At 69.5% G+C, this 42,611-nt stretch carries 36 protein-coding genes, 3 tRNA genes and 1 pseudogene; 25 read left to right on the top strand and 15 right to left on the bottom strand.

Annotated features, from left to right (window positions below; all coding sequences use genetic code 11):
* The coding region (locus tag IPI43_29565) for an enoyl-CoA hydratase/isomerase family protein (GenBank protein ID MBK7778211.1) at positions 1 to 252 on the bottom strand (252 nt) is incomplete at its 3' end.
* An 81-nt stretch (positions 253 to 333) separates the two neighbouring features.
* Here IPI43_29565 and IPI43_29560 point away from each other — a divergent pair.
* Positions 334 to 1,203: a hypothetical protein gene (locus IPI43_29560; GenBank protein ID MBK7778210.1), complete on the top strand. Its 870-nt coding sequence runs from the start codon at positions 334 to 336 to the stop codon at positions 1,201 to 1,203.
* Between the two features lie 24 nt (positions 1,204 to 1,227).
* Here the strand turns inward: IPI43_29560 and IPI43_29555 are convergent, their stop codons facing one another.
* Positions 1,228 to 2,121 (bottom strand): alpha/beta fold hydrolase, encoded by an 894-nt coding sequence (locus IPI43_29555; GenBank protein MBK7778209.1) that lies wholly within the window; start codon positions 2,119 to 2,121, stop codon positions 1,228 to 1,230.
* A gap of 53 nt (positions 2,122 to 2,174) precedes the next feature.
* Between IPI43_29555 and IPI43_29550 the strand changes: the two genes are divergently transcribed.
* Positions 2,175 to 2,693 carry a cupin domain-containing protein gene (locus IPI43_29550; protein ID MBK7778208.1) on the top strand — a complete coding sequence of 173 codons (519 nt, stop codon included), beginning with the start codon at positions 2,175 to 2,177 and terminating at the stop codon, positions 2,691 to 2,693.
* 28 nt (positions 2,694 to 2,721) lie between these two features.
* On the top strand, positions 2,722 to 3,516 hold the full coding sequence (locus IPI43_29545; GenBank protein MBK7778207.1) for a glutathione S-transferase: 795 nt from the start codon (positions 2,722 to 2,724) through the stop codon (positions 3,514 to 3,516).
* A 62-nt stretch (positions 3,517 to 3,578) separates the two neighbouring features.
* On the opposite strand, the gene IPI43_29540 is transcribed toward IPI43_29545, so the two are convergent.
* The 3 genes from IPI43_29540 to IPI43_29530 all read right to left on the bottom strand — a co-directional run bounded on the left by IPI43_29540 (position 3,579) and on the right by IPI43_29530 (position 11,053).
* Entirely contained in the window at positions 3,579 to 3,827 is a 249-nt protein-coding gene (locus tag IPI43_29540) for a hypothetical protein (GenBank protein MBK7778206.1), read from the bottom strand.
* 381 nt (positions 3,828 to 4,208) lie between these two features.
* On the bottom strand, positions 4,209 to 7,295 hold the full coding sequence (locus IPI43_29535; protein MBK7778205.1) for a protein kinase: 3,087 nt from the start codon (positions 7,293 to 7,295) through the stop codon (positions 4,209 to 4,211).
* Positions 7,296 to 7,306: 11 nt separating this feature from the next.
* Positions 7,307 to 11,053 carry a protein kinase gene (locus IPI43_29530; protein MBK7778204.1) on the bottom strand — a complete coding sequence of 1,249 codons (3,747 nt, stop codon included), beginning with the start codon at positions 11,051 to 11,053 and terminating at the stop codon, positions 7,307 to 7,309.
* Between the two features lie 171 nt (positions 11,054 to 11,224).
* On the opposite strand from IPI43_29530, the gene IPI43_29525 reads away from it, so the two are divergent.
* Positions 11,225 to 12,229 (top strand): serine/threonine protein kinase, encoded by a 1,005-nt coding sequence (locus tag IPI43_29525; GenBank protein ID MBK7778203.1) that lies wholly within the window; start codon positions 11,225 to 11,227, stop codon positions 12,227 to 12,229.
* 19 nt (positions 12,230 to 12,248) lie between these two features.
* Here the strand turns inward: IPI43_29525 and IPI43_29520 are convergent.
* Together IPI43_29520 and IPI43_29515 are read right to left on the bottom strand one after the other, a co-directional pair.
* A tRNA-Arg gene (locus IPI43_29520) sits at positions 12,249 to 12,322 on the bottom strand.
* A gap of 41 nt (positions 12,323 to 12,363) precedes the next feature.
* A tRNA-Pro gene (locus IPI43_29515) sits at positions 12,364 to 12,437 on the bottom strand.
* A gap of 74 nt (positions 12,438 to 12,511) precedes the next feature.
* Here IPI43_29515 and IPI43_29510 point away from each other — a divergent pair.
* The 4 genes from IPI43_29510 (at position 12,512) to IPI43_29495 (ending at position 14,701) form a co-directional block, all read left to right on the top strand.
* A complete protein-coding gene (locus IPI43_29510; GenBank protein MBK7778202.1) occupies positions 12,512 to 13,561 on the top strand; it encodes a hypothetical protein in 1,050 nt (349 codons plus the stop codon).
* 50 nt (positions 13,562 to 13,611) lie between these two features.
* Entirely contained in the window at positions 13,612 to 13,815 is a 204-nt protein-coding gene (locus IPI43_29505; protein ID MBK7778201.1) for a dodecin domain-containing protein, read from the top strand.
* Positions 13,816 to 13,860: 45 nt separating this feature from the next.
* Positions 13,861 to 14,583, top strand: a complete 723-nt coding sequence (locus IPI43_29500) for a protein kinase family protein (GenBank protein ID MBK7778200.1) — start codon at positions 13,861 to 13,863, stop codon at positions 14,581 to 14,583.
* Between the two features lie 41 nt (positions 14,584 to 14,624).
* A tRNA-Arg gene (locus IPI43_29495) sits at positions 14,625 to 14,701 on the top strand.
* A gap of 8 nt (positions 14,702 to 14,709) precedes the next feature.
* On the opposite strand, the gene IPI43_29490 is transcribed toward IPI43_29495, so the two are convergent.
* Positions 14,710 to 15,354: a ComF family protein gene (locus IPI43_29490; GenBank protein MBK7778199.1), complete on the bottom strand. Its 645-nt coding sequence runs from the start codon at positions 15,352 to 15,354 to the stop codon at positions 14,710 to 14,712.
* Between the two features lie 81 nt (positions 15,355 to 15,435).
* Here IPI43_29490 and tyrA point away from each other — a divergent pair, with 81 nt between their 5' ends.
* Both tyrA and IPI43_29480 read left to right on the top strand, forming a co-directional pair.
* Positions 15,436 to 16,605 (top strand): bifunctional chorismate mutase/prephenate dehydrogenase, encoded by a 1,170-nt coding sequence (gene tyrA / locus IPI43_29485; GenBank protein ID MBK7778198.1) that lies wholly within the window; start codon positions 15,436 to 15,438, stop codon positions 16,603 to 16,605.
* Positions 16,602 to 18,047 (top strand): hypothetical protein, encoded by a 1,446-nt coding sequence (locus IPI43_29480; GenBank protein ID MBK7778197.1) that lies wholly within the window; start codon positions 16,602 to 16,604, stop codon positions 18,045 to 18,047. The genes tyrA and IPI43_29480 overlap by 4 nt, the downstream gene beginning before the upstream one ends.
* A gap of 518 nt (positions 18,048 to 18,565) precedes the next feature.
* Here the strand turns inward: IPI43_29480 and IPI43_29475 are convergent.
* Together IPI43_29475 and IPI43_29470 are read right to left on the bottom strand one after the other, a co-directional pair.
* Positions 18,566 to 19,129 carry a hypothetical protein gene (locus IPI43_29475; GenBank protein ID MBK7778196.1) on the bottom strand — a complete coding sequence of 188 codons (564 nt, stop codon included), beginning with the start codon at positions 19,127 to 19,129 and terminating at the stop codon, positions 18,566 to 18,568.
* Positions 19,130 to 19,162: 33 nt separating this feature from the next.
* On the bottom strand, positions 19,163 to 20,347 hold the full coding sequence (locus IPI43_29470; GenBank protein MBK7778195.1) for an aspartate kinase: 1,185 nt from the start codon (positions 20,345 to 20,347) through the stop codon (positions 19,163 to 19,165).
* An 86-nt stretch (positions 20,348 to 20,433) separates the two neighbouring features.
* On the opposite strand from IPI43_29470, the gene IPI43_29465 reads away from it, so the two are divergent.
* Complete coding sequence (locus IPI43_29465; GenBank protein MBK7778194.1) at positions 20,434 to 21,264, top strand: hypothetical protein; 831 nt, start codon at positions 20,434 to 20,436, stop codon at positions 21,262 to 21,264.
* 13 nt (positions 21,265 to 21,277) lie between these two features.
* Here the strand turns inward: IPI43_29465 and IPI43_29460 are convergent, their stop codons facing one another.
* A complete protein-coding gene (locus IPI43_29460; GenBank protein MBK7778193.1) occupies positions 21,278 to 22,297 on the bottom strand; it encodes a hypothetical protein in 1,020 nt (339 codons plus the stop codon).
* Between the two features lie 4 nt (positions 22,298 to 22,301).
* Positions 22,302 to 22,925: an RNA polymerase sigma factor gene (locus IPI43_29455; GenBank protein ID MBK7778192.1), complete on the bottom strand. Its 624-nt coding sequence runs from the start codon at positions 22,923 to 22,925 to the stop codon at positions 22,302 to 22,304.
* 401 nt (positions 22,926 to 23,326) lie between these two features.
* On the opposite strand from IPI43_29455, the gene IPI43_29450 reads away from it, so the two are divergent.
* The 8 genes from IPI43_29450 (at position 23,327) to IPI43_29415 (ending at position 35,067) form a co-directional block, all read left to right on the top strand.
* Positions 23,327 to 24,013, top strand: a complete 687-nt coding sequence (locus tag IPI43_29450; GenBank protein MBK7778191.1) for a hypothetical protein — start codon at positions 23,327 to 23,329, stop codon at positions 24,011 to 24,013.
* A 146-nt stretch (positions 24,014 to 24,159) separates the two neighbouring features.
* The gene (locus tag IPI43_29445; protein ID MBK7778190.1) at positions 24,160 to 26,430 is read left to right on the top strand and encodes a tetratricopeptide repeat protein; all 2,271 of its coding nucleotides are present in this window, start codon (positions 24,160 to 24,162) and stop codon (positions 26,428 to 26,430) included.
* Positions 26,427 to 30,326: a tetratricopeptide repeat protein gene (locus IPI43_29440; GenBank protein ID MBK7778189.1), complete on the top strand. Its 3,900-nt coding sequence runs from the start codon at positions 26,427 to 26,429 to the stop codon at positions 30,324 to 30,326. The genes IPI43_29445 and IPI43_29440 overlap by 4 nt, the downstream gene beginning before the upstream one ends.
* Positions 30,327 to 30,331: 5 nt before the next feature.
* Positions 30,332 to 31,846, top strand: coding sequence for a tetratricopeptide repeat protein (locus tag IPI43_29435; protein ID MBK7778188.1), 1,515 nt, complete (start codon positions 30,332 to 30,334; stop codon positions 31,844 to 31,846).
* Positions 31,843 to 32,112 (top strand): hypothetical protein, encoded by a 270-nt coding sequence (locus tag IPI43_29430; protein MBK7778187.1) that lies wholly within the window; start codon positions 31,843 to 31,845, stop codon positions 32,110 to 32,112. Before IPI43_29435 ends, IPI43_29430 begins: the two co-directional genes overlap by 4 nt.
* A gap of 4 nt (positions 32,113 to 32,116) precedes the next feature.
* Complete coding sequence (locus IPI43_29425) at positions 32,117 to 32,737, top strand: hypothetical protein (protein ID MBK7778186.1); 621 nt, start codon at positions 32,117 to 32,119, stop codon at positions 32,735 to 32,737.
* A gap of 145 nt (positions 32,738 to 32,882) precedes the next feature.
* Positions 32,883 to 34,364, top strand: a complete 1,482-nt coding sequence (locus tag IPI43_29420) for an AgmX/PglI C-terminal domain-containing protein (GenBank protein ID MBK7778185.1) — start codon at positions 32,883 to 32,885, stop codon at positions 34,362 to 34,364.
* A 106-nt stretch (positions 34,365 to 34,470) separates the two neighbouring features.
* Positions 34,471 to 35,067 carry a hypothetical protein gene (locus IPI43_29415; protein ID MBK7778184.1) on the top strand — a complete coding sequence of 199 codons (597 nt, stop codon included), beginning with the start codon at positions 34,471 to 34,473 and terminating at the stop codon, positions 35,065 to 35,067.
* A gap of 410 nt (positions 35,068 to 35,477) precedes the next feature.
* On the opposite strand, the gene IPI43_29410 is transcribed toward IPI43_29415, so the two are convergent.
* Complete coding sequence (locus IPI43_29410) at positions 35,478 to 36,116, bottom strand: hypothetical protein (protein ID MBK7778183.1); 639 nt, start codon at positions 36,114 to 36,116, stop codon at positions 35,478 to 35,480.
* 188 nt (positions 36,117 to 36,304) lie between these two features.
* Here IPI43_29410 and IPI43_29405 point away from each other — a divergent pair, with 188 nt between their 5' ends.
* Positions 36,305 to 36,445, top strand: coding sequence for a hypothetical protein (locus tag IPI43_29405; protein ID MBK7778182.1), 141 nt, complete (start codon positions 36,305 to 36,307; stop codon positions 36,443 to 36,445).
* A gap of 45 nt (positions 36,446 to 36,490) precedes the next feature.
* Entirely contained in the window at positions 36,491 to 37,030 is a 540-nt protein-coding gene (locus IPI43_29400; GenBank protein MBK7778181.1) for a polysaccharide biosynthesis/export family protein, read from the top strand.
* On the opposite strand, the gene IPI43_29395 is transcribed toward IPI43_29400, so the two are convergent.
* The gene (locus IPI43_29395) at positions 37,018 to 38,037 is read right to left on the bottom strand and encodes an NAD-dependent epimerase (protein ID MBK7778180.1); all 1,020 of its coding nucleotides are present in this window, start codon (positions 38,035 to 38,037) and stop codon (positions 37,018 to 37,020) included. The two genes, IPI43_29400 and IPI43_29395, sit on opposite strands and share 13 nt — an antisense overlap.
* Before the next feature lie 15 nt (positions 38,038 to 38,052).
* Positions 38,053 to 39,327: pseudogene (locus IPI43_29390) on the bottom strand (nucleotide sugar dehydrogenase).
* A gap of 133 nt (positions 39,328 to 39,460) precedes the next feature.
* Between IPI43_29390 and IPI43_29385 the strand changes: the two are divergent.
* The 4 genes from IPI43_29385 to IPI43_29370 form a co-directional block, all read left to right on the top strand.
* Positions 39,461 to 40,801 carry a hypothetical protein gene (locus IPI43_29385; GenBank protein MBK7778179.1) on the top strand — a complete coding sequence of 447 codons (1,341 nt, stop codon included), beginning with the start codon at positions 39,461 to 39,463 and terminating at the stop codon, positions 40,799 to 40,801.
* Positions 40,802 to 40,965: 164 nt separating this feature from the next.
* Positions 40,966 to 41,370, top strand: a complete 405-nt coding sequence (locus IPI43_29380) for a hypothetical protein (GenBank protein ID MBK7778178.1) — start codon at positions 40,966 to 40,968, stop codon at positions 41,368 to 41,370.
* A 236-nt stretch (positions 41,371 to 41,606) separates the two neighbouring features.
* Entirely contained in the window at positions 41,607 to 41,930 is a 324-nt protein-coding gene (locus IPI43_29375) for a hypothetical protein (protein MBK7778177.1), read from the top strand.
* 102 nt (positions 41,931 to 42,032) lie between these two features.
* On the top strand, positions 42,033 to 42,611 hold a 579-nt coding region (locus IPI43_29370), incomplete at its 3' end, for a hypothetical protein (GenBank protein ID MBK7778176.1).

Genomic DNA, 42,611 nt, shown 5'->3' with positions numbered 1-42,611 from the left:
GGGGAACAGCGCGCGGCCTTGCTCGATGGCAGGCCCCACCTCGCCGAGATCGAGGCCCGCCGTGAAGTGTGCGCCCTCGGCGTGGAGCACCGCGCAGCGCAGCGCGGGGTCCTCTTCATACAGCGTGATGGCCTGCCCCAGCTCGTTCAGCATCTGCAGGTCGAACGCGTTGCGCTTGTCGGCGCGGTTCAGCCCGATGAGGAGCACGTGGTCGTTCGGGCGGCTGAGGACGAGGCGTTGGAAGTCGGTCACGGGGCCTTCTCTCGGTGGGGGAGCCCGCGTTGGGCTCGGCAGCTGCGCACTTTACCCTGAACTTGAAGTAGGCTGTGCGTCATGCGTGTGGGTGCATCGCGATGGTTGGTGAGCGCCTGCGCGGCCGGGCTGCTGGGCGCGCCGGGCTGCGTGGCGTCCGAAGGTCCGGGCGAGACCGCCACGTTCGTGATGTCGCGCGTGGACTTCGTGACCGAGCCCGAAGAGGACGGCACGGTGCGCGGCTTCAACCTGGACGACCTCGACCACATGGGGGAGCGTGCCGCCGAGGGCTGCTTCAAGCCCGACTACGAGAGCCCCGAGGGCGAGGCGGGCGTGGACAACCAGCTCTCCAGCCTGGGCGCGGCGCTGGTGGTGTTCGGCGCGGACTCGGTGTCCACCATCGTGCAGAGCATGGTCAACGACGGGGTGCTGTTGCTCATCGCCGAGGTGGGTGACCTGCACAGCTGGGAGAACGACTCGCACGTCACGCTGCGCTTCCGCCTGGGCATGGGCCCGGTGGACGTGGGCACCGACTCGCGCCTGGTGCCTGGGCAGAGCTTCGACCCGCGCCCGGGCTACCAGTTCGAGGCCACGCGAGAGGCCTATGTGCGCGACGGAGTGCTCTACGCCGATGCCGTGTCGGTCACGCTGCCCATCGAGATGCTGGGCGTGGACCTCGACTTCCCCATGCAGGACGGTCGGGCACAGTTCCGGATGGACGAAGGCGAGTACACGCTCACCGGGCGTGTGGGAGGCGCCGTGCCCATCAGCGCGCTCGATGAGCTGGTGGACGACATCTACATTGCCTCCGGCATGGACGAGGGCCTCACCGGGCTGGTGCGCGCGGTGTTGCGCGGCGTGGCGGACTTGTCGCCCCGGCCCGACGGGGGCTGCGACCGCATGAGCGCCGCCATGGACCTGGGCGGCGTGCGCGCGTTCGTGCTGGAGTGAGCCGCGCGGGCGTGCGCGTCTGGCTCAGCGGGTGTGCCGCTTGAGCCACGTGAGCACGGAGGGAACGAACGTGTCGGAGCGCACGGGCAAGTGGCCGCCGCCTTCCATGGTCCAGAGCGCCGCGCCGAGCCCGCGGTCACAGCCCTGCTCGTACTCCAGCACCACGGTCTCGTTGCCGGGCAGCGCGTCATCGAGGTCGAGCGCCTCGCCCTCCTCGGAAGCGTCCAGGTTGCAGCCGGCGGCCTCGGCGAAGCGCTCGACGGCCACGGGGGCGCTGGGGTAGCCGAGGCCATCGTCCGTGGCCCTGCCGTCGTAGAGCACCGTGTCGTCCGCCGTGCCGTGGATCTGCAGCACGCTCACCGGCAGCTCGGGGGTGCACTCGCTCGGGTCCTCGGGCGGCATCCCGTTCAGACTGGCGATGGCGGTGATCACGTCGGGCGCCTCACAGGCCATGCGGTAGCTCATGAAGCCCCCGTTGCTGTGGCCAAAGAGGTACACGCGCTGCGGGTCCACGCGGAAGTTGGCCTGGGCCTCGGCGAGCAACCGACGCAGGTAGGCCACGTCGTCCACGGTCTCGCCGCTGATGCGCGGGTCCGAGTTCCAGAAGGAGGTGCCCGTGCTGTCGCGGGTGCCGTTGGGCACCAGCAAGATGAACTGCTGCGCCGTGGTCTGGTTGCTGAGCCCGAAGTACAGGTTCTGCGCGCCGCCGCCTGCGCCATAGCCGTGCAGCAGAACCACGAGCGGGTACTGCGTGGCCGGGTCGTAGTCGCGCGGCACGTACACCTGCGCGGGGCGCCCCTCGTCCTCGGTCAGCACGTAGCTCGGCGAGTCGGGCAGGGGCGGCAGCGCCTCGTCATCACAGCCCGTGACGAAGGTGGCGAGGGACAGGAGCGCAGCGAGTAGGGCAGGGCGTGACATGCCCGCACGCTACACCATGGCGTCCGAACGCGGCATCACGTATCACCGTGGCCATGAGCCACGATCCTGCTTCCCCGAGCGCGCGCTTCATCCTCACGGCCGAGGCCATCGACGCCATGGAGGGCACCGAGAAGGTGCACTTCCTGAACCCGAACGGCCGGCGCACCAACAAGTCGCTCGGCGACGCCACGGGGCTCAAGGGCTTCGGCATCCACCTCATCGAGGTGCCGGTGGGCGCAGACTCCACCGAGTACCACGTGCACCACCAAGAGGACGAGTGCGTCTACGTGCTCTCGGGGCAGGCGCGCGTGACGCTGGACGAGCAGACCTTCGACCTGGGGGCAGGCGACTTCGTGGGGCTCCCGGCCGGGGGGCCGGCGCATGTGTTCCACAACCCTGGGCCCGACGTGCTGCGGTGTTTGGTGGTGGGCCAGCGGCTAGCGCACGACGTGGGGGACTACCCGCGGCTGGGCAAGCGGCTGTACCGGAACGATGGCGTGTGGAACCTGGTGGACCTGGCGAACGTGATGGACCCGAAGGCGGGGGCGGGGTCGCGGGTGGGCAGCAAGTAGAACTCTCCCAAGTCCTAGGAGCCTCACCATGACCCTCTGCGTCTACCACATCCCCGTCTGCCCCTTCAGCCAGCGCGTCGAGATCCTCCTGGAGCTCAAGGGCCTGCGTGACGCCGTCTCGTTCCGCGTCGTGGACATCACCAAGCCGCGCGACCCCCACGTGCTCGCGCTGAGCGGGGGCACCACGGCGCTCCCGGTGCTGGAGCTCGAAGACGGCCGCAGCCTCAAGGAGAGCCTCGTGCTCATGGCGTACTTCGAGGACCGCTTCACCGCTGTCCCGGTGCGGCGTGAGGACCCCTATGAGCGGGGCATCGAGAACCTGCTTGTGGGGATGGAGCGCGGGCTCGTGAGCGCGGGCTACACGTTGGTCATGAACCAGCTCCCCGAGAAGCGGCAGGCGCTGGTGGACGCCTACCTGGACATCCACGCCCAGCTGGACGCGTTCCTGGTGCGGCATGGCAGCGTGGAAGGGCCCTTCTTGTTCGAGCGCTTCGGGTGGGCCGAGGCCGTCTTCGCTCCGTTCTTCCGCCGCTTTGCATTCGTCGCCTACTATGAAGACGTGGACCTGCCCGACGAGGCTCGCTTCGCCCGCGTGCGTGCCTGGCGCGAGGCCTGCCTCGGTCACCCCGCGGCTCAGCAGGTCACCGACGAGGAGATCATCAAGGTCTACTACGACTACTCGCGCAACGCGGGCAATGGCGCGCTGCCGGAGGGGCGCCGCATGTCCTCGTTCGTGTTCGAGCCCAGCTGGCGCGAGCGCCCCTGGCCGCCCCGCGACAAGTACGGACCAAGCGCTACGGACGAGCAGCTAGGACTGACCTGACTCGCGGAACTGCCGGGACCGAGGGACGCGAGTAGAGGGGCGTTCCGTTCGAGGGAGCGCTCCTAAGGTGCGGGGCTGTGCTCCGCGTCGGACCAGATGGCGGCTGTGGTGCCGCGCCGAGGGGGTGGCTCGCCGATGGGCAGCGTGGACCAGAAGTAGCGGTCGGGGTCCACGAGGCCCGTGTCGGCGATCAACGCCAGGAAGCGCGTGCGATACAGAGCACCCGTCGGGCCGGGGTGCAGTGTGCCAAGGCCCCAGAGTGCGGTCCCCTGGAGGCAGTCCATGCCATGCTCGGCGCCGAACTCGGCCATGGCACGGAGCTTGACTACCGGGTCCCCATGGCCAGCGAGGGCGGCGAGGGCTTCGAGGTGGACCCGGTACCCGAGGTGGGCGGGCATGCTGCAGCGCTTCATGCGCTTCGCGTGGGTGACGACTTCGTCTAGTCGCTTGGTTGCGAGCGCCGTGTTGCACAGGCGCACCAGGACTTCCCCGTAGCCTACAGGGACCAACTGGGTCCATGTCGCATGAGCGAGGCGCAGGGCCTCGTGCGCGATCTCGAGGCCGCCTCCGATTTGCCAAGTAGAGGTGGGCGCCAAGCCTCGCCGTGACGAGTGCCGGCGCTCGCCGGCGTCGGGCGCTTGCAGGCCGCTTCCCAGGCCTGCCTGACCGCACCGCTCGAGCGCCCGCTCGGCTCACCTCGCAGCATGTGATATCGAAACTCGAACATACGAAGCCGAAGTTCCGCAGAAGGGCCAGCTTCCTCCTCGCGCCGCTGAACGTAGAGATTCCTCGGCACGTGGATCGCCTGATGCAGCGAGCGCAGTTGGCTGAACGCCACAGCGTAGTGTCCGAAGGAGCGGTCGAACGCAGGCAAGGGGGTTGTTTCGACGAACTCCTCCAAGAGGCTCGCCGTGGCGCTCGCACGGCGAGAACTCTCGTTCAGCCCCGCCCACAAGGTGTCCATGCCCAGGCTCCAGAACTTCGTCGCAGTCCCCGACGCTGTGGCGACCGAACAGGGCCTCCCGGGCCCGTTCGCGTTCGCTCGCGGAAAGGCTTATTGACGCAAGGCACCCCTCCATTCCAAGTCCGACACGAACGTCGTCTTGGTGCCCGGCATCGAGGGCAGCCCGAAGCCAGCGCGCCTGAATCATTGCTCCGCGCACGGGGTCGAGGGACAGATACGCTATGCTCATCGCACGGAGCGTGCCTAGAAACGCGAGCTGCGGCGCGGGAATCTCGTGGATGGGTCGAGGCCGAAACGAGAACCCGCGCAGGCGCAGTCGGAAACGCTGCCACAGGGACTGCGCTAGCGCGAAATACCGATTGGAGGAGGGTCGCAGCCCGGTCTTCCCTGCGATCTTCTCGAACAGCTCGAGCCCATGGTCGATACGTCCCGCATACAACCACGCCTCCGCCGCTCGTCGCCTCCGTTCGTGACGCTCCGGCCCCGCGGCGAGTTCGGCAGCCTTGTCCCATGTCTCGGCGCAGGCCTCGAAGAGGCTCGCGTCGGCCAACGACTCCGCGTAGCGCGGCATGAGGGCAGCCCGCTGCTCATCAGTCCCCAACTGAACGGCAAGCCCCAGTAGTTCAGACGCGCGCCGCAGCGCAAGCGCGGCACGTGCTTCGTCGGCCGCAACCAGCGCGTGGTGATGGGCCAGCGCTGCCTCTCCTGCCGCAGCAAAGTGGCGCGCGAGCCGGTCGTGCGCTGGCGACTCAGTGCCCTCGAGGGCGAGTGCTAGCGCATGGTGGATGGCCACGCTCCGCGCCTTGGGAAGCGCCTGCGCGATGGACTCGCGCACCCGGTCGTGGACGGCGTCGAGGTGCGTGGCGCTGCCGGAGCGCAGGCTGCGAATCCACAGCTTGGCCCGCAGCGCATCGGTCGAAGCGCGGTCGTCGGGGGACAGTCCCGCCGCGCGCCGCAGCACGCGCTCGTCGGTGGGCTCGCCGCTCACCGCAATCACGTCTAGCAGTCCACGCGCAGCAGGGTCGAGGGCCTCCGCACGCTCCACCACGATGTCGTCGATCGATCGCCCCGCGACGGACGCGCTGAACTCGCCCGCCTCATCCCGCACGAAGCGCGCCAACTCGCAGGCCGCGAAGGGGTTTCCCCGTGCCTCGCGGGCTAGCGCGTTCACGAGCTGTTCATGCGCGCTACCGTCGTGCCCACTGGTGCGCAGCTCCGCGCGCAGCAGCTCTGTGGTGGCGGCATGATCCAGCGGCTCCAGCTCCACGGTCACGCGCACGGCTTCGATCGTCGCCCTCCGGCTGCCGGCTCCGAAGAGCTCTTCGATCACGGGGGTGGTGTCATCCGGGCGCGACCCGAGCAGCAACATCATGGCGGGGGGATGCTGATCCCGCAGCAGCTCCACGAGCGCGCGTGATGTGTCTTCGTCGGCCCACTGCACGTCGTCGATCACCACCAGCAGCGGCGTGCTCTCGCCAATCCGGCGCAACAGCTCACGCAGGCAGGCCAAACCCGCCGAGCGGATGCGCTGCACGGTGCGCTCGGTGGTCGCACGCCGCGCGTAGGCCGACGCGATGGGCGGAATGCGCCGGAGCACCGGGAAGATGGTGGCCAGGTCCCCCAGGTCCGGCGGGAGCAGCTGACCCAGCTGCTCGGCGGACGCCGCCTTGAGGTATCGGCTGAGCGAGTCGATCACGCCATCGAGCCCCTTGAAGGGCACGGTCTCGAACTCGTGGCAGCGGCCGGTGAGCACCAGCGCGCGCTCCCGCGTGTCGGCCTCGCGCGTCACGGCAGCGATCAGCGCAGACTTGCCGATGCCCGAGCGTCCACGCACGAGTGCGATGCAAGCGCTCCCTGCGGCCGTGGAGCGCAGCGCGTCCAACAGGCGCTGCTGCTCACCGGCGCGGCCCACGAGAGCGGGCGCCGCTCGGTTGCTGGTGGCGCTGCTGACCACGCGCCGGTCCGTGCTCACCCGTCCGAGCACGGCGCGAATACTCGCGAGCGACGGCCGCGCCACCGGGTCGCGCGACAGCAGCTTGGCGGCCAGCTCGTCGAGGTCGGCGGGCACGCTTGCCACGAAGTCCTTCGCGCGCGGTGCGTCCTCGCTGACCTTGTCCGCCAAGACCGCGTAGGGCCCTCCGCGAAAGGGCTGCGTGCCCGTCAGCAGCTCGAACAGGATGACCCCGAGCGCGTAGCGGTCCACCGCCGCCGTGAGCTCGGTCTCACCGCGCGCCTGCTCGGGCGCCATGTAGGCCACGGTGCCTGCCACCGCGCCTGCCACGGTCTGCTGCGCCGCAGCGTGCGCGTCCGCCACCAGACCAAAGTCCAGCAGCACCACGCGTCCGCTGTCCTCCACCATGACGTTCGAGGGCTTCAAGTCGCGATGCAGCAGGCCCGCCGCGTGCAGTGCCTCGAGCCCACGGCACAGCCCATCGAGCACCTGCCGGATGTGCTCGAAGCGCTCGGCGTCGGTGTCGTCGTCGCGCACCGTCGCGTCCCCCGCGTCCAGCACGGGCCGCGCGCCACCCGCGGCCCCGAGCTCCCGCCCCGGGATCAGCTCCATGGTGTAGAAGCAGCTGCTGCCCTCGGCGAAGAGGTCGTACAGGCGCACCAGGTTCGGGTGCTCCACCCCCTGAAGCGCCCTGAATTCGCGCTTCAAACGGTACACCGCGTCGCCGTGTGCATCCCGCAGAGTCTTGAGCGCCACGGTCACGCCGCGTTCCTTGTCGAACGCTTCGTAGACCACACCCATGCCGCCCTCTCCCAACGTGCGCACCACACGAAAGCGCTCAGGGATCGTTGGCGGCAGCCCCATGAGTGGAGACGCTACCCCACTCGCTCTGCGGAGAGCAATACGGCGGCACTCTGCGCCGCGTCTGACCAGATGGCCGCGGGGGAGCCGCGCCGGGGTGGTGGGTCTCCGATGGGGAGCAGCGACCAGAAGAAGCGGTCGGGGTCCACCAGCCCCTTGTCGGCGATCAAGGCGAGGAACCGGGCGCGATGTGAGGCGCCTGCGGGGTCCGGGTGGAGAGTGCCGAGGCCCCACAGCGCTGCGCCCTCGATGCTCTCCATGCCGTGCTCGGCCCCGAAGTCGGTCATGGCCCGGAGTTTGGTGTCTGGGTCACCACTGCCAGCCAAGGCGGAGAGGGCCTCGAGATGGAGCCGGTAGCTATCGTGGTGGGGCTCCACGCAGCGCTTGAAGCGCTTCGAATAGACAACGACTTCGTCCAACCGCTTCATGGCCAGTGCTGCGGCGCAAAGTCGTACCAGTGCCTCACCGTGCGCCATGGGGACCAGGTACGACCATGTCTCGTGTACGAGGCCCAGTGCGTCGTAGGCGACTTGCAGCGCCGTCTCTGCATTGGCCAAGTAGAGGGCGATCCATGCCTCGCCTTGACGGGTGCCGAAGCTCGCTGACGTCGGACGTGTGAAGGCAGCTTCCCAGGTCTTCTGACTGCATCGTTCCAGCGCGAGCTCGGGCTCCCCTCGCAGCATGTAGTACCGGAGTTCGAAGACACGCAGCCGAATCTCCGCATAGGGGCCGGCCTCCTCCTCTCGCTGCTGCACATAGAGCCTCATCGATTCATGGACGACCGGGCTCAGCGAATGCAACTGACACAACCCCACCGAGTAGTGTCCGTAGGAGCGGTCGGTCGCCGACAGTGGCTCCGATTCGACTGCCTCCGCGAGTGGTCGCACAGCGGTGCGAGACTGATGGCAACTCTCGTTCATGCCCGCCCACATGGCGTCGATGCATAGGTTCCAGTAGTGGGTGGTCGCTTCACTCGAGGCGCTGGAAGTTTGGAGGAGGGCCTCTTTCACGACGTCCCGACGTCTCCTCGATGAGGTCACGGCCGCAAGGCATCCCTCCATTCCCAGCGCCAAGCGCGTGTCGTCGGCGTGCCCGGCATCGAGCGCCATCCGGAGCCATCGAGCGTGAATGGCTGCGCCCCGTAGCGAATCAAGTGCCATGTACCCGATCGTCAATGCGCGGAGCGTGCGCAAGAGCTCGAGCTGGCGCGCAGGGATCTCGTGGATCGGCCGGGGCCGCGAGGCCAGCCCGCGGAGCCGCAAACGAAAGCGCTGCCATATCGAGCGTGCCAACGCGGCATACCGGTTCGTGGAAGGTCGCAGCCCCGTCTCTCCAGCGAACTTCTCGAGCAGCTCCAGCCCCCGGTCGATACGCCCCGCATACAACCATGCCTCCGCGGCCCGTCGCCTCCGTTCGCGGTGCTCGGGCCCCGTGGCCAGCTCGCTCGCTTTGTCCCACGCCTCCGCACACCGCTCGAAAAGGCTCGCATCGGCCAGTGACTCCGCATAGCGCGGCATCAAGGAAGCCCGCTGCTCCTCAGTGCCCAGCTCCACGGCCAGCCCCAGCAGCTCGGACGCACGCCGCAGCGCGAGCGCCCCGCGCGCTTCATCAGCCGCAACCAGCGCGTGATGATGAGCAAGCGCCGACTCTCCCGCGGCCGCGAAGTGGCGCGCGAGCCGATCATGGGGAGGCGTCTCGGTGCCCTCGAGCGCCAGCGCCAGCGCGTGATGAATCGCCGCGCTGCGCGCCTTGGGCAGCGCCTCCGCGATGGACTCCCGCACTCGGTCATGCACGGCGTCGAGGTGTGTGGCCCTGCCGGAGCGCAGGCTGCGGATCCACAGCTTGGCGCGCAGCGCATCGGTCGAAGCGCGGTCATCGGGCGACAGCCCCGCCGCCCGCCGCAGCACGCGCTCGTCGGTGGGCTCGCCGCTCACCGCGATGACGTCCAGCAGCCCACGCGCCGCCGGGTCCAGCGCCTGGGCGCGCTCCACCACGATGTCGTCAATGGACCGCCCCGCCACCGATGCGCTGAAGTCGCCCTCCTCGTCGCGCACGAAGCGCGCTAGCTCGCAGGCCGCGAAGGGGTTGCCCTGGGCCTCGACCGCCAGTGCATTCACCAGCTGATCGTGAGCGCTGCCGTCGTGCCCCACCGTGCGGAGCTCCGCGCGCAGCAGCTGCGTGGTGGCGGCATGATTCAGCGGCTCGAGCTCCACGGTCACGCGCTCGGCGTCAATCGTGGCGCGCCGGCCGCCCGCCCCAAAGAGCTCGTCGATGACAGGCGTGCTTCGGTCTGGGCGCGACCCCAGCAGCAGCATCATCGCCGGTGGATGCTGGTCGCGCAGCAGCTCCACCAGCGCGCGTGACGTGTCCTCGTCGGCCCACTGCACGTCGTCGATGACGACCAGCAGCGGTGTGCTCTCGGCGATGCGCCGCAGCAGCTCGCGCAGGCAGGTCAGCCCCGCCGAGCGGATGCGCTGCACGGTGCGCTCGGCCGTGGACCGCCGCGCAAAGGCTGACGCGATGGGCGGGATGCGCCGCAGCACCGGGAAGATGGTGGCCAGGTCTCCCAGATCCGGTGGCAGCAGGCGGCCGACCTCTTCGGGCGACGCGGCCTTGAGGTACCGGCTGAGCGAGTCGATCACACCGTCGAGCCCCTTGAACGGGACCGTCTCGAACTCGTGGCAGCGCCCCGTGAGCACCAGCGCCCGCTCGCGCCCCTCGGCCTCGCGCGCCACCGCCGCGATCAGCGCAGACTTCCCGATGCCCGAGCGACCACGCACCAGGGCGATGCAAGCGCCCGCTGCGGCGGTGGAGCGCAGAGCGTCCAACAGGCGCTGCTGCTCCTCGGTGCGGCCCACCAGCGTGTGCACGGGCCGGTTGCTGTTGCCGCTGCTGGGAAGGCGGCGGTCCGTGGTCACCCGGCCGAGCACCGCGCGGATGTTCGCGAGCGACGGCCGCGCCACGGGGTCGCGCGAGAGCAGCTGGGCCGCCAGCTCGTCCAAGTCGGCCGGCACGTCGGCCACGAAGTCCCTCGCGCGCGGCGCGTCCTGGCTCACCTTGTCTGCCAAGACCACATAGGGCCCACCGCGAAAGGGCTGCGTGCCCGTCAGCAGCTCGAACAAGATGACCCCCAGCGCGTAGCGGTCCACCGCCGCCGTCAGCTCGACCTCACCGCGCGCTTGCTCCGGGGCCATGTACGCCACGGTGCCAGCCACCGCGCCGGTCACCGTGTGTTGCACCGCCGCGTGCGCATCGGCCACCAGCCCGAAGTCCAGCAACACCACGCGCCCGCTGTCTTCCACCATGACGTTCGAGGGCTTCAAGTCGCGGTGCAGCAGGCCCGCCGCGTGCAGCGCCTCGAGCCCGCGGCACAGGCCGTCCAGCACCAGTCGGATCTGCTCGAAGCGCTCACGGTCGTCCTCGCCATCTTGCAGCGTGGCCTCCGCGGGGCCCAGCGCCGCGCGCGCGCCCCCCGCGGCGCCCAGCTCGCGGCCGGGGATCAGCTCCATGGTGTAGAAGCACGTGTTCCCCTCCGCGAAGAGGTCGTACAGGCGCACCAAGTTCGGGTGCTCCACCCCCTGGAGCGCTCTGAATTCACGCTTCAGCCGGTACACCGCGTCGCCCTGCGCGTCGCGAATGGTCTTGAGCGCCACGGTCATGCCGCGTTCCTTGTCGAACGCTTCGTAGACCACGCCCATGCCGCCCTCACCCAAGGTGCGCACCACAAGAAAGCGCTCAGGGATCGTCGGCAGCAGCCCCATGCGCGAGAACGCTACCCCACGGTCTCCGCGCAGGGCAATCCGGTTTTCGTGGGGAAGGCGCCACGATATCCTCGCGCTGCCGGGCGAAACCGGTGCACCATGGGCGCCAGCGTGACTCAGTTGCAACGCTTCGTTCGCTGTCGACACTGTCAGCTGCCGCACCTCGCGTCAGTGGCCCGGTGCCCATTCTCGGGCGAGGCCGTGGACCCTCAGACGCGCCTCCCGGACAACGTGGAGTGGCGCCCGTCGCGCGAAGAACTCACGGGCACGCTCCTGGATGACCGCTACCTGGTCGGGCAACGGATAGGCGAGGGGGCCATGGGCTCGGTCTACCGCTCGGAGCACATTCGGCTGGGCACCACCGTGGCGGTCAAGGTGCTGCATGGCCGCTTCGAGAGCGGCAGCGCGGCCGAAAAGCGCTTCCTCCGCGAGGGGCAATCGGCCGGGCGCGTCGAGCACCCCAACGTGGTGCGCGTGTTCGACGTGGGCAGGCTCCCCGATGGCGCCCCGTACATCGTCATGGAGCACCTCGAGGGCGTGGAGCTCAGCGCGCAGATCACGCCGGGCGGGCTCTCCATCCAGCGGGTCCTCACGCTGGCCGAGCAGCTGCTGCAGGGCCTGGCCTGCGCGCACTCGCACCGCGTCATCCATCGCGACATCAAGCCCGACAACATCTTCCTGGCGCGCTCCGGCGGGGAGGAGGTGCTCAAGATCCTCGACTTCAGCATCGCCAAGGACCAGTCGGCCGACACCATGACGCGCGACGGGGACGTGTTGGGCACGCCCCAATACCTCGCGCCCGAGCAGGCCAGTGGGCGTCCGGTGGACGGGCGCGTGGACCTCTGGGCGGCCGGGGTGGTCATCTACGAGCTGCTCACGGGGAAGGTGCCGTTCCACGGCCAGAACCTGCCCAACCTCATCCTGGCGATCTTGAAGAACCCTGCCAAGCCGCCATCCCAGATCGTGGCGGGGCTGACCCCCGCGGTGGACGCCTTCTTCGAGAAGGCCCTGGCCAAAGACGCGGCCGACCGCTTTCAGGACGCCGGCACCATGTGGACCGCGCTCCGCACGGCCCTCGCGCCCCTGCTGCTCGGCCCCGCACCGCAGGGGGACTTGCCGTCGGTGACCGTCATGGAGTCCATCGAGCTGTACGACACGCTCATCGACGAGACCTGAAAACAGCGCGTTCTCGTTGCGGGCCCAGGTGGGATCGAACCACCGACCATCGGCTTAGAAGGCCGCCGCTCTATCCGACTGAGCTATGGGCCCGAGCGCCGCGCGCCTTTTGGGGGCGGGCGGCACCGGAGGGGTCGGGGCGGCGGGATTCGAACCCACGACTTCTAGCTCCCAAAGCTAGCGCACTACCAGGCTGTGCTACACCCCGAAGGACGCGGGACCATAGCGGAGGCCGGGGGTGTGCTCAACCACTTCGCGACGGTTTCGTGGCAAGGTGCGCCCATGAGCCGGCGTCACCTGTTCTCCATGTTCGCCTCGCGCGTGTCATGCGGCCCCTCTCGCCTGTCACCTGCGCCCCTCTGGCTGGCACTCGCGCTGCCCCTCGCGTCTTGTGGCGACGCGCCGAATGACCCAGTGCACCCCATGGACAGCGTGCTGCGGCTCAACCACCTGCAGTGCGAGGGCACCCACAACAGCTACCACGTGGAGCCCGAAGCGGCCGGCCCGTCGTGGAGCTACACGCACGCGCCCCTGGACGAGCAGTTCGAGGAGCAGGGCGTCCGCAAGGTGGAGATCGACGTGCACTGGGACCCCGAGACCAGCTCGTTCGACGTGTACCACTTGCCGCGCTTCGACGACGTCTCCACGTGCCCCACCTTCGTGGCCTGCCTGACCACCGTGCGGGACTGGTCGCGGCGGAACCCCGGGCACCACCCCATCTTCATCCAGATCGAGCCGAAGACCCTGCCGGCCCTCGAGACGGGTAACCGGCCGGCGGCTCTCGATGCCCTGGACGAAGAGATCCTGAGCGTGTTCGAGGCCAGCGAGGTGATCACCCCGGACGAAGTGCAGGGCACGCAGGCCACGCTGGACCAGGCCGTCACCGGCACCGGCTGGCCCACGCTGGCGCAGACCCGCGGCCGCATCTTGTTCTTCCTGGACTGCGATCGCGACGACTGTGTGGCTTACGCGAATGACGGCGCGGGCCTCGGGGGGCGCGTGATCTTCGCGGACTCCGAGGCGGGAGACCCCTGGTCAGCCGTGCGGGTGGTCAACTCCCCGGGCGCCGAGGCGCGGGCCGCGGTCGAGGCCGGCTACCTGGTGCGCGTGTTCTCGGACGGCATCTCCGACCTGCTGGCGGATGGCAGCAACCAGCTGGAGGCGGCCCTGGCCTCGGGGGCACACATGATCAGCACCGACGTCCCGGTGCCCCGCGACGACATGGCCTACTTCGTGGAAATGCCCGGGGGAACGCCCTCGCGCTGCAACCCGGTCACCGCTCCGGTCAGCTGCACGTCGTTGGATATTGAGGACCCGGCGAGACTCCGGTAGGGTCAGCACTCGCTTTCAGCGGGGAGGAACGCCCCCACCAGGAGAACCGCATGTCCGTCGCCCGTGTTACCGAGATCATCGCGTCGTCCGACGTCAGCTTCGACGACGCCGTGCAGCAGGGCGTGGCCCGTGCGGTCAAGACGCTCAAGAACGTCCGCAGCGCCTGGGTGCAGGACCAGAAGGTCCACGTCGAGAACGGCAAGATCGCCTCGTACCGCGTCAACCTCAAGGTGACGTTCGTGCTCGAGGACTGATCCCGGTCCCACTCGCCGCCCCCCCCAGGAACCGGAACCACCCGCATGCCGCCACGCCGAGGATTCGAGCTCAACACCGGGAGCGTGTTCGGGGAACGCTACAAGGTGGTGAAGAAGCTGGGCGCCGGCAGCGAGGGTGAGGTCTACCAGATCGCGGAGCGCTCCACCGGCGTGCACCGCGCGGCCAAGCTGTTCTTCCTGCCGCCCACCGAGGCCGGCAAGCAGGTGGTGTGGAGCGCGCGCAAGCTGGACAAGCTGCAGCACTGCCCCATCGTCCTGCACTACCACCACACCATGCGCGTGGACGTGCGCGGCCAGAGCGTGCTCTGCCTCATCTCGGACTTGTTCGATGGGGTGCAGCTCGAGTCGTTCATCCAGCAGCAGCCCGGGCGCCGCCTGCACCCGTTCATGGCCCTCAACCTGCTGCACGACATCGCGCGCGGGCTCGAGAAGATCCACGCCGTGGGCGAGTACCACGGCGACGTGCACTCGCAGAACATCCTGGTGCAGCAGACGGGCATCTACATGAACCTGCGCCTGCTGGACTTCTACGACCGCGGCCGCCCCAGCAAGCGCTTGCGGCGGCTGGACGTGTTGGACGCCGTGCGCATCCTCTACCAGTGCATCGGCGGCCGAAAGCACTACAGCAAAGCGGGCGACCACATCCGCTACATCTGCTGCGGCATGCAGGCCTCGCTCATCGCGCGGCGCTTCCCCAACGTCAGCACGCTGCGCAACCACCTCGAGTCGTTCGACTGGGTCGACTGACGGGTGCAGTCCCTCTCTGCGCGTGGTAAGACCGCGCCCTCGCCTTCGTAGCTCAGCAGGATAGAGCAGCGGCTTCCTAAGCCGAAGGTCGCACGTTCGAATCGTGCCGGGGGCGCCACTCAGTCACTACGTCCGTCCCGCCAGGCTCAGCATGATCACGGTCCCGGCGCCGGCTTCCAGCAGCGCCGCGCTCGCGGCATCCAGCGTGGCCCCCGTAGTGCGCACGTCGTCGAACAGCAGCACGCGCTCGCCTCGCAGCGGCACGGACGTGAACGCGCCCATCACGTTGCGGCTGCGCGCGTCGGCGTCCAGCTGGGCCTGTGGCGGCGTGTCCCGCGTGCGGGCCAGCACGTTGCGCCGCAGCGGCACCCCCAGCGCCTTCGCCAGCGGTTGCACCAGCAGCGCCGACTGGTCGAAGCCGCGCGCGATGCGCCGCTTGGGGTGCAGCGGCACGCTCACCACCATGTCCACCTGGCCCACCATGCTGGCGTAGGCGCGGTCCATCAGCGGAGTCAGCCCGCGGAGCGTGTCCATGCGCCCGTCGTACTTCAGCCGCTTGATGGCGTCGGCCAGCGGCCCGCCGTAGCTGTAGAGCGCCTCCGCGCCGGGGAACAGCTCGAGCGCGGGCCAGCACGCGTCGCAGAAGGCGCGGGTGTGCGGGTCGGGCGGCTGCTCGGCGTCGTCATCGCGATCCACCGGCACGTCGCAGCCCGGGCAGCGCAGGGGGGCAATGAGGTCCAGCAGGCCTCGGAGGACGGAGAGGGCATCCATGCCCCGCTTGTCGGTCGCCGCCGCCGTGCCTTGCCCATGGCGATCAGGATCGCGGGGGATTATGGTCCGCTTCGGCGCGCCATGTCGAACCACCCTCCCGAGTCCCGAGACCGCCCCCTCTCTGTCTTGCGCGAGACGCTGGACACGCTGGACCGCGACGTGTTGAAGCTGCTGGCTCAGCGCATGGGCGTGGTCGCCGAGATCGCCGCGCACAAGCGCCAGAACGCGGTGCGCATCCGGGACCTGGCGCGGGAGCGGGCCATCCTGACCGACCGCAAGGCGCAGGCCGAAGCGCTGGGCCTGCCGCCGTCGGTCATCGAGTCCATCTGGCGCCTGCTCATGCTGGCCAGCCGGGACCACCAGGCCAGCCTGCGCGCCGAGGTGCCGCTGCAGGTGGAGGCCAAGACCATCGCCATCTTGGGCGGGCAGGGCGGCATGGGGCGCGTGCTGCACCGCATGTTCGCGGACCTGGGCCACACCGTGCTCATCAGCGACCTGGGCACGCCGCTCTCGGCGGTAGACGCCGCCAAGCAGGCCGACGTGGTCATCGTGAGCGTGCCCATCCAGGCCACCGAGGAGGTCATCCGCGCGGTGGGTCCGCACGTGCGCAAGGACGGCCTCTTGATGGACGTCACCTCCATCAAGCAGCTGCCGCTGGATGTCATGCTGGCGTCCACCGAGGCCAGCGTGATCGGCACGCACCCCATGTTCGGGCCGGGCGTGCACACCTTCCAGGGCCAGCGCGTGGTGGTGTGCCGCGGGCGCGGCGACGCCTGGTGGGACTGGCTCACGCAGACGCTGCGGGCGCGCGGGTTCACCGTGTCCGAGGCCACCGCCCAGCACCACGACAAGATGATGTCCGTGGTGCAGGTGCTCAACCACTACCAGACGCAGGTGCTGGGCCTGGCGCTCAGCCGGCTGGGCATTCCGCTCGAGGACTCGCTCGCGTTCACGTCGCCCGCGTACCTGCTCGAGACCTACGTGGCGGCCCGCCACTTCGCGCAGTCGCCGGCGCTCTACGGAGCCATCGAGATGCTCAACCCCAGCACGGCGGCGGTGACCAGCGCGTTCCAGGACAGCGCGCGCGAGATCGCGGAGATCCTGCAGCAGCGCGACCAGGCGCGCTTCGACGCCGTGTTCGACGAGGTGCGCAGCTTCTTCGGAGAGTTCACCGAAGAGGCCCAGGAGCAGAGCAGCTTCTTGATCGACCGGCTCATCGAGCTCACGGCAGGGCGCTCCGCCGAGTCATGACCTCGCGCGACTGTTCGTTCCGGCTGGCGGTGGACGGATGGGCGCTCGCCACACGCTTGGACGCCGGTCCCATGGTGGCGCGCGCGCGGGCTTCCAACGCGCTGCGCACCGAGTCGTCGTTCTTCGTGGGGCCGGATGACGAGCTGGTGGGCGGCGAGGCGCGCGTGCGCTTGGTGCAGGGGGCGCCCCGCGCGGCGTTCACCACGGCCGCAGGCGCGTTCATTCACGAGGGCACCGCAGACAGTCCGCCCGTGGCGCTGGGTGCAGCCCGCCACGTGAGCCTGGCCGCCGAGGGCAGGGCAGCCCGCGTGGTGGTGGCGGACCCTGCTGGGCTCGCGTGGTGCGACTGGCCAGCCGATGTCCCGGATGCCGCCGACGCCGACGCGCCACCCACCGCGCTCTTGCTCACGCGCACGCCCGTGGCCCGCGCCGACGTGCGCGTGGTGGAGGCCGCGCTGTCGGGTGGGCGCATGCTGGTGCTCTACGCGCTTCCGGACCCGGTGCTGGGCGTGCTCTACGTGGGCCCCGACGACGTGCGCGACGTTCGCCTGCGCCTGCCTGCCCCGGTGGCGCACCTCGATGTGGAGTGGGTGGGCGAGCAGGTGGGCGTGGCGCTGCTGCTGGACAACGGGCAGAGCATGGCGTGTGTGCTGGACGCCCGCGGGACCACACGGGTGAAGCCCTACCTGGTGCTGGGCGCTCGGCGAGACGGCGTGAGCCCGCGGGTGCTGTGGTCCGAGCGTGGCTTCAAGGTGGCCGCGCCGTGCAGCGCCGACGGGAGCGTGCGGTTGCTCTCCATGGGCACCACGGACGACCCCGAGCTGGTGGTGGAGGGGGTGCAGGGCCCCATGGACGCCGTGTACTTCGCGCAGCGCTACTACTTCGCCAGCGTCACCGAGGGCACGCGTGACGGCGCGCCGGAGGCCACGCTCCAGCTGCGCTCGGTGGCCCGGGACGGGGGCGCTTCGCAGACCCTCGAGTGTCCGCTGCTGCCGGCAGACGGCTCGGCCCGCCTGCGCCAGCGCGCGCTGCTGGCCCGGCTGCGGGCGCTCGAGTCCGAGCTGCGCGGCGTGGGCTATCGCTCGTCGGGCAAGGACGGCGCTGCGGTGCGCCGCGAGGACTGCCAGCTGTGGCTGCAGGGCACCACCGCCGTTGCGCTGAGCGCGCGCGCCGAGCAAGCCCACGACGTGTTGGTGGTGCGCTGGGGGCGCTCGGACCCCGACGCCGAGCCACCCTCGTTCCCGCGGCTGCGGCGTTGGTTCGGTGTGGAGCGCGACCCCACTCCCCAGGAGGAGCAGCAGCTCGAGACCCTGCGCGCGGCAGTGCCCCACGCGGCGGCGCGCGTGCTCACCACCGACGACAGCTGCGCGCTCGAGCTGGACCTCGCCGAGTTCCCGAGCGTGCCTCAGCTGGCGGGGGTGCTGCGCGGGCTGTCCGGCTAGAGCGGTGCGTCTCGGTCACTGGGAGCGACCCTTCCTCGTTGTCGTTGTCGTTGTCGGCTATCGACTCGCCGCAAGTGCAATGGCGACCAAGGGACGGTTCGGAGGGTTTGGGTGGGCTTCGGCTGTCGATGAATACATCCTGTTTCAGCCTGGGCACCCCCGGCTGAAGCCGGGGGCAGCAAACAGGCCCCGGCGACCTGAAAGTCCGCCCGGGGCGGACTAGCTGGAAGCAGGTTGCACCGTCCTACCAAGGTTGCCCGGACACCCCGGAGCCTCGGGCCCTGGGTCCGGGTACCTCGGTAGGACACACCCCGCTTCAGCCAGTCGCCGCGCCGACGCGGGACTTTCAAGACAACCAGGGTAGTTTGCTGCCCTCGGCTTCAGCCGGGGGTGCCCCAATTCGCCTTCCCAGAAGCCGATTCGGCTTGCCGGTCACCACCCAGGACGTGTGACGAGTCGCCGTCGCCGACAACGCCCACGCCGACGATCACGACCACGTGGACACAGCCCAAGCCTGCTCAAGGCAAGGTCAGGTTGAACTCGCCGCGCATGGGGAAGGGCGTGGTGCCACGGGTGGCCGTCCACGAGTACGTCGCAGAGACCCGGTCGCCCGCGCTCAGGCTGGAGGTCAGCACCGTGACTGTCCCCTCGCCCCCGCTGAGCGTGGTGCCGTCGTCCAGCTCGGCGCGCAGCTCGGCGCGTGGGCAGCCGTCGGCGCGGATGGGCAGCTCGCCCTGGCCGCGCAGATGGAGCGTGAGCTGCACCTTGCGCACCAGGCCACCCGAGCCGCGGGCCTCGGCGCGCACCACGCGTGTGCTGGGGCAGGGGCTGGTGGGCGCGGCGTCCAGCGAGGTGCGGCGCGACGAGAACAGCAGGAACCCGGTGCCATCGAGGCCGGACTGGCCGTCGATGGACGCGAAGCGGATGCGCAGGCCCTGGCGTGTGGTGCCGGTCGTCACGCTGCTCCCGTCCGTGGTGCGCGCCTGCGCCTCCGAGCGGCCGCCGAGGGTGCTGCCCGCCACGAGGGCCAGCGCCAGCAGGAGGAGGGAGCGGGGAGCGAGGGCAGCGGTGCAGCGGCGCATGGTCCGCTCAGACTACCGATCTGCGCGCGGCATTCAATCGTCGTGCTCGGACGCCAGCACCACCCCCGCGTGCAGCGCGCGCACCGCGTCATCCAAGACCGCTGCGGCCACCAGGGCCGAGACCCGCTCCGCGCGGGTGTCCACGGCCACGTCCAGCGCCTCGATGCCGGCGTCGGCCAGCGTTGCTCGCAGGGCTGCGCGCTGCATCTCGGCCGAGCCGCCCACCAGGCTCACGCGGCCCACGCCCTCTTCCACCGTGATGCCCGGCTCGGCCGTGAGCGCGGCCAGCGTGCGGCCCCAGTCCGGCGCGTGCGCCGTGGCCAAGCGCAGCTCGGTCACCGTGTCGCCGCGCGTCTCCTCGAAGGGCGTGAGGCCCAGCGAGCGTGTGGCCTGCAGCGCGATGCGTCGCTCGCGGTCGCTGCCGGTCACCCACACGCGGGCCACGCCCGGCTGTCCCACCACGGCGAACGCGCGCGGGTGCGTCAGCGCGTGTGGCGAGATCACGGTCTCGCGCCCGGCCGCGAAGGTGGCGCGGCAGTGCACCGGGATCTCCTTGCTGCGCGCGAATTCCACGGCGGGCGCGTGCAGCACCTTGGCGCCCGCGTCGCTCATCGACTGCATCTCCAGGTAGCTCAGCTCGGGCAGGTGCTGCGCTTCGGGCACCACGCGCGGGTCCGCCGAGTAGACGCCGTCCACGTCGGAGTAGATCTCGGCGCGCTCGGCGCCCAGCGCGGCCGCCATGGCGAGCGCGGTGGTGTCGCTCCCGCCGCGCCCCAGCGTGGTGACCTCGCGCTTGTAGCTCATGCCCTGGTAGCCCGCGACGATGACCACCCGCCCGCGGGCCAGCTCGTCCAGCACGCGCACCGGGCGCACCTCCAGGATCTTCGCGTCGAAGTGCCAGTCGTTCGTCAGGATGCCGCTCTGGCTGCCGGTGAACGAGATCGCGTCGCAGCCCCGCCGTTGCAGCGCCATCGACAACAGCGTCATGGACACGCGCTCGCCGGTGGACAGCAGCAGGTCCAGCTCGCGGCGCGGCGGGTTCGGGTCGATGCGGCGCGCCAGCGCCAGCAGCTCGTCGGTGGTCTTCCCCATGGCGGACACCACCACCACCACGCCGTAGCCCTCGTCGCGCGCGGCGCAGATGCGGTCCGCCACCAAGCCGATCTTCTCGACGTCGGCCACCGAGCTCCCGCCGTACTTCTGGACGATCACGCTCATCTCATGGGTGTACGCCCCCCGCCGGACCCCCGCCAAAGTTTCGGCAGGAAGCGGACGTGGCCCACGCGGGCCGATAGACTCATGGCGTGAGCCCGCTCCCGCACGACGAAGACCCCGAGGCGCTGGCCGAGCGCATCCTCGCCCGCTTCGAGAAAGAGGGCCTCGCGCTCATCTCGCTGCGCCCCGAGATCAAGGCCGAGGTCGCCCTCGAGGCGCGCCCCGCGATCCACGCGCTGCTGTTCGGGCTGGGCACCGACCGCGCGGGAGATGCCTCGTCGCTCGAGCATCACGAGAGCCTGGCCATGGTCACGCTGCTGGGTCGCGCGCTGGCGCTGCTGGGTGCCACGCCCACCCCGGTGCTGCGCATCGTGCCGGCCCTGCTGGCGGCGTTCCGCGCCGAGGGAGCCCAGCCCACCGCGGCCTTCGAAGACGCGCTCCAGGCGGTGTGCCTCGAGGGCTACGTGCGCGGCCGCGAAGAAGCCATCGAGAAGCGGGTCCGGCGCACGCACGAGCAGTCGGTGGCGCCCTTCACGCTGGTCGAAGGGGTGGTGGTGCTGCGGCTCGTGGGCGACCTCTCCGCCGACGCCATCGTCACCATCATCGAAGAGCTGGGCCGCGCCATGTTTCGCCAGGAAGCGCGAGCCTGCATCGTGGACCTCAACCCGCTGGCCGCGCCCACCCCGCGGCGCGCGCGCGCGGTGCTCACCGCCGAAGAGCTGGCGCGCACGCTGGGGGTGCGCTGCATCTACAGTGGGCTCGACGCCCGCTGGTTGGCCGAGCTGGGCGACGTGGACGTCACGGAGCTCACGCTGGTGCCCACCTTCGCCGAGGCCACCACGCTGGCGCTGGCCGCTGCGGGCTCTCGGGTGGCGCGCGCTAGCCGCATTCCGTCCGCGCTGCGCGGGCTGCTGCGCTGAAGAGGCCGCGGCCTCAGTACGGCGAGTCCGTGTAGCCGCTGGGCTGGAAGCTGGGCTCCCGGTCCACCTGGCTGCGGCTGGGGGCCGGTGTGCGCGACGGCCTTCGGCTGTGTGGCGGCGCACCCAGCAGGTCCAGCTCGGCCTGCGCGGACTCGCGGGTGGCCGGGTCCTGCACCGCCAGCTCCAGCAGCTCCCGCGCGCGCGGCTCGTTGTCGAGCTCTCGGTAGCAGGCCCCCGCCTCCACCATGGCCAGGTGGGTCTGGTTGTAGGCCGGGCTGCGCCGGAACAGCTGCTCGTAGCGCCGCGTGGCCGACTCGCAGTCGCCGTGGCGCCGGTAGCTGCGCGCCAAGTGATGCGTGGCTGTGGGCCAGGCGGCGTCGCTCACGTCGGGCGCCGACACCACCGCGTTCAGCTCGTCGATGGCCGCCACGTAGTCGCTGCGTCCGAAGGCCTGCAGCCCGCGCTCGAGCCTCGCGTCCGTGGACGGAATGGTGGGTGCGCTTCCAGGCGCCTGCGCGGCCACCTCGGCGCTGGGCACGACCACGGGGGGAGGCACGCCCTCGCCCGACTCTTCGAGCGGGTCTAGCGCGGTGGCACCCGGGGCCGCCGTGGCTGGGGCGCCGCTGCCCGCCCGGCTGATCTCCACGCGGCGCGGCACGTACCAAGCGCCGAAGACCACGGCCAGCACCATGACGGTGCCCATCACGAACTGAGGGCGCACCACGAACACACGGGCTCGGCCCCAGAAGCCGGCCATCGGGAGCGGCAGCATGGACGCCGAGAAGGTGGTCGCCGCAGGGTCGTCCCCGCAGTGCTCGCGCGCGGCCTTCATGACCGCCTTGGTGACCGCCTCGGGCGGCTCCTCCACGGCGAGCTGCGCCGCGAACGCAAGCCCCACGCGCAGCTTTCGGTCCACCACCTGGCACAGCTCGCAGTCGGCCAGGTGGTCCACCACGGCGCGCAGCTCCACGCCCTCGAGCTCGCCGCTCACGTGCTCCACCAGTCGTTCTTGGCAGCGTTCGCACTCGCTCATGGGGTCACCTCAAGTCCTCGAGGTGACCCTCGAACTCGGCCAGCGCCTGCTGCAGCCGCTCGAGCGCGTAGCGCATGCGGCTCTTCACGGTGTTCACGGGCACGCCCACCACGTCGGCGATGTCCTGGAAGGGCAGGCCGTGCAGCTGCCGCATCAGGAACACCTCGCGCTGCTCGCTGGGCAGCAGCTCCACCGCAGCAGCCACGCGCCGCTGGATCTCGGCCGAGTCGATCGCCCGCTCGCCCCCGAGATCGGTCCCGGACACGCGGTCGACCATGGCGGGGCCAGCCCCCTCGCCGCCATCGCTCGAGCCCACCGGCGCATCCAGCGAGCGGTGCCGCCGGTGCTGCATCCGCCGGGAGTGATCCACCGAGAGGTTGCGCGCGATGGTGAAGATCCACGTGGAGAACTTGGCGCCGCCGTGGAACTTGTCTGCCCGCTGGATGACCCGCAGGAAGACCTCCTGCAGCAGGTCGGCCGCCGCCTGGGGGTCCCGCACGGAGCGCAGCAGCAGGTTGTAGATGGGCGAGCGATAGCGGGCCACGAGGACTCCGAAGGCATCGGCGTCGCCCACCAGGAACGCCGCCAGGAGCTGCTCGTCGCTACTCATGGGCGCGCGCGACGTCATGGTGAACACCCGTGAGACAGGTCCGGCTTCGAGGAGTAAGGCCACCATGACTGGGGATAGGACGACGAGTGGCCCTCCGAAGGGGGCAGGGTGGGCTGCCACGGGGGGGAGTACGGAAGGGTGGGGGGAGAGAGACGCACGGAGGCGATGAAGGTTCTGGAGGAAGGAGGATGGTAACCGACGAACGATGCGTGCTACAGTTCCCTACAAATCGATCGGTGGGTCGACGGCGCGGGCACGTGCTTGCCGTCGTTGACCTCAGAAATGCCGGTTGCTATAAGCCCGAAACGTAGTTCTGGGGGGAATACCCCGCCCCACGCCTCTAAATGAGGGGACTCATGACCATGCGCGGATCTCGTGCCCTAAATGTTGTCGCAGCGTTCCTCCTGACGCTCGCTCCCGTGACCCAGACCCTGGCGCAGCCCGCCAGTGGGGAGCCCGCGGCCACGCCCACGCCTGCCGCGTCGCCGGCAACGGATGATTCCGGTGATGACGTCGCCGTCGCCACCACGTCGGCAGAGGACCGTCCCATGGATGCGGGGGCCTACGCCGTCCGTCTCCGGGACCTGGAGCAGCGCATCAACGAGCTCAAGGAGCAGATCTTCCGCTCCAAGACGCGCCTCTCGCTGCTGGCCGAGACCGTGCTCGGGGTGGTCGTCGCGGGCTCGCAGGTGGTCATCACCCACGAGAACCAGATGTCCTCCAGCTACCGCATGGTGAAGGCCGTGTACGCCCTCGATGGCGCGCCGGTGTTCAACCGCGCCGACGAAGAGGGGTCGCTCGCCTCGCAGGAAGAGTTCTCGGTCTACGATGGCAACATCGTCCCCGGCGAGCACAGCCTCAGCGTCAACCTCGAGTACCGCGGCCACGGCTACGGCATCTTCTCGTACCTCAAGGGCTACCGCTTCAAGGTCCGCTCCAGCTACTCCTTCACGGCCCCCGAGGGCCGCATGGTGGCGCTCCGCGTCATCGCCTACGAGAAGGGCGGGCCCACGGCTCCCCTCGAAGAGCGCCCTGCGATTCGCTATCTCGAGCGCGTCCAGGACCGGGCGGCCGCTCGTGCTGCGGCGGAAGAGGCGGCTGAATGATGTCGAAGGGGACGACGTTGTCGACGTCGTCCTCGGCCCTCGCGACAGGTCCCGCGCGACATCAGCGTAAACGCGGGTATGTGTCACGGGGGGCGCGGGCGATAGGTCTTTGTAGCCTCTTGGGGGTTCTCGGGGGGTCGCTCGGCGTGAGCGCCCAGTCGGTCGAGCAAGTCACGCGCGAGCTCGGCGACATCGAGTCTCGCGCCGCGTCGTTGCTGCAGCAGCCGCTCCAGCGCAGCGCCCTGCGCAGCCCCACGTATGTGGAAGAGCGCCTCACCAACGGTGAGCTGTACTTCCGCATGGAGGACTACCTCCAGGCCAGCATCATCTTCTCGGACATCGTCGACAACTACCCGCAGCACCGCGCGTACCCCGACGCCTTGTTCCAGCTGGGCGAGTCGCTGTTCCACCTGGGGGACTACTTCGGCGCGCGCACGCGCTTCCGCGAGGTGCTCTCCCGCGCCAACGAGGCCAGCTTCCGTCCGTACACGCAGCAGAGCCTCGGCCGCCTCATCGAGATCGCCATCCACGTGCGCGACTTCGAAGGCGTGGACGCGTACTTCCAGCAGCTCAGCCAGCTGCCCAGCAGCGAGCTCGCGGCCCACTCACTCTACTTCCGCGCCAAATACCTCTACAGCATGGCTGTTCCGTCCTCGGAGGTCATGGTCGAGGGTAGCGGCGTGCGCGTGGACACCGGCCGCCTCGAAGAGGCGCGCGTGGCGTTCACGCAGGTGCCGGCCAACAGCCCGTATCACCTGCAGAGCCAGTACTTCATCGGGGTGGTGCACTCGCTTCGCGCAGAGTTCCCGCGCGCCATCGAGGCGTTCCGTCAGGTGCTCACCACGCAGGCCACCACCCGTGAGCAGCGCTCCGTGGTGGACCTCACGTACCTCGCGCTGGGCCGCCTCTACTACGAGACCGACCAGCTGCAGCAGGCCATCGAGGCCTACCAGTCCGTCCCGCGCACGTCCGAGCACTTCGCTCACGCACTGTACGAGATCGCCTGGGTCTTCATTCGCTTGGGTGACTCCATCCGCGCCGAGCGCGCGTTGGAAGTCCTCGCGGTGGCGGCCCCCAACAGCCACCTCATCCCGGACGCGCAGGTGCTGCGCGGCAACCTGCTGCTCCGCAACGGGCGCTTCGACGACGCCAACGCCGTCTTCCTGGAGGTGCGCACCACCTTCGCCCCCGTGCTCCGCGAGCTCGAGGACATTCGCACCAGCCACGCGGACCTGCCCGCGTACTTCCGGCAGATCGTCACGCAGAACATCCAGGACTTCGACGCCACGGACTTCCTGCCCGCCGCCGCCCAGCGCTGGGTGGACCTGGGCGAAGAGTACGAGCGCGCCATGGGCGTGGTCAGCGACCTGAACACCGCGCGGCGCCTCATTCAAGAGACCGACGACCTGATCGTGCGCCTCAACGGAGCGCTCTCGGCGCCCAACGGGGCCGCCATCTTCGTGGACCTGCGCGACCACTTGCAGGCCATCACCGGGCTGCAAACGCGCCTCTCGCTGGCGCGTTCACACCTCATCGACGCCGAGTCGCGCAGCGGTTCCGTCAGCCCCGAGGTCCAAGAGGTGCGGGCGCAGCGTCGCCGCATCGAAGAAGACCTGGGCCGCATGCCCGTCTCCGCCGACGACTTCATCGCCGCCGACGACGTCTACCACAACCGCTACCGCCGCCTGCGTCGGGAGCTTCGTGAGCTGGACGTGCAGGTCATGGGGCTCGAGGCCCAGATCGTGGCCACCGAGCGCTTCATGATCGACACCGCGGGCACACGCGAGAGCGAGCCCGAGGGTGTGGACACCGAGCTGGCCCAGCAGCGGGCCGCCGTGGCCGACTACCGCACCCGCATCGACGAGCTGCGCCGCGCCATCGAGGTGGCCGAGCTGCAGGTGGGCGTGGGTGACGCGCGCTACGAGCGCGACGAAGCCATGCGCGCCGAGTACGCCGCCCTCGTGGCCCGCGAGCGTCAGCTCACTGGTGGCGGGCGCAGCGACGTGGACGCCGCCCTCCAGCGCATCAGCGATCTCGAGCGCCGCCTGGTGGAGCGCAAGCGCGCGGTGGCCGCCATCTCGCAAGAGCGCATCGCCGAGATCCGCGTGATCGTGGACGAAGAGGCTGCGCACCTGGTCACCTACCGCGCCAGCCTGGCGGCGCTCGAGGGCGAGACCGAAGACGTCATCGGCGTCATCGCCCACCAGAACTTCATGGATGTCCGCGACCGCTTCTACGACATGGTGCTGCGCGCCGATGTGGGCCGCGTGGACGTGGCGTGGGCCGAGCGCGAGGAGCACCGGCTCCGCGTGGACATGCTCACACGAGAGCGGCAACGCGAGATGCAGGTGCTCGACGACGAGTTCTCCGACATCATGGATGTCGCCGACGAAGACGAAGAGGAGACCGCCCAGTGAATCGGCGTTCGAACGCACTCTGGTTGGTGACCATCGCCATGCTGTTGGGGCATGCGCCGCGCGCGTTGGCCCAAGATGCGGGCACGCCCGCGCCGGCTCCCGAAGACCGCGATGCCCCGCGTGATCCCGCGGCGCCCGAGTCGCCCGACGCCCCCTGGGGCGGTGCCTCGGACGTGGAGCTGCCCAGCTTCCTCGACACCACGGACAGCCGGGTGCAGGACAACCGTCCACCGCCCACCCCCGAGCAGCTGGAGGCGCTGCGTGCCCTCGAGGCCGAGGTGGGTCGCTTCACGCAGTCCGGCGAGACCTACCGCGACACCGTGGTGTCGTTGGTGCGGCGCGAGTACCTGCGCCAGCGTCGCTCGCGGGATCAGTGGTTCGCGCGGCAAATCCGCGAAGAAGAGCGCCTCACCAACGAGGCGCGCGAGCGGGCCATCGCCCTGTTCGAGCGCTTCATCCGGCGCTACCCGAACGACCCGAACTACACGCCGGACGCCATGTTCCGGCTGGGCGAGCTCTACTTCGAGCGCAGCGCCGTGCAGTTCCAAGAGCTCTATGACGCGGCCACCCTGGCCCGCGCCAACGGCGACGAAGACGCCATGGATGCCCTGCCGCTGGCGCCCAACCTGCAGCCCACGGTGGACATCTACCAGCGCATCGTGCGGCAGTTCCCCACGTACCGGCGCATCGACGGCGTGCTCTACCTCATCGGGTACTGCTTGAACGAGATGGCGCGCCCGGAAGAGGCGCGTGACGCGTGGCTCGCGCTGGTGTGCTCCAACCGCTTCGCCTACGACCCCGACCAGGCCCGCTACCGCGTGACGCCCGAGGGCGAGACGCCGGCCGAGGGCACGGACGACGCCGCAGCGCACCCGTCGCTCGCGCTGGGCGCGGCCGTGGTGGACGTCACCACGCAGGTGTTCGTCAACCCGTACGCCGAGTGCACCCCCATCATCCCCGAGGCGCGCTTCGTCAGCGAGACGTGGTTCCGCATCGGCGAGTACCACTTCGACGACTACGTGGACCCGTTCGCCGTGGACAAGTCCATCGCGGCCTACAACGTCATCCTGCAAGACCCCCAAGACCGCAACTACGGCTTGGCGCTCTACAAGGTGGCGTGGGCGTACTACCGCGCCAACCGCTTCGAGCAGGCCGTGCGCCACTTCGGCATGCTGGTGCAGTGGTCCGATGACCAGATGGCCGCCACCGGCCGCGCCGGCTCGGACCTCCGTCCGGAGGCCATGCAGTACCTGGGCATCACGTTCGCCTACGGGGACTGGAACGACAACATGGTGCCCGACCTCGAAGAGGGTGGGCAGAGTGGGTTCCAGCGGCTGCAGAACCAGGCGCTCCTCCCGCAGGACCGCGAGTGGACGCCCGACGTGTACTTCGCCACCGGCGAGGTCTTCTACGAAGAGGCCAAGTACGCCGACGCCATCCAGATCTGGCAGTACGCGCTGGGTCGCTGGCCCAACCACCGCTTGGTGCCGCACTACATCGACCGCATCGCCACCGCCTTCCGCGACATGGCCGACCAAGAGCGCGCGCTCCAGGCCTACGCCACCCTCGGCGAGTACGGCCCGGGCAGCGACTGGTACCGCGAGAACATGGACCACCCGACCGAGCTCCGTGAGGCCGAGCGCCTCGCCGAGATGTCGCTGATCCGCGCGGCCGTCGAGATGCACCAGAACGCACAGCGCACGCGTCAGCAGTGCGTGGTGGACCGCGACATCGAGCTCTGCAACGAGGCCACCGCCCAGTACCGCTCGGCGGCCGAGGCTTACGGCAGCTACCTCGAGCGCTACCCCAACACGCAAGAGGCCTACGAGCTGCACTTCAACCTGGCGGACGCGCTGTTCTGGTCGGGAGACTACGAGCAGGCGGCCACCACGTACGCCGAGGTGCGCGACTCCAACCTGGACGACCGCCACCTTCACGAGGCGGCGCGCATGGTGGTGGAGTCCATCAAGCGCCTCATCGAGGTGGAGACCGAGGCCGGCCGTCTGTCCGTGCGCGAGGGTCCGCCCGACGCGTCCGGTGAGCCGCCGCAGGTCCGCCCCGTCCAAATGCCCATGCTGCTGCAGCGCATGGCCCAGGCCCGCGAGCTGTTCCTGGCCCGCGTGGACGAAGACCACGACTCCGAGCGTCTGCGCCCGGCCTACGACTACAACAACGCCGTCTTGCTCTACCAGTACGGGTACTGGACGCAGGCCACCGAGCGCTTCCAGCGCATCTACGACGAGCGCTGCGCCGGTGAGCTCGGCTCCCCTGAGGGTCGCGTGGCGTACCAGAGCCTGCGCAACATGGCGCTGCAGCTGAACAACACGGACGAAGTGGCCCGCCTCGCGCAGGACTTCATCAACCGCCGTTGCACGTTCGGCAGCGACGAGGCGGTGGACTGCGAAGACCCCGAGAACCGCGACGAGCCGCAGTGCACCGCGGACAACGACCTCACCGCCATCGAGTACCGCCGCGCCATCGCCAAGTACCGCGAGGCCGAGGCCGCTCCTGCGGGCCCCCAGCAGATCGAGCTCTACGAGCACGCGGCAGCCATGCTGGTGGACGCGGTGGACCGCAACCCCAGCAACCCCGAGGCCCCCAAGGCGCTCATCTTCGCGGCCAACGCGCTCACCCGCGCCGGTCGTCCCACCACCGCCCAGGAGATCTACCGTCGCGTCATTCGTGACGTGGGTGACCGCCGCGGCGCCGATGAAGACGAGCAGGCCGAGCTCGACAAGATCATGGCGGAGTCCTTCTTCCGCCTGGCCGCCGCTGCCCGCAGTGGCTTCGAGTTCGAGGTGGCCCTCGAGAACTACCGCATCCTGGCGGACTCGCCGCGCTTCGCGAACACCCAGAACGCCGAAGTGCGCGAGTGGCGCGGAGACGCGCTGGTGAACTCGGCGCTCTTGCTGCAGCAGCTGGGCCGCTACCGCGAGGCCACCACCTACTTCACCCGTGTGGCCCAGTCCACCACGGACGAAGACGCCCGCCGCAACGCGCGCTACGCCATCGCCGAGATGGCCTACAGCCAGCGCTCGTACTCGGACGCCGTGCGCGACTACCGCGCGTTCATCACCACCTACCAGCGTGACGCCGCCGCCGGCGAGCTGGTGGTGCAGTCTTACTGGCGCATCGCGCAGATCCGGCTGGCCCTCAACCAGCAGCGCGAATACCAGACGGGCCTCGCCGACGTGGTGCGTGCCTATGCGGCCTCCGGTCAGGAGCCCGGCTCCATGGCCGCCGAGTACGCCGCCAACGCGCGCTTCATCATCGTGGACGCCGGCATGCCCCAAATGGAGGGCTACGCCATGACGTTCGGCCGCCCGGCCACGGGTCCCGAGTTCCAGGCCCGCATGCGCAGCGAGATCGAGCGCGGCGTGAACCTCCTCACGGGTCTCCGTGAGGCCTACACCACCGTCCCGCCCTACCGTCGCCCCACCTGGACCATCGGTGCCCTGGTGCGCAGCGGTCGCCTCTACGAGCTGCTCACGCGCGGCATCCTCGAGGCCGAGGTGGTGGCTCCGGCCGACGTGCAGCGCCTCTGGCGTCAGCTGGACCGCTACGACCGCGAGTCGGTGCAGGTGGAGTTCGAGGAGACCGTGCGCGGCGTCCTCGCCACCGAGGTGCGGCCGTTCGAGTGCAAGGCCATCGCCAACTACGCCCTCGCGGCGCGCGCGGGTCTGGCCGGCAACATCGACAACGAGTACACGCAGATCGCCGCCGACCGCCTCCAGGCCTACGGTGAAGAGCGCATCGCGGAGTGCATCGCCTCCGAGCAGGCGAACATCCCCGGCCTCGAGGCCGCTCGCGCTGGCGAGTTCGCCCGCTCCCCGGCTGGTCAAACGCAGTCGATTCCCGCAGACGTCTCGCCACCCGCGCTGGTGTCGGAGGACTGATGACCATGACTCGCAACGTCCAACCATCCGCCCCCGTGGCACGTGCCGTCGCTCTCGCGCTCCTCTTGTCCGGAGCTTCGCTCGGGGCCTCGGGCTGCGCAGGTGACGAAGGGGAGGGGTCCGAGTCGGGCTCCTCCGAGGGCAGCAGCGGCGGTGAGACCACCATGGCGCCCGCCACGGCCACCGGCCTCACAGGGGCCCCTGGCAGCGTGGCGCCGGCGCCCGAGATCGATCCGGACGACCCCATGTCGGACCCCAACCCGCAGTCGGCACCGCCCCCTGCGGGTGGCACGGCCACGGCCCCCGCTGCGCCCACTCAGGCTGCCTATGACCCCAACCGCTGGGGCGCGCGTGACAACGAAGCCTGTCGCCCGGCGGCCCGCCCGCCCATGAGCGCCGCGGCCCAGACCAACATCCAGCGTGGTGTGTCGTCGGCCAACGCCAACGACGTGGACGCCGCGCGCACGGCCTTCATGGCGGCGCTCTCCTCGGACCCGCGCTCGTACCACGCGGCCTTCAACCTGGGCGTCCTCGCAGACCGCGCGGGCAACGAGACGCAGGCCATGGAGTACTACCGCCAGGCGCTGCGCATCCAAGAGGACTACGAGCACGCCGTGCGTGGCCTGGTGGCCATCCACATCCGCCGCGGTGACCGCGCGGGGGCCCTCACGCTGGTGGAGCCGCTGGCCCGTCGCTTCGGCTCCAACCTGGAGCTGCAGGCCATCCACGCCGAGGTGCTGGTGCAGAACCAGCGCTACGAGCAGGCCTGGGACGCGGCCCGCCGCGCGCTTCGCTGTGACGAGCGCTTCGTGCCCGCCCTGCGCGCCCTGGTGAAGGCCAGCCTGGCGCAAGACCGCAAGGAGCTGGCGGCGTCCATCTTGGCCAACGCGCTGAGCGCCGCCCCCAATGACGCCGAGCTGCACTACCTCAACGCGCAGATCCTGGGCCGCGAGACTGGCCGGGCCCGCGAACAGGTGGCCGCCCTCGAGCGCGCCGTGGAGCTGCGCCCCAGCTACTCCGAAGCCCGCATGGAGCTCGGCACCATGCTGCTGCGCAGCGGCAACTACACCGGTGCGCTCGCGCAGTTCGAGGCCGTGTCCCGGCTCAACCCCACGCTGCCGGCCGTGCACCTCAACCTGGGCGACGCCTACCGCTCGCTGCGCCGCTGGACCGAGGCCAAGGCCTCCTACGACCGCGTGGTGGCCAGCTCGCCCAACATGCCCGAGGTGCACTTCAACCTGGGCCTCATGTACCGCGCCGCCGGGGCCGAGTTCCCGGGGCTGGACCTCATCCAGTCGCTGCAGCGCGCCCGCGAGTCGTTCGCGCGCTACCGCAACCTGATGGGGCCTCGCTTGGCCCGCACCGACCCGTCGGAGCAGTACCTCTCCGAGATCGACCGCGCCATCAGCCGCGCCCAGCGCGCCGCCGAAGAAGAGGCCCGCGAGGCCGAGCGCGCCGCCAACCCAGAGCCGGCCGCCACCGAAGAAGAAGCCGCGCCAGAAGAGGAGGAGTGGCTATGAGCACGTCCCAGAAGCTGTTCCGCATCGCCGGTGTGGCCCTCGCCCTGTGGGCCGTGGACGCAGCGCTCCCCAGCGGCGCGTCCGCCCAGCAGCAGCGCCGGCAGCCTGCCGTCATCGAGCTCGAGGAAATCGAGATCGAGGGCCGCGTGCAGAAGCCCAACGCGTTCTACATCTTGAACCGCAGCAACCTCGGCTACGAGGTGCTGGATCTCCGGACCAGCTTCATCCGGGAGATCGTCGAGAGCGTTCGCCGCGAACCTTTTTGAGTGAATGCTGGCCGCGGTCCACACCGCCCAGGTGGTGCTGACGCTCATCTCGGCCCGCCTGGTGGTTCGCAAGCTGCGCCAGCTGGGAGGCCCCGGCACCCCGGCGCAGCACCAGGCCGTGGCGGACCGCATGCTGGCTGCTCTCGGCGAGGGCAACGCCCCCACGCTGGCCACGCTGCTGGCTGAACCCGGCCCCGCCTACCAGCGTGAGCTGCTGGAGGCCGCCATCGACGGGCTGGACGGCGGGGGCGACGTGGGCTCGTTCATCCACACCGCGTCGCTCGACGCCCAGCACCGGGCGCTGGCCGGGGCGCGCGTCATCCGAGGCTTCGCCACGCTGTCGAGTGCGCTCGGGCTGGTGGGCGCCATGGCCCACCACTTCTGGCTGCTGCACAGCGACCACGGCCCCTCCACCGCCGCGCTCCTGGCCGCCGAGAAGAGCGCCAACGCCGGCGCCCTGGTGAGCATGGGCATTGGTCTCGGCACGGCCCTGCTGCTGTACATCGCCTCGCGGGTCATCCGCACCCGGGTGCTCGCGCGCCTCAGCGCCATCAGCCGCTTTGCGGCCGCACTGGAAGCCGCTGCCCTGCGCTGTGAGCAGTGGACCGAGCCGGCCGGAGGGTGATAGTGTCCACCAGTCCATCGACACGATTTCGGATGCCAGGGAACTTCCACGTGCCCCTGGCCTCCAACGTTCAGACCTGCGGCACTATCACGCCCCAGGGTTTCCTGAGCCGCAGCCCGCGCTGCTTCGAGAGAGATTTCACCTCATGAGCACTTCTCCACAAGGCCCGAATCAAGGCGGTTCTCAGCAGCCCAGCGGTCGCGCAGGCGCGATGACGCAGGCCATGCAGGCGGTGAACGTGGCGCCTCCGGGTGGCCCCAAGGTGCTCCGCATCGGGCTCATCCAGAACGGCAAGATCGTCGAGGAGCGCATCATTCGGCGCCGCGAGACGGTCTCCGTGGGCACCGCCGAGAAGAACCACTTCATCGTGTCGGCCGAGGGCCTGGCCTCCCGCTTCGATCTGTTCCAGCTGGTGGGCGACGACTACATCCTCAACTTCACGGACGACATGAGCGGCCGCGTGGGGCTCGCGGGTGGCGTTCACGATCTGGGCACGCTGCGCACCTCGGGTGGCGCGCGCAACGCCGGCAAGTACTGGCAGGTGAAGCTCACCGACAACTCGCGCGGCAAGGTGGTCATCGGCACCACCACGCTGCTGTTCCAGTTCGTGGTGGCGCCGCCTGTTACCCCGAAGCCGCAGCTGCCGGCCTCGGCGCGCGGCGGCTTCGTCAAGAGCATCGACTGGCTGTTCACCACGTTCGTGGCGCTGTCGTTCATGCTCTTCTTCGGGTTCATCATCTGGCTGGAAGAGGCCGACTGGGAGATCGCCACCGGCGTGGCCCAGCTGCCCGAGGGCCTGGCGCGCCTCATCTTCGACGAGCCGCCCATCCCGGAGCCCGAGACCGAGGGCGAGGCCGTGGTGGAAGAGGGCGAGACCGAGGCCGAAACGGAGACGGAAACGGAGCGTCCGCGCACGGCCTCCAACAACTCGTCCAGCGGTGGCCAGTCGGCCAGCCAAGACAACAGCGCGGGCGAGTCCGCGGCAGATCGCAGCGCCCGCCTTCGTGAAGAGGCGCGCGCGCAGGCCATGGCCCTGGCCCTGGGTGGCGTGGGCGGCGCAGACGGCGCCTTCGCCAACGCCCTGGCGGGCGGCGCCCCCACCGGCGACGCAGCCGACGTCATTGCCCAGGCCAACGGCGTGGGTGTGGCCTCCGGCGCCACGGGCGGCCTCCGCACGCGTGACGGCGGCGGGCGCGGCGCGGGCGACGGCACCGGCATCGGCGGCCTGGCCCAGTCGGGCGACGGCGGCATGTCCACCGGCGAGGGCGGCCCGGTGCAGGAGCGCGTGGTGGGCCGCATGCGCATGAGCGGCGGCGGCGACGTGGGCGGCTCCGGCGAGTTCGACTCGCGCATCGTGGCCAGCCGCATTCGCGCGCAGTCCAGCGCCATCAAGCGCTGCTACGAGCGCGAGCTGCAGCGCAACCCCACCCTGCGCGGCGCGGTGCGCGTGGAGTTCACCATCCAGACCAGCGGCGCCGTCTCCGGCACCACCGCCACGGAAAACACCGTCAGCCCGGCTGTGGGGTCGTGCGTGGTGGGCATCATCGGGCGCCTGCGCTTCTCGCCGGGCCCCACCGGCGGCAGCGTGCGCTACCGCTTCCCGTTCGTGTTCGAGCCGGGTGGCTGATGAACTTCACGCTGGGTGCACGCAACGGAGCCTGCACCTAGTCGTGATTGACACCATCCCTGTGCTCGGTATACTCGGACGGGCGATTGGGCAGATGTGGGTATCTATGCGTCATAGCTATAAATTCCATAAAAAAGCGCTGATTCTAGCGTGCGTCCTCGGCCTCACGGCCGGGGTCTCGCTGGCTCAGACAGGGGACGGCGAAGGCGCAGCAGAGCCCGGGGGGGCCGAAGCCGAGGTTCGGCGCCTGGCCGATCTCACCGACGCCGACATGCTCGCCGAGGCCGAGCTCATCGAAGGCCGGGCCACCCGCTTGTCCTCGCGCATGATGCGCATGCTGGACGAGTCCCGTCAGGACCGCGACATCATCCGCGTCACCTGCCTCAACGCCAAGCTCACGGAGACGCACGCCACCGAGCGCTCCATCGAGGCTCGCGCCACCGCCGTGCGGGAGTCCATCGCCTCGGGCGACACCAGCCGCCGCAACCACGAGTACACGGTCTTGTCCGTGCTGGGTCAGAACCTGAACCGGCTGGACCAAGAGGCCAACCAGTGTGTAGGCTCGGACGTCTACGAGACGGGCGCCACGCGAGTGGAGACCGAGATCGCGGACAACACGCCCGAAGAAGACATCTCCGACATCCCGGACGAGCTCACGCTCCCCGTGCCATACATTCCACCGCCCGCCAGCGGCACCATGTGACCGAGTAGGGGGCGACGCACTCTGCAGCACCCGGCGAGGGTGTAACCGCAGCGGTGGCCCCGGGGGAAACGAGCTGAGTTATGCGCCACTGCGCGAAGATCACCTTACTTTCGATGTTGCTCGGGATCGTGGGCTTGCCCAGCGGCGCTGCCGCTCAGGGCTGGCTCGGCGATCGCCAGGCTAGCCAGGGGCCAGGCTTCCAGACGGGCCCGCTGACGCTCCACATGGGGTTCGGGGCTGAGTTCGGGTACGACAGCAATGTGTATCTGGAGGACACGAATGCGAACGACAGCTTGCTGATGCGCCTCACGGCGCATCTGCGGGCGACCACGCGTCAGGAGGAAGACACCAACCCCGTGGTAGTGTTCAACGGCGGGGTGCAGGCAAGCTTCTTCCACTTCTTCGCCGATTCAGGGCGTGACAACGTCGGTTTGGGAGCCGACGTCGAAGCCCACTTCCGGCCGGACGCCAAGGTGTCGTTCCGTTTGGCGGACCGCTTCACGCGGACCGTCCGACCGTTCGTGGATGGTCTGCCCAACCTGCGCTACGCGCGGGACAACAACACGGTGGACGCTGAGTTGAGGTTTCGCTCTGAGAGCGACGTGTTGCGCGCGTTCGTTGGCTATCAGCTGGGTTGGGACTTCTTCGAAGACCGCGGTCCAGGCGAGTTCAGCTACGCTGGCTCGCTGACACACGCGATTCGCACCGGGGTGTATTGGGAGTTCCTTCCTCAGACCGGCTTTGTCTACGAAGGGCAAGTGGAGCGCGTGAGCTTCGACGAGGAGGCGGGGGCAGGGTCGTTGGTGTCTGACGGTTGGCGCATCCGGCAAGAAGTCGGCCTCAACGGCGCGGTCACCCCAGCGGTGTCCGTAACCGGCATGCTCGGCTACTCGTCCGGCTTCTTCGACGATGGCTCTGCCTATGGCGTTGGCCGTGATGCGGTCACCGCGCGCTTCGAGGGGCGCTTCCAGCCCCGCGACAACCTGCAGCTGAAGCTGGGCTATCAGCGCCGCTTCAACCAGTCGTTCATTGGCAACTATGCTCGCCACGACCGCATGTATCTGGGCGGCCAGCTCATCCTGGGTGGCGTCTTCGCGACCGGCATCGACTTCTCGGCCACCCGCAGTGTTACGGGAACCGCACTCGCAGCCGACGGCATGACGCTGCTTGGGTCGCAGGAGTCTCGTGAGGCGTGGCGCCTGCTCACGGACGTCTACGCTGAGTACCGTGCCACCCAATGGCTGGCGATCACGCTGCATATCGAGTACCTGGCCGACTTCACGACTTCACGTACGCCGAGCTCGGTGCTCCGCTGGTGGACCCGGGCGCTGGGTTCAGCAAGTTCCAGGTATGGCTCGGCCTGCGCGTCTTCTACTGATGGCGTCTGCGCTGGGCGCTTGCTGCCAGCGCATGCCGCGGTCCGGTGGACACCGGGACCATTCCGCCGCCATCCACCAACGACAGCACGCTGGGCGCTAGCGATGTGTTCGACGTGCGTGTCTTCAACGAAGAGACGCTCTCGGCGACGTACCGAGTGGGTCAAGACGGGACCATCGACTTCCCGCTCGTGGGCCAGATCAATGTGGCGGGTCTCGAGCCGGCTGCTGTGGCGCGGTTGGTCGAGAACGAGCTTCGCACCCGACAGCTGCTGCGTGACCCGCAGGTGTCGGTCTTCGTTCAAGAATACTTCTCGAAGCGCGTGAGTGTGGTGGGCGCGGTGGCCACGCCAGGGAACTTCCCAGTGAGCTCGGGCTTGACGTTGGTACAGGTCATCTCTCTGGCGGGTGGCTTCAGCGACATGGCCGACCGCAACGGCACCACGCTCAGCCGCCGGGTGGATGGCGAGCTGCAGCGCTTTCGCGTGCCCGTGGACGAGATCACGTCGGGTCGGCGGCCGAGGTGCCGCTCGGCGCCGGAGACATCATCAACGTGCCCCGGCGCGTGTTCTGATCAGACGGCGTAGTACTCGCGGTACCAGCGCACGAAGCGCTCGATGCCCACGGCCAGGCTGGTGTTGGGGGTGAACCCCACCGCGTCGCGCAGCTCGGCCACGTCGGCATAGGTGGCCGGTACGTCACCCGGCTGCATGGGGAGCATGTCGAGGGTGGCCTTGATGCCCAGGTTTTCTTCGATCAGGCGGATCATGTCCAGCAGCTCGGAGGGGTTGCCGTTGCCGATGTTGAACACCCGATACGGCGCGGAGCTGGTGGCCGGGCTCGGGTCCTCGGGGTTCCAGGTGGGGTCGGGCTCCGGTGGTGCGTCCAGCGTGCGGATGACGCCCTCCACGATGTCATCGATGTACGTGAAGTCGCGGCTCATGACGCCGTGGTTGAACACCGGGACCGGCTGACCAGCCAGCATGGCCTTGGTGAACAGGAACAGCGCCATGTCGGGGCGGCCCCAGGGCCCATAGACCGTGAAGAAGCGCAGGCCCGTGGTGGGCAGGCGGAAGAGGTGGCTGTAGGCGTGGGCCATGAGCTCGTTGGCCTTCTTGGAGGCCGCGTAGAGGCTCATGGGGTGGTCCACGGAGTCACGCACGCTGAAGGGCATGTGGGTGTGGTTGCCGTAGACCGAGCTGCTGGAGGCATAGACCAGGTGCTGGAGCTGGTGGCGTTTGCTCAGCTCGAGGATGTTGCCGAAGCCCACCAGGTTGGACTGCACATAGGCCGCTGGGTTCTCGATGGAGTAGCGGACGCCGGCCTGCGCGGCGAGGTGCACCACCTTGGTGGGCTTGGCGGCGTCGAAGGCGCGCGTGAGGGCCTCGTTGTCTTCGACCGAGATCTCGTGCAGCGAGAAGTCACCGCCCAGGCGTTCTAGCCGCGCCAGCCGTGCCCGCTTGAGCGACGGGTCGTAGTAGTCATTCATGTTGTCCACGCCCACCACGCGCTCGCCGCGCTCGAGCAGGCGGGTGGCCACGTGCGAGCCGATGAAGCCGGCGGCGCCGGTGACGATGACGGTCATGTGGCTCAGAGCTTCCCAGTACTGGAGGCCAGCGGGCAGGGTGGTGCGGTCGAGGCGGGCCTTGATGTCCACCACTAGGCCCTGATCCGGGCTGCGCAGGGCGGCCATCACGGGGGCGCCGTGGCTCACCAGGTATTCGCGGTGTGGCACCGCCAGGATGACCACGTCGGCGTCGCCCGGGATGCTGCCGGCGAGGGTGATGCCGTACTCGTGCAGGGCCTCGGCCGGGGACGCGAGCGGATCATGCACCAGCGGCTCGATGCCGAACTTGCGAAGCTCGGCGATGACATCCGGGACGCGGCTGTTGCGAAGATCCGGCACGTCTTCCTTGAAGGTGAGCCCCAGGATGACCACGCGTGCGCCCACGATGGTGGAGCGCGCGTCGGCCAGCAGCTCCACGGTGCGCCGGCCCACGAAGGCACCCATGCTGTCGTTGATGCGCCGGCCGGCCGTGATGACCTGCGGGTGGAGCCCCAGGCGCTCGGCCTTGGCCATGAGGTAGTACGGGTCCACGCCGATGCAGTGGCCGCCCACGAGGCCCGGGCTGAAGCGCAGGAAGTTCCACTTGGTGGAGGCGGCGTCCAGCACGTCGCGCGTGGAGATGCCCATGCGGTCGAAGATGGTGGCGAGTTCGTTCATGAGCGCGATGTTGAGGTCGCGCTGGGTGTTCTCGATGACCTTGGCGGCCTCGGCCACCTTGATGCTGGGGGCCTGGTGGATGCCGGCGTGCACCACGGCGCCGTACGCTGCGGCGACCCGGGCGAGGGACTCGGGGGTGTCGCCAGAGACCACCTTGGTGATGCTCTCGAGGCGGTGCTCGCGGTCACCCGGGTTGATGCGCTCGGGGGAGTACCCCAGGCTGAAGTCGACGCCGGCCTTGAGGCCTGAGCCGGCTTCGAGGATCGGCCCGCAGACCTCCTCGGTGGCGCCCGGGTACACGGTCGACTCGTAGACCACGATGTCGCCGCGCTTCAGGTGTGGCGCGACGCTGCGGGAGGCAGCGCGCAGGGCGCCGAGATCCGGGCGGCGGTCGTCGTCGATCGGGGTGGGAACGGTGATGATGTAGAAGGTGGCGTCGGCGAGGACGCTCGCGTCGTCACTGACCGTGAGCGAGGAGGCAGCGAGCTCGGCGGGCTCGAACTCGCGCGTGCGGTCCTGGTGAGCGCGCAGCTCGGTGATGCGCGACTGGTCGATATCGAAGCCAACGGTGCCCGGGAACTCGCGGGCGAAGCCCACCGCGACAGGGAGTCCCACATAACCAAGGCCGATGACGGCCACCTTCTCGTGCTGTGCAGTCATTTCGTTACTCCTGCGCTGCTCTATTGCGTTTCTCGCCGGGCGGCAAGCGTCGCGCGGCCAACATGGGGGCCGGCGCCGCTGGACGGACCCCAGCGTTGCGCCCTCCGCAGTGGCGCAGCATAGTGGCCGGCAGATGAACATGATGGACGTCGGGCAGTGCGTGGCGGCGCTGTTGCTGTGCGGTGCGGCGTTCGCATGGGGCGTCGCAAGTTGGCCGGCAGGCGACCGAAGAGTCGCCATGTACTGCTGGTATGCACACGCGTGCGGTGCGTTTGCGATTGTCGCGGTCTACAAGTTCTACTACGGCGGCGGTGATCTTCTTGGTTATCACCGGCACGGCGTGTTCTTCATGCGGTACGTTGAGTACGACATGGGACGGCACCTCCCGCAGCTGCTGCGCGTCTTGCTGCAACTACCGTACGAACTCCCAGCCACCGTGCACGGTTCAGGGACCTCGACCGCGAGCATGATCGCCGTGGGGGCGCTGGTCGGTCTGCTGACAGAGTCGTTGTGGGCAGGGAGCATTATCGTCGCGACGCTGTCGGCCGCGGGTCAGGCCTGCCTCTGGGCTGGCTTGGAGCAATTGGTGCCGGTCCAACGGCGAACGAGCGCCCTCTGGTCCACGTTCTTGGTGCCGTCTTTGATCTTCTGGACCAGCTCCTTTCAGAAGGAGTCGTTTGCTCTGATTGGGATGGGTCTGATCGTGCTGGGCGGGGGTCGAATCCGAACGAACCGCACTCTTTCGGGTGTCCTCCTGGTCGTTGTCGGAGGAGCGACTGTGGGCCTCTTCAAACCCTATGTCCTGTTCCCTCTCGCTGCGGCGGCCGGAACGTACTTCTATTGGCACCGAGCAGCGACGCGCGGCGGCGGCGTGCGCATCCGGCCCGTCGTCTTGCTGCTGGGCGGAGCGGCCACCATGGGCATATTGCTGCTCCTCGGTGAGCTTTACCCACGCTACGCGCTCGACACGGTGACTGAGTCCATCACACGGCAGCAGGAGCTGTCCATCTTGTCCGACCCCGGGGGGTCCTCGTTTCGCGATGAGGCGAGCGGCGGTGGGCAGGGGGGGGCCCTCGGACTGGCACTCGACGCGCCCTACACCATCATGACGGCTCTCCTGCGCCCGTTCGTCTTCGAGTCGCGGAGCGCGATGATGTTGGTGAACAGCGTGGAGACGACAGCCATCCTCTACTTGATCGTCATCGCCTTCGCTCGAACGGGGAGACGGGAGCTCGTGCGATGGGCCTGGCGCTCCCCCGACATCATCGCCTCCGTAGTGTTCGTGCTCCTCTTCTCCCTGGCCGTTGGGCTCGCCGCCACCAACCTCGGGACCCTCTCTCGCTATCGCTTGCCCATGATGCCCTTCTATTTCTACGTCGTCTTCTCAGCCTATTCGCTCCACTTGGTGCCAGCGGCCCCGCAGAAGGCGCGCACAACGGAGGCGGCGGCGGATGCGCCGCTCGCACTTGGCTAAGGCGGCCATGCGTCCGATGTCGGGAGCGCTCTGATGTGCGGTATCGCAGGCCTGTGGCAGAGCGCGCTCGGCCCTGACGCGCTGCGGCAGGTCGCCATGCGCATGCAGAGCGCGTTGCAGCGCCGCCCGACGGGCGGGCGTTCATCGACCCCGACGCCGGGTTGGTGCTGGCGCACACGCGCCTCTCCATCCGCGACCTGTCGCCCATGGGTGCCCAGCCGATGGCCTCGGCCGATGCGCGCTTCGTCGTCACCTACAACGGTGAGCTCTACGGCCTGGACGCGCTGCGCCGCGAGCTCGAGCGCCAGGGGCACACGTTTCGCGGCCACTCGGACACCGAGGTGCTGGTGGAGGCGACTGCGCGCTACGGAGTCCTGGGAGCCGCGCAGCGCGTCGAGGGCATCTTCGCCTACGCCGTGTGGGACAAGCCACAGCGCCGGCTGTGGCTTGTGCGCGACCGCGTTGGCGTCAAGCCGCTGTACGTGGCGCCACAGTCATCCGCCCACGGGGTCGCGTTCGCGTCGGAGCTGGCGCCCTGCGCCCGGTGCCCGGGCTGGAACTGGCGGTGAGCCCCCGCGGCGGCCGCGGACTTCTTCGAGCTGGGGTACGTGCCCGACACGAGCTGCGTCTACGCGGGCGTCCACAAGGTGCAGCCGGGCGAGGCCTGGTGCTTTGCGGCTTTGGGCGCGCCGCCTAGCGTGCACGTGTTCCACGACCGCCGCGCCGCGGCGCAGGGTCTCGGAGCCCGCGCATCACTGACGCTGGCGTCGCGACGGCGCAGTTTAGCCAGACCATCCGCCGCGCTGTGGACAAGCAGCTGGTCTCGGACGCCGGTGGGCGTGTTTCTCCTGGGCGGCGGGACTCGTCAGTCGTGGCTGCCGCCGCGGCGCGTGCGTGGCCGCCCCAAACGCAAACATTCTGCATCGGCTTCGACGACCCGCGCTTCGACGAATCCGGGAGCGCTCGCGCCATCGCCTCACACTGGGCACGCAGCACCACCAGCTCATCCTCACGCCCGAGTCGGTGGTGGCCGCAGCGCGCGCCGCGGCGGGTGCATTCAGCGAGCCGTTCGCGGATTCGTCCTTGGTGCCCACGTGGCTGGTCTGCAAGTTTGCCCGCGAGCACGTGACGGTGGTGCTGTCGGGGGACGGCGGCGACGGCTCTTGGCGGATACAACCGGCACGTCTGGTTGCCCCGAGTGATGAAGGCACAGGCCGTAATCCCGGGGCCCTTGCGCGCGGCCGTGTCGCGGGCCGTTCAGAGCCTCTCGCCAGACACATGGGACCAAGTCCTCGCGCCGTTGCCGTTTCGCACCCCAGGGCTGAAGGCCCACAAGCTTGCACGGCTGCTGGTGGCGCCCGACGCAGCGGGGCTCATGCGCGAGGTGGCAAGCACCGGGCCGCTGGCGTCTGGACTGGTACGCGCCGAGGCGCGGCACGCGGCCGCTGCGGACTTGGGCGATGCGCGCGAGACCCTCATGTTCCATGACTTCACGACGTACCTGCCGGGCGACATTCTGCCGAAGGTGGACCGCACCTCCATGTCTCTGGGACTGGAGGCGCGGGTGCCCTTGCTGGATGAGAGCGTCGTCGCGCTGGCTGGGAGGCTCTCGCCGGACCTCAAGATTCGCGGTGGAGTCTCCAAGTGGGTCTTGCGCGAGGTGCTGGCGGAGAGCTTGCACGGCAGCTCTTTGAGCGCCCCAAGATGGGCTTCGCCATCCCCCTCGCTGACTGGCTGCGTGGTCCTCTGCGGCCATGGGCCGATGAGCTGCTCTCGCCAGCCGCCCTACACCAGAGCGCCATCATCGATG

The sequence above is a fragment of the Sandaracinaceae bacterium genome (assembly GCA_016706685.1).
Lineage (GTDB): Bacteria > Myxococcota_A > Polyangia > Polyangiales > Houyiibacteriaceae > JADJJE01.
Note: the sequence above shows the minus strand (reverse complement) of the source record. Positions and strands in the feature narration are given on the sequence as shown.

Coding starts and splice junctions, on each gene's coding strand:
- IPI43_29560 (MBK7778210.1), top strand. CDS start 334: ATGCGTGTGGGTGCATCGCGATGGTTGGTGAGCGCCTGCGCGGCCGGG.
- IPI43_29555 (MBK7778209.1), bottom strand. CDS start 2,121: ATGTCACGCCCTGCCCTACTCGCTGCGCTCCTGTCCCTCGCCACCTTC.
- IPI43_29550 (MBK7778208.1), top strand. CDS start 2,175: ATGAGCCACGATCCTGCTTCCCCGAGCGCGCGCTTCATCCTCACGGCC.
- IPI43_29545 (MBK7778207.1), top strand. CDS start 2,722: ATGACCCTCTGCGTCTACCACATCCCCGTCTGCCCCTTCAGCCAGCGC.
- IPI43_29540 (MBK7778206.1), bottom strand. CDS start 3,827: ATGGCCGAGTTCGGCGCCGAGCATGGCATGGACTGCCTCCAGGGGACC.
- IPI43_29535 (MBK7778205.1), bottom strand. CDS start 7,295: ATGGGGCTGCCGCCAACGATCCCTGAGCGCTTTCGTGTGGTGCGCACG.
- IPI43_29530 (MBK7778204.1), bottom strand. CDS start 11,053: ATGGGGCTGCTGCCGACGATCCCTGAGCGCTTTCTTGTGGTGCGCACC.
- IPI43_29510 (MBK7778202.1), top strand. CDS start 12,512: ATGAGCCGGCGTCACCTGTTCTCCATGTTCGCCTCGCGCGTGTCATGC.
- IPI43_29505 (MBK7778201.1), top strand. CDS start 13,612: ATGTCCGTCGCCCGTGTTACCGAGATCATCGCGTCGTCCGACGTCAGC.
- IPI43_29500 (MBK7778200.1), top strand. CDS start 13,861: ATGCCGCCACGCCGAGGATTCGAGCTCAACACCGGGAGCGTGTTCGGG.
- IPI43_29490 (MBK7778199.1), bottom strand. CDS start 15,354: ATGGATGCCCTCTCCGTCCTCCGAGGCCTGCTGGACCTCATTGCCCCC.
- tyrA (MBK7778198.1), top strand. CDS start 15,436: ATGTCGAACCACCCTCCCGAGTCCCGAGACCGCCCCCTCTCTGTCTTG.
- IPI43_29480 (MBK7778197.1), top strand. CDS start 16,602: ATGACCTCGCGCGACTGTTCGTTCCGGCTGGCGGTGGACGGATGGGCG.
- IPI43_29475 (MBK7778196.1), bottom strand. CDS start 19,129: ATGCGCCGCTGCACCGCTGCCCTCGCTCCCCGCTCCCTCCTCCTGCTG.
- IPI43_29470 (MBK7778195.1), bottom strand. CDS start 20,347: ATGAGCGTGATCGTCCAGAAGTACGGCGGGAGCTCGGTGGCCGACGTC.
- IPI43_29460 (MBK7778193.1), bottom strand. CDS start 22,297: ATGAGCGAGTGCGAACGCTGCCAAGAACGACTGGTGGAGCACGTGAGC.
- IPI43_29455 (MBK7778192.1), bottom strand. CDS start 22,925: ATGACGTCGCGCGCGCCCATGAGTAGCGACGAGCAGCTCCTGGCGGCG.
- IPI43_29435 (MBK7778188.1), top strand. CDS start 30,332: ATGACTCGCAACGTCCAACCATCCGCCCCCGTGGCACGTGCCGTCGCT.
- IPI43_29430 (MBK7778187.1), top strand. CDS start 31,843: ATGAGCACGTCCCAGAAGCTGTTCCGCATCGCCGGTGTGGCCCTCGCC.
- IPI43_29425 (MBK7778186.1), top strand. CDS start 32,117: ATGCTGGCCGCGGTCCACACCGCCCAGGTGGTGCTGACGCTCATCTCG.
- IPI43_29420 (MBK7778185.1), top strand. CDS start 32,883: ATGAGCACTTCTCCACAAGGCCCGAATCAAGGCGGTTCTCAGCAGCCC.
- IPI43_29415 (MBK7778184.1), top strand. CDS start 34,471: ATGCGTCATAGCTATAAATTCCATAAAAAAGCGCTGATTCTAGCGTGC.
- IPI43_29405 (MBK7778182.1), top strand. CDS start 36,305: ATGGCTGGCGATCACGCTGCATATCGAGTACCTGGCCGACTTCACGAC.
- IPI43_29385 (MBK7778179.1), top strand. CDS start 39,461: ATGAACATGATGGACGTCGGGCAGTGCGTGGCGGCGCTGTTGCTGTGC.